This window comes from Desulfovibrio sp. (assembly GCA_016208105.1).
Classification (GTDB): Bacteria; Desulfobacterota; Desulfovibrionia; order Desulfovibrionales; family Desulfovibrionaceae; genus Fundidesulfovibrio.
Genome location: JACQYS010000019.1, coordinates 343,803 through 401,473 on the forward strand (window position 1 = coordinate 343,803; position 57,671 = coordinate 401,473).

51 protein-coding genes, 1 tRNA gene and 1 pseudogene (2 of these 53 cut by a window edge) are annotated in these 57,671 nt (G+C 57.2%); 29 read left to right on the forward strand and 24 right to left on the reverse strand.

Annotated features, from left to right (window positions below; translation table 11 throughout):
• On the reverse strand, nucleotides 1–1,332 hold the 5' portion of the coding sequence (locus HY795_11455) for an ABC transporter ATP-binding protein/permease (GenBank protein MBI4805840.1). Its footprint begins 1,209 nt before the window's first position; the window shows 1,332 of its 2,541 coding nt (coding positions 1–1,332); the start codon lies at nucleotides 1,330–1,332; the stop codon falls past the left edge of the window.
• Nucleotides 1,333–1,674: 342 nt separating this feature from the next.
• On the opposite strand from HY795_11455, the gene HY795_11460 reads away from it, so the two are divergent.
• The 3 genes from HY795_11460 to HY795_11470 all read left to right on the forward strand — a co-directional run bounded on the left by HY795_11460 (nucleotide 1,675) and on the right by HY795_11470 (nucleotide 5,472).
• Complete coding sequence (locus HY795_11460; protein ID MBI4805841.1) at nucleotides 1,675–2,508, forward strand: GGDEF domain-containing protein; 834 nt, start codon at nucleotides 1,675–1,677, stop codon at nucleotides 2,506–2,508.
• A 67-nt stretch (nucleotides 2,509–2,575) separates the two neighbouring features.
• The gene (locus HY795_11465; GenBank protein ID MBI4805842.1) at nucleotides 2,576–4,054 is read left to right on the forward strand and encodes a histidine kinase; all 1,479 of its coding nucleotides are present in this window, start codon (nucleotides 2,576–2,578) and stop codon (nucleotides 4,052–4,054) included.
• Entirely contained in the window at nucleotides 4,045–5,472 is a 1,428-nt protein-coding gene (locus HY795_11470; protein MBI4805843.1) for a sigma-54-dependent Fis family transcriptional regulator, read from the forward strand. Before HY795_11465 ends, HY795_11470 begins: the two co-directional genes overlap by 10 nt.
• Before the next feature lie 142 nt (nucleotides 5,473–5,614).
• Here the strand turns inward: HY795_11470 and HY795_11475 are convergent, their stop codons facing one another.
• From HY795_11475 to HY795_11485, 3 genes are all read right to left on the reverse strand, one after another.
• The gene (locus HY795_11475) at nucleotides 5,615–7,660 is read right to left on the reverse strand and encodes a PAS domain-containing protein (protein MBI4805844.1); all 2,046 of its coding nucleotides are present in this window, start codon (nucleotides 7,658–7,660) and stop codon (nucleotides 5,615–5,617) included.
• Nucleotides 7,661–7,672: 12 nt separating this feature from the next.
• Nucleotides 7,673–8,134 carry a cytochrome C gene (locus HY795_11480; protein ID MBI4805845.1) on the reverse strand — a complete coding sequence of 154 codons (462 nt, stop codon included), beginning with the start codon at nucleotides 8,132–8,134 and terminating at the stop codon, nucleotides 7,673–7,675.
• Between the two features lie 327 nt (nucleotides 8,135–8,461).
• Nucleotides 8,462–8,950, reverse strand: a complete 489-nt coding sequence (locus HY795_11485) for a hypothetical protein (GenBank protein ID MBI4805846.1) — start codon at nucleotides 8,948–8,950, stop codon at nucleotides 8,462–8,464.
• Between the two features lie 145 nt (nucleotides 8,951–9,095).
• Here HY795_11485 and HY795_11490 point away from each other — a divergent pair, with 145 nt between their 5' ends.
• The 5 genes from HY795_11490 (at nucleotide 9,096) to HY795_11510 (ending at nucleotide 14,008) form a co-directional block, all read left to right on the forward strand.
• On the forward strand, nucleotides 9,096–9,704 hold the full coding sequence (locus HY795_11490; GenBank protein MBI4805847.1) for a GyrI-like domain-containing protein: 609 nt from the start codon (nucleotides 9,096–9,098) through the stop codon (nucleotides 9,702–9,704).
• Nucleotides 9,705–9,914: 210 nt separating this feature from the next.
• On the forward strand, nucleotides 9,915–10,334 hold the full coding sequence (locus HY795_11495; protein MBI4805848.1) for a response regulator: 420 nt from the start codon (nucleotides 9,915–9,917) through the stop codon (nucleotides 10,332–10,334).
• A 72-nt stretch (nucleotides 10,335–10,406) separates the two neighbouring features.
• The gene (locus HY795_11500; protein ID MBI4805849.1) at nucleotides 10,407–11,660 is read left to right on the forward strand and encodes a sulfite exporter TauE/SafE family protein; all 1,254 of its coding nucleotides are present in this window, start codon (nucleotides 10,407–10,409) and stop codon (nucleotides 11,658–11,660) included.
• 3 nt (nucleotides 11,661–11,663) lie between these two features.
• Nucleotides 11,664–12,416, forward strand: coding sequence for a hypothetical protein (locus HY795_11505; GenBank protein ID MBI4805850.1), 753 nt, complete (start codon nucleotides 11,664–11,666; stop codon nucleotides 12,414–12,416).
• A gap of 482 nt (nucleotides 12,417–12,898) precedes the next feature.
• Nucleotides 12,899–14,008 carry an NADH:flavin oxidoreductase/NADH oxidase gene (locus tag HY795_11510; GenBank protein MBI4805851.1) on the forward strand — a complete coding sequence of 370 codons (1,110 nt, stop codon included), beginning with the start codon at nucleotides 12,899–12,901 and terminating at the stop codon, nucleotides 14,006–14,008.
• A gap of 438 nt (nucleotides 14,009–14,446) precedes the next feature.
• Here the strand turns inward: HY795_11510 and HY795_11515 are convergent, their stop codons facing one another.
• From HY795_11515 to HY795_11535, 5 genes are all read right to left on the reverse strand, one after another.
• Entirely contained in the window at nucleotides 14,447–15,319 is an 873-nt protein-coding gene (locus tag HY795_11515; protein ID MBI4805852.1) for an oxaloacetate decarboxylase, read from the reverse strand.
• 241 nt (nucleotides 15,320–15,560) lie between these two features.
• The gene (locus tag HY795_11520) at nucleotides 15,561–18,050 is read right to left on the reverse strand and encodes a leucine--tRNA ligase (protein MBI4805853.1); all 2,490 of its coding nucleotides are present in this window, start codon (nucleotides 18,048–18,050) and stop codon (nucleotides 15,561–15,563) included.
• A 1-nt stretch (nucleotide 18,051) separates the two neighbouring features.
• A complete protein-coding gene (gene nusB / locus HY795_11525; protein ID MBI4805854.1) occupies nucleotides 18,052–18,534 on the reverse strand; it encodes a transcription antitermination factor NusB in 483 nt (160 codons plus the stop codon).
• Nucleotides 18,531–19,001 carry a 6,7-dimethyl-8-ribityllumazine synthase gene (locus tag HY795_11530; GenBank protein MBI4805855.1) on the reverse strand — a complete coding sequence of 157 codons (471 nt, stop codon included), beginning with the start codon at nucleotides 18,999–19,001 and terminating at the stop codon, nucleotides 18,531–18,533. Before HY795_11530 ends, nusB begins: the two co-directional genes overlap by 4 nt.
• Nucleotides 19,002–19,012: 11 nt before the next feature.
• Complete coding sequence (locus tag HY795_11535) at nucleotides 19,013–20,230, reverse strand: bifunctional 3,4-dihydroxy-2-butanone-4-phosphate synthase/GTP cyclohydrolase II (GenBank protein MBI4805856.1); 1,218 nt, start codon at nucleotides 20,228–20,230, stop codon at nucleotides 19,013–19,015.
• Between the two features lie 303 nt (nucleotides 20,231–20,533).
• Between HY795_11535 and HY795_11540 the strand changes: the two genes are divergently transcribed.
• Nucleotides 20,534–21,343 (forward strand): C_GCAxxG_C_C family protein, encoded by an 810-nt coding sequence (locus HY795_11540; GenBank protein ID MBI4805857.1) that lies wholly within the window; start codon nucleotides 20,534–20,536, stop codon nucleotides 21,341–21,343.
• A gap of 76 nt (nucleotides 21,344–21,419) precedes the next feature.
• On the opposite strand, the gene HY795_11545 is transcribed toward HY795_11540, so the two are convergent.
• Complete coding sequence (locus HY795_11545; protein MBI4805858.1) at nucleotides 21,420–22,067, reverse strand: riboflavin synthase; 648 nt, start codon at nucleotides 22,065–22,067, stop codon at nucleotides 21,420–21,422.
• A 347-nt stretch (nucleotides 22,068–22,414) separates the two neighbouring features.
• On the opposite strand from HY795_11545, the gene HY795_11550 reads away from it, so the two are divergent.
• Nucleotides 22,415–22,810, forward strand: coding sequence for a MucR family transcriptional regulator (locus HY795_11550; GenBank protein ID MBI4805859.1), 396 nt, complete (start codon nucleotides 22,415–22,417; stop codon nucleotides 22,808–22,810).
• Nucleotides 22,811–23,301: 491 nt separating this feature from the next.
• On the opposite strand, the gene HY795_11555 is transcribed toward HY795_11550, so the two are convergent.
• Nucleotides 23,302–24,642, reverse strand: coding sequence for a sigma 54-interacting transcriptional regulator (locus tag HY795_11555; protein MBI4805860.1), 1,341 nt, complete (start codon nucleotides 24,640–24,642; stop codon nucleotides 23,302–23,304).
• A gap of 253 nt (nucleotides 24,643–24,895) precedes the next feature.
• On the opposite strand from HY795_11555, the gene HY795_11560 reads away from it, so the two are divergent.
• Complete coding sequence (locus HY795_11560) at nucleotides 24,896–25,912, forward strand: iron-sulfur cluster assembly scaffold protein (protein MBI4805861.1); 1,017 nt, start codon at nucleotides 24,896–24,898, stop codon at nucleotides 25,910–25,912.
• A gap of 346 nt (nucleotides 25,913–26,258) precedes the next feature.
• Here HY795_11560 and HY795_11565 read toward each other — a convergent pair whose 3' ends face one another.
• Complete coding sequence (locus HY795_11565) at nucleotides 26,259–26,711, reverse strand: YaiI/YqxD family protein (GenBank protein ID MBI4805862.1); 453 nt, start codon at nucleotides 26,709–26,711, stop codon at nucleotides 26,259–26,261.
• Between the two features lie 45 nt (nucleotides 26,712–26,756).
• Nucleotides 26,757–26,960: a YwbE family protein gene (locus HY795_11570; GenBank protein ID MBI4805863.1), complete on the reverse strand. Its 204-nt coding sequence runs from the start codon at nucleotides 26,958–26,960 to the stop codon at nucleotides 26,757–26,759.
• A gap of 144 nt (nucleotides 26,961–27,104) precedes the next feature.
• On the opposite strand from HY795_11570, the gene HY795_11575 reads away from it, so the two are divergent.
• Nucleotides 27,105–29,645: a fused MFS/spermidine synthase gene (locus HY795_11575; GenBank protein ID MBI4805864.1), complete on the forward strand. Its 2,541-nt coding sequence runs from the start codon at nucleotides 27,105–27,107 to the stop codon at nucleotides 29,643–29,645.
• Between the two features lie 185 nt (nucleotides 29,646–29,830).
• On the opposite strand, the gene HY795_11580 is transcribed toward HY795_11575, so the two are convergent.
• Nucleotides 29,831–29,923: transfer RNA gene (locus tag HY795_11580), tRNA-Ser, on the reverse strand.
• Nucleotides 29,924–30,043: 120 nt separating this feature from the next.
• Here HY795_11580 and HY795_11585 point away from each other — a divergent pair.
• Complete coding sequence (locus tag HY795_11585) at nucleotides 30,044–31,222, forward strand: aminotransferase class I/II-fold pyridoxal phosphate-dependent enzyme (GenBank protein ID MBI4805865.1); 1,179 nt, start codon at nucleotides 30,044–30,046, stop codon at nucleotides 31,220–31,222.
• Nucleotides 31,219–32,520 (forward strand): homoserine dehydrogenase, encoded by a 1,302-nt coding sequence (locus HY795_11590; protein MBI4805866.1) that lies wholly within the window; start codon nucleotides 31,219–31,221, stop codon nucleotides 32,518–32,520. Before HY795_11585 ends, HY795_11590 begins: the two co-directional genes overlap by 4 nt.
• Before the next feature lie 262 nt (nucleotides 32,521–32,782).
• Here HY795_11590 and HY795_11595 read toward each other — a convergent pair whose 3' ends face one another.
• Nucleotides 32,783–32,926 (reverse strand): hypothetical protein, encoded by a 144-nt coding sequence (locus HY795_11595; protein ID MBI4805867.1) that lies wholly within the window; start codon nucleotides 32,924–32,926, stop codon nucleotides 32,783–32,785.
• A 385-nt stretch (nucleotides 32,927–33,311) separates the two neighbouring features.
• Between HY795_11595 and purT the strand changes: the two genes are divergently transcribed.
• Nucleotides 33,312–34,493 carry a formate-dependent phosphoribosylglycinamide formyltransferase gene (gene purT, locus HY795_11600; protein MBI4805868.1) on the forward strand — a complete coding sequence of 394 codons (1,182 nt, stop codon included), beginning with the start codon at nucleotides 33,312–33,314 and terminating at the stop codon, nucleotides 34,491–34,493.
• Nucleotides 34,494–34,769: 276 nt separating this feature from the next.
• Here the strand turns inward: purT and HY795_11605 are convergent, their stop codons facing one another.
• On the reverse strand, nucleotides 34,770–34,976 hold the full coding sequence (locus HY795_11605; protein MBI4805869.1) for a hypothetical protein: 207 nt from the start codon (nucleotides 34,974–34,976) through the stop codon (nucleotides 34,770–34,772).
• A 186-nt stretch (nucleotides 34,977–35,162) separates the two neighbouring features.
• Here HY795_11605 and HY795_11610 point away from each other — a divergent pair, with 186 nt between their 5' ends.
• The 11 genes and pseudogenes from HY795_11610 (at nucleotide 35,163) to HY795_11660 (ending at nucleotide 45,859) form a co-directional block, all read left to right on the forward strand.
• Nucleotides 35,163–35,462 carry a hypothetical protein gene (locus HY795_11610; protein ID MBI4805870.1) on the forward strand — a complete coding sequence of 100 codons (300 nt, stop codon included), beginning with the start codon at nucleotides 35,163–35,165 and terminating at the stop codon, nucleotides 35,460–35,462.
• Nucleotides 35,459–35,893: a hypothetical protein gene (locus tag HY795_11615; protein MBI4805871.1), complete on the forward strand. Its 435-nt coding sequence runs from the start codon at nucleotides 35,459–35,461 to the stop codon at nucleotides 35,891–35,893. The genes HY795_11610 and HY795_11615 overlap by 4 nt, the downstream gene beginning before the upstream one ends.
• Nucleotides 35,894–35,919: 26 nt before the next feature.
• Nucleotides 35,920–36,727, forward strand: a pseudogene (locus HY795_11620) (hydrogenase).
• Between the two features lie 1,531 nt (nucleotides 36,728–38,258).
• Nucleotides 38,259–38,423 (forward strand): hypothetical protein, encoded by a 165-nt coding sequence (locus HY795_11625; protein MBI4805872.1) that lies wholly within the window; start codon nucleotides 38,259–38,261, stop codon nucleotides 38,421–38,423.
• 93 nt (nucleotides 38,424–38,516) lie between these two features.
• On the forward strand, nucleotides 38,517–38,708 hold the full coding sequence (locus tag HY795_11630) for a hypothetical protein (protein MBI4805873.1): 192 nt from the start codon (nucleotides 38,517–38,519) through the stop codon (nucleotides 38,706–38,708).
• A gap of 939 nt (nucleotides 38,709–39,647) precedes the next feature.
• Nucleotides 39,648–41,114: a DUF2029 domain-containing protein gene (locus tag HY795_11635; GenBank protein MBI4805874.1), complete on the forward strand. Its 1,467-nt coding sequence runs from the start codon at nucleotides 39,648–39,650 to the stop codon at nucleotides 41,112–41,114.
• Nucleotides 41,115–41,220: 106 nt separating this feature from the next.
• Nucleotides 41,221–42,135 carry a hypothetical protein gene (locus tag HY795_11640; GenBank protein MBI4805875.1) on the forward strand — a complete coding sequence of 305 codons (915 nt, stop codon included), beginning with the start codon at nucleotides 41,221–41,223 and terminating at the stop codon, nucleotides 42,133–42,135.
• A gap of 386 nt (nucleotides 42,136–42,521) precedes the next feature.
• Nucleotides 42,522–44,312, forward strand: coding sequence for a hypothetical protein (locus HY795_11645; GenBank protein ID MBI4805876.1), 1,791 nt, complete (start codon nucleotides 42,522–42,524; stop codon nucleotides 44,310–44,312).
• Between the two features lie 124 nt (nucleotides 44,313–44,436).
• Nucleotides 44,437–44,655, forward strand: a complete 219-nt coding sequence (locus HY795_11650; protein ID MBI4805877.1) for a hypothetical protein — start codon at nucleotides 44,437–44,439, stop codon at nucleotides 44,653–44,655.
• 672 nt (nucleotides 44,656–45,327) lie between these two features.
• Nucleotides 45,328–45,564, forward strand: a complete 237-nt coding sequence (locus HY795_11655; GenBank protein MBI4805878.1) for a transposase — start codon at nucleotides 45,328–45,330, stop codon at nucleotides 45,562–45,564.
• 67 nt (nucleotides 45,565–45,631) lie between these two features.
• Nucleotides 45,632–45,859: a hypothetical protein gene (locus HY795_11660; protein ID MBI4805879.1), complete on the forward strand. Its 228-nt coding sequence runs from the start codon at nucleotides 45,632–45,634 to the stop codon at nucleotides 45,857–45,859.
• A gap of 173 nt (nucleotides 45,860–46,032) precedes the next feature.
• Here the strand turns inward: HY795_11660 and HY795_11665 are convergent, their stop codons facing one another.
• Nucleotides 46,033–46,269, reverse strand: coding sequence for a transposase (locus HY795_11665; protein ID MBI4805880.1), 237 nt, complete (start codon nucleotides 46,267–46,269; stop codon nucleotides 46,033–46,035).
• A 335-nt stretch (nucleotides 46,270–46,604) separates the two neighbouring features.
• Between HY795_11665 and HY795_11670 the strand changes: the two genes are divergently transcribed.
• From HY795_11670 to HY795_11680, 3 genes are all read left to right on the forward strand, one after another.
• Nucleotides 46,605–46,901 (forward strand): hypothetical protein, encoded by a 297-nt coding sequence (locus tag HY795_11670; GenBank protein MBI4805881.1) that lies wholly within the window; start codon nucleotides 46,605–46,607, stop codon nucleotides 46,899–46,901.
• 181 nt (nucleotides 46,902–47,082) lie between these two features.
• Complete coding sequence (locus HY795_11675) at nucleotides 47,083–47,316, forward strand: hypothetical protein (protein ID MBI4805882.1); 234 nt, start codon at nucleotides 47,083–47,085, stop codon at nucleotides 47,314–47,316.
• A 40-nt stretch (nucleotides 47,317–47,356) separates the two neighbouring features.
• Nucleotides 47,357–47,641 carry a tyrosine-type recombinase/integrase gene (locus HY795_11680; GenBank protein ID MBI4805883.1) on the forward strand — a complete coding sequence of 95 codons (285 nt, stop codon included), beginning with the start codon at nucleotides 47,357–47,359 and terminating at the stop codon, nucleotides 47,639–47,641.
• A gap of 874 nt (nucleotides 47,642–48,515) precedes the next feature.
• Here HY795_11680 and HY795_11685 read toward each other — a convergent pair.
• The 7 genes from HY795_11685 to HY795_11715 form a co-directional block, all read right to left on the reverse strand.
• Nucleotides 48,516–49,277, reverse strand: coding sequence for a 4Fe-4S dicluster domain-containing protein (locus tag HY795_11685; GenBank protein ID MBI4805884.1), 762 nt, complete (start codon nucleotides 49,275–49,277; stop codon nucleotides 48,516–48,518).
• Nucleotides 49,278–49,298: 21 nt separating this feature from the next.
• Nucleotides 49,299–50,831 carry an NADH-quinone oxidoreductase subunit C gene (locus HY795_11690; GenBank protein ID MBI4805885.1) on the reverse strand — a complete coding sequence of 511 codons (1,533 nt, stop codon included), beginning with the start codon at nucleotides 50,829–50,831 and terminating at the stop codon, nucleotides 49,299–49,301.
• 2 nt (nucleotides 50,832–50,833) lie between these two features.
• Nucleotides 50,834–52,261, reverse strand: a complete 1,428-nt coding sequence (locus HY795_11695) for a hydrogenase (protein MBI4805886.1) — start codon at nucleotides 52,259–52,261, stop codon at nucleotides 50,834–50,836.
• A gap of 4 nt (nucleotides 52,262–52,265) precedes the next feature.
• Nucleotides 52,266–52,907 (reverse strand): hydrogenase, encoded by a 642-nt coding sequence (locus HY795_11700; protein MBI4805887.1) that lies wholly within the window; start codon nucleotides 52,905–52,907, stop codon nucleotides 52,266–52,268.
• A gap of 4 nt (nucleotides 52,908–52,911) precedes the next feature.
• Nucleotides 52,912–53,817, reverse strand: a complete 906-nt coding sequence (locus HY795_11705; GenBank protein ID MBI4805888.1) for an NADH-quinone oxidoreductase subunit H — start codon at nucleotides 53,815–53,817, stop codon at nucleotides 52,912–52,914.
• Between the two features lie 8 nt (nucleotides 53,818–53,825).
• On the reverse strand, nucleotides 53,826–55,664 hold the full coding sequence (locus tag HY795_11710) for a hydrogenase (protein ID MBI4805889.1): 1,839 nt from the start codon (nucleotides 55,662–55,664) through the stop codon (nucleotides 53,826–53,828).
• Nucleotides 55,665–55,866: 202 nt separating this feature from the next.
• Nucleotides 55,867–57,671, reverse strand: the 3' portion of a protein-coding gene (locus tag HY795_11715) for a hydrogenase (GenBank protein MBI4805890.1). Its footprint extends 202 nt past the window's final position; only the last 1,805 of its 2,007 coding nucleotides appear in the window; the start codon falls outside the window, past its right edge; the stop codon is at nucleotides 55,867–55,869.

Consider the following 57,671-nt stretch of genomic DNA (forward strand, 5'->3'; position numbering starts at 1 on the left):
GACCGAGTAAAGCAGATTCTCCTTGATTGACCCCTCGAAAATGAAGGGCTGCTGGGGCACGAAACCCATGTTTTCGGCAAGATCGGACTTGGCCATGTCCGCGATCTCATGCCCGGCCAGCCGGCACTGGCCCGACGAATACTTGTATATCTGGGCGATGCACAGGGCCAGGGTGGATTTTCCCGACCCGGAGAATCCCACCAGGGCCAGATGCTCGCCCGGCTCCACGGACACTGACACACCCTTCAAGAGCTTGATGCCGCCCTGGGCCTCCATGACCAGATCCTTCACGTCGATCTTGCCCGGCAAGGTGAGCGGTGCGCGCTGTTCGGCAGGCTCCAGGGTGAACTCGCAGTCCTCAGCGAAATACTCCATCACCCGGTTGTAGCTCACGGTTGCGTCCTGCCAGGACTGGTAGAAATCCATGAGCTCCTTCCAAGGGTCGTAGAGCTTCTCATTGGCCGAGAGAAAGGCCACCAGGGCGCCAAGGTCGAAACGCCCGTTGATGGCCAACCAGCCTCCCACCAGAAAGAGCACGAACGGCCCGAGGGACTGGAAAAAATTGTTGGAGTTCTTGATGCCGAACTTCCACAGATTCCATCGGACACGGACCTTGAACTGCTTGTCCGTAACATCCCCGAAGCGGTTGTTCTCATGGCGGAATGAGGCGTTCCCATGGATTTCATGGATGCCGGAAACGGTCTCCCCGATCATGGTGGACATCTTGCGGCCAATGTCCACCCGCTCCCGGTTGGCCGCGTTGGAACGCTTCTGCATCATGGGCACGAAGATGAGCGCCAGGGGGTAGAGGATCATGGACAGTCCGGCCATGAGGGGATTCAAGTAAAAAAGGTACCCGGCAAAGGCCAGAAGCGTCAGGATGTTTGTAACCGGCACAGCTATGGCCTGGCCGATGAAGTCCCCGGCATTGGCCACTTCGGTGACCAGGGAGGACACGATCATGCCCGGGCTGGCCTTGCGGAAAAAATTGATGGGGAGAGTGAGGATGTGCGCGTAGAGTTTCTTGCGCATCTCAGCCAGGGCTTCCTGCCCAATGTAGGTCTGTAGCGCGTTGATGGCGAACTTGAGAGCCGATCCTGAGACCACGGCGGCCAGATAATAACCGCAATACAAAAGCAGAAGGTTTACCTTCTGCTCGCCGATAGCTTCATTGATTATCTTCTTCTGCATCTCCAGGGGCAGAACCCTGATGGACACCGTGACCACGATGACCAAGAGCAGAATCAGTTGGAGCTTCAGATTGCTGGTAAGCACCCATGAAAACAGAGAGCGCTGGTACAGCTTGTCGGGAAGCTTCGGGTTTAAGCGCATGGCGGGGCCTTCCATCCTTGTTTGTCCCGTGATGCCCCGAAAATGGCCTGTTGGCAACCGCCGGAGACATAATCTTCTGTATTTCGCTTAAATACCAAGGTTATGGCGCTCCAACGACTGCGGAGCAGACTGTACACTCCACTGCGGGCATTTACCTTCACCAAACATTCACAGCGGTTAGACCTATAGAAAAACGCTGGAACAACCAGGGGATTGATAACACCCAGCTCCTCTCAGTCGCTGCGTCATGGCCGGAACGCACTTCAAGCACCAGCCGTGACATGGCGAACTCCATCCTGTAGAGTTGGGTGCAACCTTGTTCTCTCCAGGCCGGAGGCCTACATGCCGAAAGTCGCCCTGCCCAGGCTGCGGACGTGGTGGTCCGACAGAATCATCTCCATGCGCCGCGACAAGAGCCGCACGGCGTTCATGGGCATCCTCTACCTGGTGGGCATCGGCTGGCTGGATTACGCGACAGGCTATGAGATCAACCTTACCGTGGTCTACGTCACGCCCCTCATCATGCTCACCGTTGCCGGAGGCTGGCGCGTCGGGGTGTTTACGGCCATTGCCTGTGCGATCACCACCGAAGGGGCGGACTACCTGGCAGGCAGGCGCTTCGACCAGGACATCTACCACGTCTACAGCATGGCCTCCCACTGTTTGTCGTATCTGTCCTTTCTTCTGCTCATAACCCAGCTTCTCATGCTCTATGACAGGGAACACGACTTAGCCGGGCTGGACCCTCTGACCGGGCTTAAGAATCGTCACGGCTTTCTCGCCAGGGCTGAAGACGTGCTCAGCGATTGCGTAAGGCGAAAAAAAACGGCCACTATGCTTGTGGTGAACGTAGGCAATCTCCGCAAGATCAACTCGGCCCATGGGCACGACAAGGCCGACGCCCTGATCTTAAGTTCGGCGAACGTGTTGCGCGAACTGTTCCCCCACGCCGTGCTGGCGAGACTTGGAGCGGACAGGTTCGCGGCGCTTATCGCTGGTGAGAGTTCCCCAGATGGGGCGGACATGCTGAACACGGCCCTGGAGCGAGCGGCGCAACAGCTTGAGGTGGTCGTTAATCCCCGCCAAGCTTCAACGGCCCTTTCCCCGTTGCACCGCACCCCGGACGAAATAGCGGCCCAAATGGACACCCTGCAGGATGGGGTCAGAAAGCTCTAATCCGCGACGAACGCTGTCGGCGCCACCCGCCGCTTGACTTCCGCCCCTCCCCCTGCAACATCGCCCCATGCGGCTCCACGTCTCCCTGCGTCTTCGTATCTATCTCGTTCTTGGGCTTCTCATGGCCGTCACCGTGGGAGGCGGTTCCTTCATGCTCTGGTATGGCACCAGAATCCAGACGTTCTTCTCCGGGCTCTTCGAACGGCAAGTCTACGCAGTGGACGCCGCCATGCGGATGGAGAGCGCTTTGGCAGCTCAACGCGGTTTTCTCACCTACTATTCGCTCGACTTCGACGCCACCTGGCTCAAACGGCTCTCTGAACAGCAGAGTTCATTTGAACACGAACTTGCAAAAGTGAGGGCCTTCACTGACGAAGACTCCGCCCGGAAACTTTTGAACGACATAGAATCGGGTTTTTTGCGCCTCACTGTGGAACGTGAACGCGTGGTAGAATTGATCGATGCCGGCGATAAGACCGGTGCGGCCGCGATACAGGCCGGCGCACGCAAACGCTTCGACATGCTTCTCACCCAATGCGAACTGTTTTTGGATTCCTTGCGCTCGGATCTCGAACGCAACAGGGAGGAGGGCATCGGGAGAATGCGTCTGGTCAATGCCATGGCTTCTGTCTTCCTGCCATCCTGTCTGGTGCTGGGCATGATTTTGACTCTTGTTCTCTCCCGCCAGATACTTGGGCCCATCCGCCGCCTGGCCAGGGGGGAAGACGACTTGGTCGGTCCGGACGAAGTGGCCGCCCTGGAAAACCGCATGCACGGGCTCTTGGAGCGCGCGGTTCAGGCCCGGTCGAAACTGGAAAAAAGCCAGGCCACGCTCATGGCTGCCGAGCGGCTGGCAACCGTGGGAAAGATGGCGGCTGGCGTGGCCCATTCCATCCGAAACCCCCTCACCTCAGTGAAAATGCGTCTGTTCTCCCTGCAGCGATCGCTTGAGCTCTCCGAAAACCAGCACGAAGACTTCGAGGTCATCTCCCAGGAAATCAAACATTTGGACCTCATCATCCAGAACTTTCTTGAATACGCCAAGCCGCCCAAGCTCTCGCTTACAAGGGTGAGCCCCTCGGACGTGACCGACTCGGCCCTCAATCTGCTCAAACTCCGTCTTGATTCACAGCGGGTCCGGGTCAGCGTGGAGCGTGAAGCGCCCCTTCGTTCCATTCTCATCGACCCGGAGCAGCTCAAAGAGGTGTTGGTGAACCTCATTTCCAACTCCATGGAGGCCATGGACGGACCAGGCAGAATCACCATTACCGAGAGCGAAGGGTTCATCGAACCTCTGGGCCGGGTTGCCGTGCTCTCCGTTTCGGACTCCGGCCTTGGTGTGCCCGAACCTGAGCGCGAACGGGTGTTCGAACCCTTCCATACCACAAAAGAGGAGGGCACGGGTCTTGGTCTGCCAATCGCACGCCGCATAGTCACCGAACATGGTGGAACACTTACCCTTACACAGGCCAAGGGCGGCGGGGCAAAATTCACCATCACCCTCCCCTTCGACGCTGAAGCGCAAGGAGGGGCACGGTGGCAGTAGTCCTCATCGTGGATGACGACCCTGGGCTGAGGATGAGCTTTGCCAAGATCATCGGTCAGGAAGGACATCAAGCCCTCACCGCCGCCTCGGGCGAAGAAGGCATCGAGCGCTTAAAAGCCGACAGACCAGACCTGGTGGTCATGGATGTCCGGATGCCCGGAATGACCGGGATCGAAGCCCTGACCCGTATGAAAATCCACGATCCGTCCACTCCGGTGATCATCATGACCGCCTACGGGGCCACTGACACGGCCATAGAAGCCGTAAACAAGGGAGCCTTCGACTATATTCTAAAGCCCTTCGATATCCCGGAAATGCTTGGGCTCATAACCCAGGCTCTGGATGCTTCACAACTCGCCAAGGGCGCGAAACAGCCATCCGTTCCCGATACGGCGTCACAGGTGTCCCTCGTTGGCCAGAGTCGGGCCATGCGTGAAATCTACAAGCAGCTTGGCCGAGTGGCCGCCACTGACGCCACGGTATTGGTGCAGGGGGAATCCGGAACCGGGAAGGAACTGGCTGCCCGCGCTCTCTGGAGCTATTCAGAGCGAAAGGGAAAGCCCTTCGTGGTAGTCAATTGCGTGGCCATCCCGGAATCACTTCTTGAGAGCGAGCTTTTCGGGCATGAGAAAGGTGCTTTCACTGGCGCCACGCACCGCCGGGCCGGCAAAATAGAACAGGCCCAGGGCGGCACGATCTTCCTGGACGAAATCGGCGACATGCCCCTGTCCATCCAGGCAAAGTTATTGCGACTTCTCCAGGAAAAACAGATCGAACGTCTGGGCGGCTCAGGCCCCATCCCGGTGGATGTGCGAATCATCGCGGCCACCAACCGTGACCTCGAAGAAGCCATGGCCCAAGGGCGCTTCCGGGAAGATCTCTACTACCGTCTTCAAGTGGTGCGAATCGTTCTGCCTCCGCTACGCGAGCGCAAGGAAGACATCCCGCAACTGGCTGTGCATTTCCTTGGCTGTCACGCAAAGTCCATGTCCTCGCAAAACCCCGGCATTACCCAGGATGGCCTTGCCGCCCTTGCCGCTCACGACTGGCCCGGGAACGTTCGCGAACTCTCCAATGTGTTGCAAAAGACGCTCATCTTCAGCCGCGGACTAGCCATAAGCTCCGTGGCAGTCCGCGCCACCATCGCCGGAAGAAGCCCAGAGCCCGTCCCGGATATCAAAGAAGCCCTTAGTGAATACGTGTCTCAAGCTGTAGCGGCCGGCGGCCCGGACCTCTTCGCACAGGTGACGGACCGATTCGCGGCACAGGTGATTGCCGAAGCTCTGCGGGTCACCGGAGGAAACCGTTCCCAGACCGCCAAGCTCCTTGGTCTGTCTCGCCCTACGCTTTTGGCCAAGATGGAGAAGCTCGGTCTGGTGGTGAAAGCCAGCGTGAAGATCGGGGATGTTCTGCCCTAAGCCTGCCCTGTCCCTGCTCCCACGCAAAGGCTTGGACGTGAGCCTCAACGTTTGCAGCAGGTTTTCATAACCCAGGCCGCACCGAAAAAAAGAGAGGGCATGTGCCCTCTCTCTTCTCTTTGCCTGTGTGCAAACGACCGGGTTACGTCAGACTCTTCGGGCCTGAACCCTCTGCCAGGGTCATGCTCCCGATAACTTCCCGGAGCTCAGAGGCCACACTGGCCACTTCCTTGGAGGTCTCCGCCAGCTCGTTCATAGCCTGAGCGGTTTCTCCGGCGATGGTATTCACGTCGTCCACGCTGTGGTTGATCTCTTCCGAGGCGGCGGACTGCTGTTCGGCGGCCGTGGCGATGGAACGGATCATGTCTGCGGTCTGCACCGACACCCCCACGATCTCCCGGAGCGCCTCCCCGGCGTTCTTCACCAGTTCCGCGCCCTGTTCAACGCTCTTGTCCGCTTCGTCCATAAGGCTGATATTGAGTTTCGCCCCTTCCTGAATTCCGCTCACAGCGGAATGGACCTCTTGGGTGGCCTGCATGGTCTTCTCGGCCAGTTTGCGAACCTCGTCGGCCACAACCGCAAAGCCCCGGCCAGCCTCGCCCGCGCGGGCAGCCTCAATGGCGGCATTCAGGGCCAGCAGGTTGGTCTGGTCCGCTATGTCGTTTATTATGTTCAATATACGCCCGACGCCTATGGCCTGTTCGCCGAGATCATGCAGACTCTCGGACATCTTCATGGTCTGATTGCGCACGTTCATGATGGCCGTGATGGAATCCGCAGCGACCTTCTGTCCGTCCACTGCCCGCTGCTTCGCGTTTTCCGCATTGGTCGAAGCATCGGAAGCGTTCCGCGCCACTTCCAGAACCGAGGCGTTCATCTCCTCCACCGCGGCAGCGGTCTCTTGAATGCGGCTGCGCTGGTGGTTGGTTCCCTGTGTGGTTAGGCTGATCCTCTCCAGCAAGTGTTCCGAGGCTCCGGCCAAATGGTGGGCTATGCCGTCCGCACGTTCGGCCGCCTGCGCGATGACGGCGTTCTGTGCCTCGATCTGCTTATGCTGTTCGCGTATCTCGGTGATGTCGTTCCAGAAGGTCACGGACCCCATCAGATTGCCGTCCATATCGAAGAACGGCGTTGCCGAAACCGCCACGAAGCGGTGCTTGCCCGTGTCGGTGATAACCTCCCGTTCTGCGCTGAGTGCCTGCTCGAGAACGATGGCCTTTTCGGACATGGTCTCCCGATTGTCGTCTTTCCAAATGAACATCCCGGAGGTGAGCCCCAGGTGGGTGGAGGGGTCGCCACGCTTTTCCAGAAGCTCGCAAATGTGATTATTGAGCCAGATGATCTTCTTGTCGGCGCCAAGTATAAGGCAGGGAGTGGGAATGCCGTTCAGCACTCCCTCGGAAAAGCCGAGTTTGTCCTTCAATTGTACCACCATCTTGCCGATATCGCCCGCCAATGTAGCCAATTCATCCTGCCCGGCCACATCGAAGCTGACATTGTAATCCCCCTCGATAACCTGCTCTGAGGCATGTGCCAGAGTTTTTATCTTCCGTATGAGCATGACGCGCACGGCCCAGACAGAGATGCCGATGAGCACGGCCACCCCGGCCAAGCCCATGCCCATCGAGGTGAAGAGCTGGGAGCGCATGGCCCCCCAAGCGCCGGACACGTCTGAAAGCAGGATCATCTGGCCAATGATGGGCTCGGACTCGCCGTGACAATGGTAGCACTTCTTCTGGTTAGGAATGGAGATCACACGGGCCAGTATCTTTTTCCCCCCCATATCCAGAAAGACCGACTCCCGTATGTTTTCCTTGAGCCCCCGCTGGTGGAGTTTGACCAGTTCGTCGTTGCCCGCGACGGAGGAATACTCCTTGCGAACGGTCCCGGTGTCGGTACTGTAGGTCACGTTCCCGGTGTAGGAGGTCATGTAGGCCGTCAGGTCTTTAAACTTGGTACCTATGGCGGCGAACTCGGCGATGGTGGATTTGTTGTCGCCCACCACCATCGGCTTTTCTATGCCCATATAGGCCAGGTCCGCCTCGGTTTCCGCAGTGTGCCTGATCTGGTCGGACATCATCCTCTGAACGCCGATCCCCTCAAAAAGCATGATCACGGAAATGACCGCCAGAGAGATCAAGGCGATGACCAGGGTCATCTTCGCATTGATGGAGCGGGAAATGTTCATGTCTTGGCCCCCCTAGTGCGCGCCGGAGAAGATGAGAGGTTTGAACCTGAAGTCTTCGATGCGTTCGGGGTTGTGGCATGTGGCGCACGTCTGGGTGGACGGGCGGCGGGTGATCTGCTTGGGGTCGCCGGACTCGGCGTGGGCACTCCCGGGGCCGTGGCAGGTTTCGCACCCCACGTCAGCGAGATTCGGGGTGGTTTCCTTGCTGGTGAAGCCGCCTTTCTTGCCGTACCCGGTGGTATGGCACTCATAACACTTCTTGAGTTCTTGTTCCTTGAGTTTGGGCTTCATAACAGCGATGGAATCCCATGCATGCGCCTTTTTTGAATACTTCGCAAAGTTTGCGTACTGTTGCTCATGGCATTGAGCGCAGGACTTCGAACCAACGTAAGAATATTCGTCCTTGGCGCTAACCGGAATAGACCCAAAGCAGATTAATACCACAAAGGCGTACAACAGGATGCTTTTTCCCATTATAATATCCTCCTACGCTGTTTGCCCGGCCTCACATTGCGGTCGCGCCCAGATATTGTCAAGCTATCCACATAAGTTAGTATTGATAATAGTTGTTTAGCAAACTCCGACAAGAAGGGCGTCGCTCCTCATTTCCCACATCTGGGATTGCGAAACTGCCAGCAACTTGCCACACAAATGCGGGAAACACGCAAATGTTGCAGCCTTGGCTTCACAGAAGATTGAATGGGCAATTAGGTGAATCTAAATAGAGCGCTACTAGAGAAACACGGAGCTCCCGGCTTGCAGAGGACCAGATTCTGTCAATTTTTCTCGACATTTGGCTACCTATGGAGAAACGTCAGGCTGCTTAACAACAGACTGTTCGACATGTCCTAGAACTGTGGTGACGGATTTCTGTGGGATCAGCAGGTTTGCCGATGTGAGCGACAACCCCAGTGACCTCCCGGCGAGTTTTACGATCATGGCCTGGGCCGCCAAGGGGAAATCCTTGGTCCCAGGGCTCAGGCGAATTGTGGTGGTCCCGATCCGCCTTCTTAGTCCGGCAATTTCGCGTCGCAGTGCCTGATCCACCAGCCATGTGCCGAAATAGTCGAGTACATACCCTGAAAACGCCTGCCCGGAGGTGAACATATCCCGCGCGCGCTCCTCAAGGCTCGGGCCGATGGTAGCAGCCAGGATCCATACCGAACCACACCCTTCCAAGCGCGTCATGAGGTGGGAACTGGCTCTTGCATGCGGTTCGAAGCATTCGATGAACGCCTCCCTGTCCAGACTTTCGCAAAACGTCGCCGGATGAGCCAGTTCCAGCGCCAAGTTCCACGCTCCGGCGGCCAGGGCGGCTTCGGGACTGCCGGGGTGTAAGCGCAAACGCTTAATCAGTCTGAGATATGCTCCGGACTTTTCTTGCATGCCCAAGGCAGGTATTGGCTTTGGACACTCTTGGCAACCTGGAGGGGAAATGGCCACCGAAAAGATTGACCTGTTCGCCTTGAACAAAGCCGAATACGCAGCCACGCGCACACCCAAGCTTGTCACTGTTGATACTGCCTGGTTCCTGAGCATCGAGGGATCCGGACACCCACGTGAGCCTCTGTTCCAGCAGTCCGTTCAGGCCCTTTACTCCGTTGCCTACACTCTCAAAATGCAGAGCAAAAAAAACGGGCGCGACTATGTAATCAGCAAACTCGAAGGATTGTGGCATCTGGACCCCGGCTACTTCGACTTTGCTTCAGCTCCCCAATCAGCCTGGAACTGGACCCTCCTGCTGCGCACTCCGGACTTCATTGGAGAGAACGACCTGGACCGGGTTCAAGCCGAGCTTCTGGCCAAAGGCAAATCGCAGTTGGTAAAAAGGGTCGGTGTCATGGGCTTTGAGGAAGGCCAGTGTGTGCAGATGCTGCATGTCGGCCCCTATGACAAGGAAGACTCAACTCTCGAAATCATGCACGCCTTCATCGAAAAGAAACAACTCACCGTGGTTGGCCGACATCACGAAATTTACCTCTCCGATCCAAGCCGGACAGCGTCGGACAAGCTTCGGACCATTATCCGCCTCCCTGTTATCTGATTGCCAGCCCGTATGAACCATTCCCGGGGCTTTCATTTCAAAATAGCTTAAAAGGCCACCTGAACGAATGCTCCGGAAACATAAAGTTTTACTAAGTGTAAAGAAAATGGACATCCAAGCGGCCAGCCAAATAGCTGGCCGTTTTTTTTGTATTTCAATTCAGGCAATTAGGAACTGACTCTCTGGCACACCCTTTGCCTAAGGCCTGTTATGGCAACCGCCGCAACAGCTTCCTTCACTGTGATCCTGGCCAATCGCAACCGGCACATCCGGGAGCTTCTGGCCAGAGAGTTCTCGCGAGAGGGAATAAGTGTGAAAAGTTGCGGACTGGGACGTGAAGCCACGAATTTGGCAGCTTCCGGAGCGGACATTCTGGTGGTGGATTCCGAACTGCCGGACATGGACCCTTTAAGCGTCATCCGCCAGGCCCGCTTGGCAAGACCTGTGCTCCCAGTGGCCGTGCACGCGCATGAAATTGAGGAAGCATCAGCCTGTTTGACAGAACCCATGGTTTTCTTCGTACCAAAGAGTGAGGATCCTTCGATTCTGGTGGAAGCGGTACGAGGGATGCTTGAACAGGGAATAGCCGGATCGCCGGACGGCCGGAATCCGGAGCAGAGGCAAGGGTGAGGAGTGTGGCCCGCGCTGTTGGGGTGAAACCGCGAGGGGTGAAACTTTTTTCGGGAACGGAGGTGTAACCGGATGCGATTCTTCAGAGACGTGTACGAATTCATGATGGAAGGGGCGAGGGCCCATGCCAGGTGGGACTACGAAGTCTCCATGAGCATCATCAAGAACCGCAAGAAAGTCTTGATGCTTCTGGTGCTGGCCCTGCCCATCCTGGGCTTCAGCCTTGTCGAGGCGGCGGACGTTATCGGCGGCAAGACTGCCTACATGCCGTCCTACTACAACACCACGATTTTTCTGGCCTCCATCGGCGTCGGCCTGGCTGCCGGCCTGATCACGGGCTGCATCGGCGCGGGCGGCGGCTTCATCATCACCCCGGCCCTCATGGCCGCCGGCGTGAAAGGCATCCTGGCCGTTGGCACGGACCTGTTCCACATCTTTGCCAAAGCCATCATGGGCACGGCTGTGCACAAGAAGCTGGGCAACGTGAGCGTGAAACTGGCCATGGGCTTCTTGCTGGGTTCCGGCTTCGGCGCTGTTGCGGGCGGCTACCTGAACAAGGCTCTCTACGACGCCGATCCGCTCATGTCCGAACTTTTCATTTCCTCCATCTACGCGGTGCTGCTCGGCTTCCTGGGCTTCTACGGCGCCTACGACTTCCTGAAGTCGCGTAAGGGTGAGGAAGGCGGCGACTCCCACGGCGGTCCCGCCGGCGGTGGCGTGCCCCCTCTGGCCAAGAAGGTCCAGGCCCTGAAGATTCCCCCGATGATCACCTTCGACGAGGACTTTGTCCCCGGCGGCCGCCAGCTCTCCATGTGGGTCCTGGCCTCCGGCGGCTTCATCGTGGGCGCTCTGGCCTCCATCATGGGCGTGGGCGGCGGTTTCATCACCTTCCCCATGTTCGTGTACGTGTTCGGTGTCTCCTCCATGACCACGGTGGGCACGGACATCCTGCAGATCATCTTCACCGCCGGTTTCGCTGGCATCACCCAGTACGCGGTATACGGCTTCGTGTTCTACACCCTGGCCATGGGCATGCTCATCGGCTCGCTCTTGGGCATCCAGGTCGGCGCGCTGGTCACCAAGGTGGTCAAAGGCGTTCACATCCGCGGTTTCTACGCCCTGTCCATCATCTCCGGTTTCATCAACCGCGCCGCCACCCTGCCCAAGAAGCTCACTGAGCTCGGCTACCTTGGCTGGTCGCCCGAGTTGAACAACATGATCGAGTATGTGGGCAACATCGTTTTCTGGGTCAGCGTTGGTCTTTTCGGCGTGTGGGTGTTCGGAAAGTTCTTCGCCAACATCGGCATGCTGCGCGGGGAGGAATAAGACATGATGGTAGTCAACAAAGGCGCCTTCACCAAGGGTGCGCTGCTCATGGTGAGTTTCCTGGTGGTTTTCATGCTGATCATGTCGCCGCTGTTCGGCGGCAAGACCGGCCTTGAATTCTCTGACGACTTCTTCAACAGGCTGTCCAAGAACTCCTCGGATTACTTCGCGGAGGTCAATGCCGGGGTGGAGAAGCAAAAGGGCAAACAGCTGGCCGTCACCGCGACCATTGCCAAGCCCGATCCCAAGGACGAACCGGACCCGGCCAAGGCTCAGGCCACGGCCAACAAAAAGGCCCAGGACGTGGCCAAGGCCCTCACAACTGCTGGCGCGACCGTGGACGTGAAGGAAAACGTGCTCACCGTGAAGGGCGACTTGGGCGCCATGCTCTCCTTCGCCGCCACCAAGTCCAAGGAAGTGTTCATGGTTGTCGGCCCCGCTGCTGACAAACCCGAGAACAAGGCCAACCACAAGCTCCTGAAGGACCTGTGGAGCGGTTTCTCGGCCCTGGTGAAGCCCCTGCAAAAGGACGGCAAGGTGGCCGAGGCCAAAGCCCTGGATGCCGTGATGAAGAAGGCCATCGAACCCGGCTACAACTTCTACGGCATCGAAGGCGAACCGGTTTCAAAGAACATCTTCCTCTTGAGCTTCCTGCTGATCTTCTACGTTATCTATACCATGTGGTATGGCTACGCCATCTTCTACATGTTCGACGGCGTCGGCCTGTCCATGAAGAAGTCCAAGAAGAAGCACTAGAGTCTCTTAAACCCTATACCCCCCTAGAAGAGGCCGCCTACGGGCGGCCTCTCTCTTTTGAAGCGCTTCAGGGCAAACACTGGCCCGTTCCGAATGAATCCTGCCAGGGAACGCGTTCACGATATAACCGGGTCCATCCCCCTTTCACGCAGACAACAGCCCAGGACCATAGGGTAGTGGTTGCTCATCGTTATCCGCAGAGAAGTGCCGCACCGGTGGGGAAATCCAGTTTATGGCAGCTACACAGGTCCACCCACCGGGAAATATCTTTGTTTCCGTCACCCGCCCAACTGTTTGGAAATGACTCTCATACCCCAAGATATTGCATACTTCCTTCCAGAACAGCCCGCACATGCCTCTTGCGCTCCGCCCATAAGTTCGTGATAAGTGTTACTGGAACTAGCAACGATTCCTGGAGCAAACCCCGGCGTACCGCTTCGTCCTGTGGCAACCGTTACGTATTTCGGGAGAGAGGTATTTTCATGACGGCCCGAGACAAATTCGCCCCTTTCGAGGCTGGTCCGGCACTCCTTTCCCCCCTTGAAATTCGGGGAGTCACTGTCCGCAACCGCATCGGCGTATCCCCCATGTGTCAGTACTGCGCCACAGACGGCATGGCCGACGACTGGCATCTGGTCCACCTGGGAAGCAGGGCTGTTGGCGGGGCTGGCCTGGTTTTCGTGGAAGCGACTGCAGTATTGCCCGAGGGTCGCATCTCTCCCGGGGACATGGGGCTCTGGGACGACAAGCACATCGAACCCTTGGCCCGCATAGCCTCCTTCGTACGCCGCATGGGAGCCGTTCCCGCCATTCAGCTGGCTCACGCCGGGCGCAAGGCCAGCTGTCTGCCTCCCTGGCTGGGTGGCTCAAAGATTGTCACGCCTGACGAAGGCGGCTGGATAACCCAGGCCCCCTGTCCTATCCCCTTCGCCGAGGGGGACACGATACCCGAGCCCTTGGACGAGGCTGGAATCGCGAACGTGAAGGAGGCTTTCGTTGCCGCCGCGCGCCGCGCCGTGGCCGCCGGATTCGAAGTGGTGGAGTTGCATGCCGCTCACGGCTACCTGATGCACCAGTTCCTCTCACCCGTAAGCAACGTCCGCACGGACGCATACGGCGGTGAACTGGCCAACCGCATGCGCTTGCCGCTGGAAACCGCGGCCGCTATCCGAGCAGTGTTGCCAAACGATATGCCTCTGTTCACCAGGATATCCGCCACCGACTGGGTGGAGGGTGGATGGGACCTGAAGCAATCCATCATCTTTGCCAGGGAGTTGGCCAAAATCGGTATAGATCTCGTGGATGTCAGTACGGGCGGCCTGGTTCCCCACGCCTCGATTCCGGTGAAACCCGGCTTCCAGGTCCCCTTCGCTGCCGCCATCCGCCGAGAGGTCCATGTCATGACCAGCGCAGTGGGGCTCATCACTCAAGTCGATCAAGCCGAGTCCATCGTGGCTTCGGGCGAAGCCGACTTGGTGCTCCTGGGTCGCGAGATGCTAAGAGAACCCTACTGGTCAATCAAGGCGCAACAGGAGCTTGGGGGTGACCCATCCTGGCCGGTTCAATACGGATACGCCGTACAACGGCGCTAGTGTGGATTGTGGCTGTACAGGGTGACACTCCTTGTTCATCCCCAGCCGATTCCACGTTAACGACAACCCGGGATCAACGTGCCCGGCATTCCATGGAGCACAACGTGAAACAACTTATGCTGAGCACTCTTTGGGCTGTAACTGTCGCGGTTAATTCCGGGAGCACAAGCGTAAACGTAAGCGTTCCGGAATCGAGCTTCGCGACCCTTCTCTCAACCATCCAGTCTCTCGTCAGCACGACTCCAAACCTGTGGAGCCCGGACTTCCTCACCCAGCTTTTCCAGTATATTTAATTCTTCTTTTACACCTTGTTATCTCAAACAAGAATAGCCCTGGCCGTGTCCGGCCAGGGCTTTTGAGTCGATTGCGTCTTCCATGCCAACCAGCCGTCATGCCTTGGCCTCCGGCGCAATGGGGGAAACGCTTGGCAACGATCGCTCACTCCTTGATGAACTTCTTTTCCCGCTCCCGGATGTCCTTCGCTCCTATGAAGTTGAAGTACTCTTCGAAATCCATCATGGTTTCTGCCCCGGCAAACCCCTGGCTTGTCCCGTGCTCCTTGAGATATCCGGCCCAGTTCGTAAGCGCCCTGGCCGCGGTGAACACGGAGGCACAGGGATACGCAGCCACTGAGTAGCCCAACTTCTGTAGTTCCGAAGCCGGAAGGAAGGGCGACTTCCCGCCCTCTATCATGTTGGCCATGCTTGGTACGGAAACAGCCGAATTGACCCTGCGCATATCCTCGGGCGAGGTCACGGCCTCCACAAACACCATGTCCGCCCCGGCTTCAGCGTAGAGCCGCGCCCGCCGGATGGCTTCGTCGATTCCGTAGACCGCGGCCGCGTCGGTGCGGGCCATGATGACGAAATCGGGATCGGATCTGGCCCACAAGGCTGCCTTAAGCTTGGGCAGAAACTCCTCCACAGGGACCACCTGTTTCCCGGCCATGTGGCCGCAGCGCTTTGGGTAGGTCTGGTCCTCAATAAAAAGCGCGGCCGCGCCCAACTGCTCGACCAGACGCACCGTGCGAATGACGTTGTTGACGTCACCGAACCCGGTGTCGATGTCCACCATCACCGGCAGGCTGACCCGTTCCACAATGCGGGAGTAATGGCCAAGCATCTCCGTGGAGCTGATGAGCCCGATGTCTGGCAGGCCAAGCAGGCTGCCCGAGGTGCCGTAACCAGCCACGGCCATGGCCTTGAACCCGGCCTGTTCGATGGCCAGGGCGGAGAGGCCGTCGTGGGCCACGGGAAGCATGAGTATTTCCGGATCGTTCACGAGTTGCCGGAAGAGCGTGGTCTTTCGCATGGTAGTTCCTTGAATGAGGCAGTTCTTTGAAAACGGCTTGAGGGTAAGACCAACTCTCACCAATCACAAGCTCCCATGCCCACCTGTCGCGCTCTTGAACGAACACAGCTCCAGAGCATTTTCGAGTGGTCTGCCTGGAAATGCTTAAATAACACCCACCCACGCGAAAGCCCCCGGACGAGATGGCTCATCCAGGGGCTCACACGGGAAGAACTCCCGCTAAATGCTCTTGATGCGCAGCCTAGTTGGCCACGATATTCACCAGCTTGCCGGGCACGTAGATGACCTTGCGCACGGTCTTGCCCTCGATATGGCGGGCAGCGTTTTCCTCGGCCAGCGCCGCCGCTTTCACAGACTCCTCGTCCGCGTCGGCCGCCACCTCGATCTTGCCGCGCAGCTTCCCGCACACCTGCACCACCACGGTGACCGTGTCCGTGGCCAGGGCTGCCGGGTCGTGGGCCGGCCAGGGTGCTTCCGCCAACATCTTTTTATGCCCGATCATCTCCCAGAGTTCCTCGCACACGTGCGGGGCCATGGGAGAAAGCGCCACCAGGAGTGAATTGACTGCGGAGGACAGGGCCTTGCCCGAATCCCTCTTCAACTCGTCCACATTGGCGTAGAGGAAGTTGAGCATCTCCATGATGGCGGCAATGGCCGTATTGAACTGGAACTGACCTTCGATATCCTTGGCCACCTTGGCCACCATGGCGTGCTCGCGGCGGCGGAGCTCCTTGGCCAGGGGCGAAAGCGACGCCGGGTCCAAGGCCAGGCAGGGGCCCGTGGGAGAAATTACGCCAGCCAGTTCTTCGGTGACAAGACGCCATATACGCGACAAGAACCTAGCCGAGCCCTCGATGCCTGAGTCGGACCACTCCAGGTCCTTTTCCGGCGGGGCCGCAAACAGCATGAACACCCGGACAGTGTCCGCGCCGTACTTGGCAACCATGACGTCCGGGTCCACCACGTTGCCCTTGGACTTGGACATCTTGGCCCCGTCCTTGATCACCATGCCCTGGGTGAGCAGGTTGGCGAAAGGCTCGGCATGGGTCACGTATCCCAGATCACGCAGGGCCTTCACCCAGAAGCGCGAATACAGAAGGTGCAGGATGGCGTGTTCGATGCCGCCAACGTACTGGTCCACGGGCGACCAGTATTTCACGGCTTCCGCATCAAAGGGTGCCGTGTCCTCCCGGGGGCATGCGTAGCGCAGGAAATACCAGCTCGACTCCACGAAGGTGTCCAGGGTGTCGGTCTCTCGCCGTGCCTTGCCGCCGCACTTGGGGCAGGCCACGTTCACGAATTCGGCGCAGTCCGGCAGGGGGGAGCGGCCGTCCGGACGCACCTGGATGTCCAGGGGCAACTTAACGGGCAGCTCATTTTCCGGCACAGGCACCACGCCGCAGCTGTCGCAGTAGACCATGGGGATGGGGGCACCCCAGTAGCGCTGGCGGGAGATGTTCCAGTCGCGCAGGCGGTAGTTCACGGCCCGGGTGCCCTTGTTCTCCGCTTCAAGCCAGTCCGCGATGCCGACCTTGGCGGACTCGCTGCCCTGGCCGGTGAAGGGACCGGAATCGGCCAGGACACCCGGGTCGGTGTAAGCCGCGGTCAGGACCTCGGCCGCAAGGGTCTCGCCCTTGGGATTGATGACCACCTTGAGGGGAAGGCCATACTTCTTGGCGAACTCGAAGTCGCGCTGGTCATGGGCCGGGACGGCCATGACCGCGCCGGTGCCGTAGCCCATGAGCACGAAGTTGGCCAGGTAGATGGGCATCTTGAGCCCGGTCACGGGGTTTGTGCAGTAGCTGCCCGTGAACACGCCCTCTTTTTCCAGATCGTCGGCCTGTCGCTTGATGCGGTCCAGGGAGCGGATCTTCTCGATAAAGGCCCGGGCTTCGCCCTCCTGGGGTTTGCCAGAGATCAGCTTCTCGGCCAGGGGATGCTCGGCCGCGAGCGACATGAAGGTCGCACCCCAGAGCGTATCTTGGCGGGTGGTGAACACCCGCACCGAGCCGGAGCCGTCCTCGAGGGGAAAATCTATTTCGCAGCCAACGGACTTGCCGATCCAGTTGCGCTGCATGGTGAGCACCCGCTCCGGCCAGCCGCCGGCCAGGGTCTCCAGGTCCTTAAGCAGTTCCTCGGTGTAGGAAGTGATGCGCAAGAACCATTGCTCCAGGTCCTTCTGCTCCACTTCCGAGTCGCAGCGCCAGCACTTGCCGTCCTCCACCTGCTCATTGGCCAGCACGGTGTGGCAGTCCGGGCACCAGTTCTGCGGTGAATTCTTGCGGTAAACCAGGCCCTTTTCATAAAACTTGAGGAAGAAGAGCTGCTCCCAGCGGTAGTAGGACGGGTCGCAGGTGGCCAGTTCGCGCTCCCAATCCAGCGAGTAGCCCATCTTCTGCAGCTGGGAACGCATGTTGTCGATGTTTTCGTACGTCCACTTGGCAGGATGCAGGCCGTGCTTGATGGCCGCGTTCTCGGCCGGAAGGCCGAAGGCGTCCCAGCCCATGGGATGCAGCACGTTGAAACCATGCATGCGCTTGAACCGGGCCACCACGTCGCCAATGGTATAGACCCGCACATGTCCCATATGGATGCGCCCGGACGGGTAGGGGAACATCTCCAGAACGTAGTACTTGGGTTTGGAAGCATCCGCTTCAACATGGAAGCAGCGCTCCCCGGTCCACTTCTGCTGCCATTTGGCTTCTATGGAAAGCGGTTCGTAGCGTTTCATCTCAGGCTTCTTCTTTGTTGGACGCGAGGTCTTTCTTGATGGTGAACTTGCCCTGGTCCACGGCTTTGGCCACGGCGTCCAGGATGCCGTTGACGAAGCCCGGCGAGTTCTCGTCGCCGAATTCCTTGGCCAGCTCCACGGCCTCGTTTAAGGCCACGCGCAAGGGGATGTCCGCAACGTGCAGGATCTCGTACAGGGCCAGTCGCAGAATGGTCAGTTCCACCTTGGCGATGCGGGCGAGTTTCCAATGCTGGGAGTGCTCCTGAACGAGCTTGTCCAATTCCTCGTGGTCTTTCCACACTCCCTTGACCAGCTCCAGCACATAGCTGTCGCCGGACTCGGGCAGGTCCGGGTCCATGGGAGCGTTCTCCACGGCCTTTAACAGCGCCCGGTCGTTCACCGGTGGTTCGAAGTCGAACCCATAAAGCACCTGAAAGGCGCGTCGCCTGGCTTTGCGCCTTGGGGTCTGGGGTCCTGACACTATATCTGCTCCAGAACCCGAACCAGCTCCAGCGCGGCGGAGGCGGCTTCCACACCCTTGTTGCCGGCCTTGGTTCCGGCGCGCTCGATGGCCTGCTCGAGATTGTCGGTGGTCAGAAGGCCGAACCCGATGGGCACGCCGCTGTCCAGCCCCACCTGGGCCAGGCCCTTGGTGCACTCGCCGGCAACGAAATCAAAGTGCGGGGTGTGCCCGCGCACCACCGCCCCCAGGCAAATGATGGCCGAGTACATGCCGGACTTGGCCAGCTTTTTGGCCGCCAGGGGCATCTCGAAGGCGCCGGGAATCCGAACCAGGGTCAGGTCCTCGCGTTCGGCGCCGTGACGGACGAGATAGTCGACCGCGCCGCCCACGAGGCGGTCCACGATGGTGTCGTTGAAGCGGGAGGCCAGAATGGCGAACTTAAGCCCCTTGGCCGTCATTTGGCCTTCGATGGTGCGGATGTGCAGCATGGCGCGGCTCCTTACTTGTTCTCCAGGTTGAGCATGTGACCCATCTTTTCCTTCTTGGTGAGCAGATAGTCGATGTTCTGCTCGCAGGCGTTCATCTCGATGGGGACCCGTTCCACCACCTCGAGGCCGTAGCCCTCAAGGCCCACTATTTTCTTGGGATTGTTGGTCATGAGCCGCATTTTGGTAACCCCCAGGGCCACCAGCATCTGAGCTCCGATGCCGTAGTCGCGAAGGTCCGCCTTGAAGCCGAGCTTCTGGTTGGCTTCCACGGTGTCGAGCCCCTGGTCCTGAAGGGCATAGGCCTTGATCTTGTTGGCCAGGCCAATGCCCCGGCCCTCCTGGCGCATGTAGAGGAGCACGCCCTTGCCCTCGCGGTCGATCATGCGCAGGGCCTGCTGGAGCTGGCCGCCGCAATCGCAACGCAAGGAGCCCAGCACGTCGCCTGTGAGGCACTCCGAATGCACGCGAACCAGGGTGGGTTCCCCGGGTTTGATGTCTCCCTTGACGATGGCCACGTGGGTCTTCGGCCCGGGCCCCTGGGTTTCGAAGGCGATAACCCTGAACCCTTCGCCGTAGCAGGTGGGCAGCGTGGCTTCGGCGGCCTTGTTCACCGAAAGATGTCCGAAACGCATGCGGTAGCGGATGAGGTCCGCGATGGAGGCGATTTTCAAGTCGTGCTTCTGAGCGAACTCGATAAGATCCGGCATGCGGGCCATGTTGCCGTCGTCGCGCATGATCTCGCAGATCACGGCGCAGGGTTTCAGACCCGCCAGACGCGACAGGTCAACGCTGCCCTCGGTCTGGCCGGCGCGCACCAGCACGCCGCCTTCCTTGGCGCGCAGGGGGAATATGTGGCCAGGGGAGACGATGTCCTCGGCCTTGACGTCGTCCGCCACGGCGGTGAGGATTGTGGTGGCCCGGTCAAAGGCCGAAATGCCAGTGGTGACGCCTCGCCTGGCCTCGATGGACACCGTGAATCCGGTCCCGAACTGGGACTCGTTCTGGTGGGTCATCAAGGGCAGGTTGAGCTTGTCGATCCATTCCGGGGCCATGGGCAGACAGATTAGGCCCCGGCCATGCACGGCCATGAAATTGATTATCTCGGGCGTGATCTTTTCGGCGGCGATGGTCAGGTCGCCTTCGTTTTCACGGTCCTCGTCGTCCACCAGGATGATCATCTTCCCCTGGCGGATTACCTCTATGGCTTCTTCTGTTGTACAAAGTGGCATGAAAAAGTCCTCCTGAAGGCCAACGCTGGAAGCGTTGGCCGGAACACTTTTTAGTAGTAGGGAAAATCAAAAAGGGCAAGCCAGGCCGTAACAGCCCCACGCCTCGTCTCCTACCAGTCAGGCGCTCCCATGTGCTCTGGCTGCCAACACCCGTTTGCGACCCACACCAGCATGTTTGCACCGCCCCTCCCCATCCAACAAAATCACGTGTGATTTAAGATAGATGCCTAGCCCAGACAATGGCATGTGGCTTGCTTTCTTCCGGTCAGCATCCACAACCAAATACTGACCGGAGGTGATGGAATGTTTTCCTGCAGCAGACGTGACGTACTGGGCGTGCTGGGCGGTGCCCTGATCGGGGGAGCGGCGAGCGTAGCGATGCCGAACGGGGACGCCAGAGGCGCAACACACGACACGGGGGACAAGCTGGCGGCTTGGCTTCCCCACAAGCTCGACGCCCAGACCTGCGCCCCTCTGGCCTACGACGGATATTGGCACAACGACTTCGGCTGTTGTTATGGGACGTTTTACTCCATTGTGGGCAGCCTGGGTAAACGCTACGGGGCACCGTATAACCAGTTCCCGTTCACAATGATGGAAGTGGGCAAGAGCGGCATTTCCGAGTGGGGCACCATCTGTGGGGCGCTCCTGGGTGCGGCAAGCGCCTTCGCCCTGTTCTGGGGCCGCAAGGAGCGGGATCCGATGGTCACGGAATTGTTCCGCTGGTACGAACAAACCGCATTGCCCAAATACGATCCCGGAGAAAAGGCTCGGGGGGTGAAAGGGATGGTGCCCACCGGCGTTCCCGGCTCTGTGCTCTGCCATCTCTCCGTGAGCACCTGGAGCTTCGCCACAGGCATCGACGCCTCCAGCACCAAACGTAGCGAACGTTGCTCCCGGATCACGGCGGACGTTGCAATAAAGGCCATCGAGATCATGAATGCCAAAATCGACGGCACCTTCGCCTCTGCAAGCATGTCCAAGGCCGAGGAGGCCTGCGGATCATGCCACGGGAAGGGCAAGTCATCCCCAATCAGCAAGGGGCGAATGGATTGCACACCGTGTCACAGCGGCAGCGTCCATGTGCAGGATAAATTCCGCAAGCACCCGTAATCGCGCTCACACGCAATTCCCAACTGGTCTGACGGCGGCGTATTGCCGTCGCCGTCAGACCTCATCGCAAAAACTCCTAAAACCCGTGCTGCTTGAGGAAGTCGTCGGTGATCCCCGAGGGTTTGGCCTTGGAGGCGAACGGCTTTAGCATGCGGACCACGTATTTCCCGATAAGGTCGCACTCCATGTTCACGGCCCGGCCCGGCCCCCAGCCGGAGATGGTGGTTTCTGCCTGCGTGGCGGGAATGATGTTCACACTGAGCCAATCCTGGCCGGACTCGTTGACCGTAAGGCTTATTCCGTCCAGGCAGACGGACCCTTTTTCCACCACATAGATGCCGAACTCAGGGGGAAAGACGAGGGTGTAACGCATGGACTCCCCGGCCGGGGAAGCGGAATCGACCTTGGCCTGACAATCCACGTGCCCGCTCACCAGATGGCCTCCCAGACGATCGCCCAGGGCCAGGGCGCGCTCCAGGTTCACTTTGGAGCCAGACGCGAGTGCGCCCAGGTTGGTCTTCTCCATGGTTTCGGTTGATGCATAGGCGCTGAAGGAATGAGTTGCTGCGCTCTCAACCGTGAGACACACACCGTTCACCGCGATGGATTCACCCAAAACAATGTTTTGAAGTTCGAAAAGAGCCTTGATGGACAACCGCATCTGTCCGCCACGCCTCTCAAGCGCCTCCACCTTGCCCATGCCTTGCACCAGTCCCGTGAACATGAGTCCCCCCCTTTCTCGCCTCGCGAAACATTTGCCCGGACAAACCACCTTTGTCAAAGCTGGGAACCATACGCAGTGTGATGCAGAACGTACGCAAATTTTTTCGTCACTGCTTTCTTTTTTGCAAACATCAAGTGCGAATCATCATGCCCTTATGGATTTCTAGAAACGCTAGCGAATTTGCCGGACGCCGCTCCAGGCAAAGCTTTTCACCGCATATTGCATCTTAATCCGTAACACTCCAAAAAACTTTCACTGATGGAGAAAAATGCATTTGGGTTATTTACATTACGCCGTTGTTTCGTGTATTGCGTCGAAACACCACCCGCGACAGTAAGGAGAATCACATGGATGACTATCTTAAGGAAGCATTGGAAATCGTAAAAGCCCAAGCAAGTGTCCGCAATATGACCGAGGAGGAAATTACCTCCATGGTTAAGAAAGTGGCCGAAGGCATTCGCGGCATCAGCGAGGGCGTGGCCATTGTTGACGAAAGCGGAGCTCCTGCCGTGGACCCCAAAAAGGCCATCAAGGAAAAGTCCGTTACCTGCTTGGAATGTGGCAAGACCTTCAAGATCCTTACCAAGAAGCACTTGGCCACCCACGGCGTCACTGCCGACGAATACAGGACAAAATACGGCTACAAGAAGGGAACGCCCCTGGTCAGCAAGTCCTTGCAGCGTGAACGCCGCGCCAAAATGAAGGACATGAAGCTCTGGGAAAAGCGCAAGAAGGCCAAATAATCTTCAAGCAACATCCGGCCTTTTCCACCACTCATAACACCGCCTCCAAGCTACCACCTTGGAGGCGGTGTTGTTTTAACGCCCGCACGCTTCTCTGTAGTTTCAGACGAACTTTCTAAGAAGGCCTCAGCTGGAACAAGCTTTCGCATGTATTTCGCTGAACTCTTGCCAGCGAGGCCAGGAGCCTGGCCATGGTAGCATGGGTATAGCGCCATCCGGCCGCCGGAACAGCAAGTCGGATAGCTCTCGAGAAGTCTTGCTGGGAGGCAAAACCGGGGATCACATCTACGGTTGGCCCTGAGAGTTCTCTCGCTGAACAGTCCCAGCACGGCATCGCATTTTCTCACAAAGCGGCTGTGCCCGGGCGGGATGCCTAAACTCTGGGTAACCTGGGTGTGCTTATTTGCTGTTTAAAACGCGAAAACGTCACAGGCCTTTTTCCAGCACAATACCTTGCCGGACGATTTTTCTCTCCTGTGCTCAGGACGGACTTATTTTTCGTCCGCTTCGCTGGTGCGCAGAATCCTTCGCAAGGTATCCTTGGTAATGCCAAGCTCTCGGCAAGCGGCGTTCCGATTTCCCAAATTGCGCAGGACGGCCCTTTTGGCAGCGTGGTAGCGCACCTCATCCATGGTGAGGGGGAAATCCTCCGAGGGCGGGCGAATCGCCGGGCGCAGGTTCTTTGGCAGGTGTTCCGGTTCAATGAGTCCGCCGGGGCACAGTATGCAGGCGAACTCGATAATATTTTCCAGCTCCCTGATGTTGCCGGGATAATCATGCCGGATAAGAAGGCGCATCACCTCAGGGGTCACTCCACGGATATCCTTGCCGAGCAGCTGTCGTCTGTGCCTGAGAGAATGTTCGACCAAAAGCGGAATATCCTGGCTTCGCTCCCGAAGCGGGGGCAGGACAAGCTGGACAACGTTCAGCCGGTAGTAGAGGTCGCGCCGGAAAGTGCCCTCTTCAACCATTGCGGCCAGATCCCGATTGGTGGAAGCCACCACCCGCACATCCGCGGGTACGCTCTCCACGCCTCCCAACGGCTCGAAAACCCTCTCCTGCAGGACCCGCAGAATCTTTGACTGCAAAGACAAGGGGAGATCCCCTATCTCGTCTAGCAGCAGTGTGCCGCCCTCGGCCAGTTGAAACCGCCCTGGCTTGTCCTTTCTGGCGTCGGTAAAGGCCCCGGCCTTGTACCCAAAGAGTTCGGATTCCATGAGCTGCTCAGGCAGGGCACCGCAGTTCACCGCCACGAACGGCCCCTTCGAGCGGCTTGAGAGCCTGTGAATCGCCCGCGAAAAGAGCTCCTTCCCCGTGCCAGATTCTCCCAAAAGGAGCACAATTGCGTCACTCTCGGCGATCTGGGGAAGAATCCTCACCAGTTCGGAAAGATGGGGATCACGCGTGCAGAAGTCCTCAGGGGAATGCCAGCCAATGAGCCGGTTGGTTTCTTCGCCCCCGGAAAGATCACGTATGGTCTCAACACCCCCGATTATCTCTCCTTTGTTGTCCTTGAGAGGAGCGGCGCTGACGCTTACCGACACGGTTGCCCCGTCAGGCCGGGTGATGCTCATGATACGGTGGGAAATCTTGCGGTCCTCTTCCATGCAGGGACGCAAGATGCAGACTTCCTTGCAATTCTTCGTCTGAAAAACATCCCAGCACTTCCGGCCCAAGGCATCCTCCTGCTTTATGCCGGAGATGGCCTCGGCCGATCGATTAAAGAAGGTGACCGTCAAGTCGCGATCGATGGTAAAGACGCCATCCGCCACACTGTCCATGATGAACGAGCACATGGACGTGCAGGGAAATGGCTTCCCGTTGCTTTTCATACCGCCCCTTTCGACCCCCGAATCCCACGCTGCGAAAAGAATCTACCCCGCCCACCTGCCCCGGTCAACGAAGCGGACGTATTTTTCTTCCGCCCCCACTTGTCCACCCGTCCACTTCGTCACAACATGCTATAATTAAACACTATGTCATTGTGGCCCGCTTTATGCTTTTTTTCACAAGCAGGGCGCGGGCACGCCCTGGAAACCCTTGGGTTGCTGGGCAGCACCCATAGACACACGAGGAGGAAGGGACATGACACTCTCCCTGACTATTACAGGGCGCAGGTGCGACCTCGCACTGCACCCGGTTTCGGCAAAGACCGTGGAACGAATTCAGGCATTGGGCCGCAAGTTTTACACGAAGAAGTATATTCATTGGTGGCGCAGCGGAAACACCAGCACCTGCGGCATGAAGTTCGACGACGAATGCGTCATAAAGGTCGAACTCGACGGCAAGAACATCCCCTTAGACACTTCGGCCATCCCGGAGTCCGCCGTCCTCTTACGCCGTCGACACTACCTGGAGAGCAATGCAAGGTACCTGGCGCTTCTGGGTTATGACGACGAGTACTGCCACATGGTCTGGACCTGGAACAACGTCGAGAACTTCGATCCCGCCAAGTTCGATTTCTTCGTCCATCGTTGGGACCGCATCCTGGGAACCAAGGATTTTCTGATCCTCGATGATGTCCGCTATGGCGAGGCCTTTGCCGACGAGCAGGATTGGGGCGGAAGTTGCGGTTTCAGCCTGGTCGATCCCAGAATCATCGACCTCGACGAAGTTCGCCGGGAACTCGGCATCACCGCTCCCACTCCGGCAGCGGCCAAGAAGCCTGCGAAAAAGCCCGTGCCTTTAAAGACGCCAGAACCCGAGGTTCAACCCGATGTGGTTGCGGCAGCAGTAAACTCCCCCACTCCGGCCTGCGACGTCGGCACCGCACCGCTCACAATAGCTGTGTCCAACCCCAATGCGGTGGGCCTGCATGGATGCACCACGTGCAAGCAGTCCATCCGCGTTGAGTTGCGCATTAAGGACGACGTGATTGAAGAGGCCGGAGGAGTGGCCGCTGGCTGCGACTATAGCAAGCAGTGCCTTGCCGCCCTTACATCCTTGATAAACGGCAAGTCCGTGTACGACTGCTACACCCTGAGCAACGAGGATCTTCGTCCCCGCCTGCCGAAGGTGTACCCGAAGCTCGACTGCGACACCTTCACTGTAGGCGCTCTGAAGATAGCCCTGCGCGACTGGGAAAAGAGATCCGCTGCGTAACGCACTCTCGTACGAACTGGGCGTCTGCCGTTAAGGCGGGCGCCCGGGAGGTTTCGACCGTAATGTGATCATATGCCTGCCACTCCTCCGGAAAGCACGCCCCACCCCACCCACCTGTACTTTCCGGAGGTTCCACGCGCTGGCCCCGGGCGGTCCCTCCCGCCCGGGGCTCTCTTTTTTGCTCAAGACTGATCTGGTTCGGGATTACGCCCGCAAGCCGTCGGTGCATATCCGTTCTGGACTGCACTGTATTTCACCAGGCGGGCACGGGTGTCTCTTTCTATCTCGAGTGGCTGGGGTGGCAGAACAGAGGAAGAGGACGTGGAAGACTGAGTGCTGAAAACGTTCAGGGGGCGCCGTGTTCTGTCAGGAAGCGGTCAAGCTGGTTGGCGAAGTTCTCGCGATCCCGGCGGCTGAGCGGTGGAGGACCGCCTGTGGTCACACCGCCGCTTCGAAGCTCATAGAGCAGATTGCGCATGGTCAGGCGCCCCTGGATGTTGTCCTTGGTGTAAAGCTCTCCTCTGGGATTAAGGGCGTGGGCATCCTTCTCGATGACCTTGGCGGCCAGCGGGATATCCGCGGTGATGACCAGGTCGCCGGCCTGGACAAGCTCGACAATGGCCTCATCCACTACGTCGAAGCCTTGCCCCACCCGGATGGTCTTGATGAAGTCCGACAGGGGAATCTGCAGATTCTTGTTGGCCACCAGGGTAAGACGCAGCTTTAGACGCAGGGAGGCCCTGAAGAGTATCTCCTTGATGGCATTGGGAAGCGCATCAGCGTCGACTAAGATTTCCATTTTCTATGATCACCTTGGCGAGTGGATTAAGTATTTTCTATGACGTCATCCCTGTCCGCCCGGGATATCCCGTACCCGCCCGACCTCCCCGCTTACGAGGCGGACCTTGATTCCCCGGGAATGAAACGGTGCTTTGGTCAGGATGTCCTTGACCACGCCTTCCGTTGTCTTTCCGGTCCGCTGGTCCTGCTTGAGTACAATCAGGACGCGTAGGCCCGGCTTGATGTCACTGCGGTTTGTTCCATTCATGGCAATACTCCTGCGGCAAGGAAGTGGCCTGCCCGATAGCTGGTCTGGGCCGAACACGTCAAACCGCATGGGTAACTCGAATCCAGGAGAGTGAACCCGTTCGGGTCGTTGACCTTTTCCCCTACATAAAGCACGGATTGTTCCGTGAACGTACGCCCCGGGCTTTTCCCCGCACCTTTGGCCACATTCATTTTCGTTTTTCTCACCGGTATGTCCGCCATGATGGACGAGGTGGTCTGGCAACGCTACCTGGCCAGGTTGCTGGGCGCTGACGCGGCTGCCACCGCAGTGGTGCTCGCGGTATTCCTTGGTGGCCTCTCCCTGGGCTACTGGGCCTTCGGGCGTGTTGCCCGCCGCATTGCCCGCCCGCTTCGTGTTTATGCTTTCGCCGAGGCCTTCATCGGAGTCTGGGGACTGATGTTTCCCTGGCTTTTTTCCTTCGTCGAGGCCGCGGCCACGGATTTCAACCTGGAACCGCCACTGGGGCTTGCCCTCCAGGGATTTGGGCTTGCGGCCGTCCTTATGGGACCTCCCACCATCTGCATGGGCGCGACTATTCCGCTTCTGACCCAGGCTCTGAGCAGCGATCTCGAATCCTCCGGACCGGTCCACGCCTCTCTCTACGGGATCAACACAGCCGGGGCCTTCCTTGGTGCCGTGGCAGCCGGTTATCTGACGGTTCCAGAACTCGGGCTTCCGGGCAGCCTCAAGCTGGCCGCATCGCTCAACCTTATGGCCTCTTGCTGGTTCGCCTTCGCGCCAGTCTGCTCCCCAGCTCAAACGACCGTCCCGCCGCCTTTGCCTTCTCAGCAAGCGATTCCAGTCAGCCCGCATCTGGCGAAAGCATTGCTGGGGCTGGCTATGCTGAACGGCTTCCAAGCCATGGGGCTCGAAAACGTGTTGGTGCGTTTCGTGGCCTTGTCCTTTGGCGGTTCAGCCTATTCCTTCACCATGGTTGTTGGCGTTTTCGTGCTGTCCATCGCTGCGGGCGCGCTTTTGGCCGGTAAATATACCCGATGGGACATCAGGGCGATGTGGTCGAACCAACTCCTCATCGCGGCGCTGCTCTTACTTATCCACCCAACCCTGGACACGTGGCCCTATTGGGCCCATAGGCTGCGCCTGCTCTTCGCTCCCACTCCAGCCGGGTTCTGGGGTTTCCAGGCCGCCGGATTCGCCGCCCTGGCCCTGATAGCCGGGCTCCCGGCCATGCTTATCGGCGCCGCCGTCCCCTTGATCTTCAACCGCCTGCGCTCCGACCTGGCAACGGTTGGACGCTTAAGCGGCCGGATTTTGTGCGCCAACACCTTGGGTAACCTTTCGGGTAGTCTCGTGGCGGGGCTGCTGCTCCATCCATATTTGAACAATGGCCAGATCTTTCTTTTGTGCGCGGTACTGGCGCTGTTCGGAGCGTGGTTCGCGGCGGCCGAGCTTTCCCGGCTGACCAGATGGGCCACGGCCCTGGCAGCCCTGGCAGGCATCGCCCTGATCCCGGCCAACCCAGCGTTCGACCCTGAACGCTTCATGGTGGGCACGTTTCGCGTCCAGGTTCCTCTTCCCTACAGTGAACTGCCTCCACAGCAGTTCTACCGGGAGTTCCAGGACGGCGCCGAGGCTCTGTTCCTTGAGGACGGACCGGAGGGCTCCGCCGCAGTGGCCCGCACGCCCAGACAAGCCTGGCACTCCGAGGCTCCTCTGGCTATTCTGGTGAATGGTAAGTCCGACTCCTCCACTGTGGCCGATATGGCCACCTTGCGGCTTCTGGCCCACCTGCCCGCATTGCTCTCTCCCAGCCGGACCGAGACCCTGGTGATCGGCCTGGGCACCGGCGTCACCTCCGGTGAATTGGCCCTCTACCCGGACGTGGCCAGCATCGACACGGCGGAAATTTCTTCATCCGTCATCAAGGCACTGCCATTGTTCGGAGTGTTTACCGGAGCGGTGCACCAGGACGCGAGATTCAATGTGATCCAAGGCGACGCCTTTCGCATCCTGGCCAGGTCTCACAAACACTGGAACCTGATCGTCTCAGAACCCAGCAACCCCTGGGTGCTTGGCGTCGATGCGCTCTTTTCCAGGGAATTCTATCGATTGGCCCGGCGTCATCTGGCTGAAGATGGACTGTTCGTCCAGTGGATCCACATACACGACGCCTCAGAGGCTGTGCTCGGAATCGTCCTGCGGACATTGCGCTCCGAATTCCCCCACATTCGCCTGTTTATGAGCCAAGCCAACGACCTCATTGTCCTGGCCTCAATCCAAGACTTTGCTGCCTCTCACCTTGACGGCGCAGCCAGAACGCTGGCCGCGAACCCCTTGGTGGCCGGATCTCTTGAGCAGATCGGATTGCATTCGATCGAAAGCCTGCTTGCCCGTGAAATCACTCCACCTTCGCTCCCCGGGGTGGTTCAGACCCTGGACAAGCCCCTGCTGCATTATCTGGCTGGGAAGAGTTACTTCATGGGTGATCGTGTATCCCAACGTCTTCTTCTTTCCGGAGAGGGCGATGACGCCAGCACGAGGAGCTTGCTTGAACAGCGGGTGCGGCACCGGTCTGAAGGTCCATTAGGGCGCCGGGAAGCCGAGGCTATCAGGAACTCGGCCATGGACCGCAGGGGGGAGGAGGCTGTTCCTCTTCCTCTGCACGAAGGGCTCGGGAATAAGCTCAACCGGTTGGCACAGTGAAGCGGTACGGACGCGACGACCAAAATCTCTCGCGTCTCTGGCCTTGCACCGCGTGCAATGAAGATTTTCGCGATGATGCGTATGCGCCCCACCCGGACATGACGTGAGTCCGCACGGAAGATAGGAACACGTAAAGAGGCCCTGGCCGAAATCCTCGGTCAGGGCCTCTTTTTGAAAGCGCAGTATGGCGGAGAGGGAGGGATTTGAACCCTCGATACCGGTTTTGCCAGTATACTCCCTTAGCAGGGGAGCGCCTTCGGCCGCTCGGCCACCTCTCCGCGAACCGGACACATATCCATCCGCACTTTTCCGGTCAAGAACGAATGTGCGCCTTTGACACCACGCCCGCCCCCCGCTACATTCCACGGATTCAAACACTTGAGAAGGAGCCGTTCGCGATGCACAAGTTCGCGCGCATGGAGCGCCTGCCTCCCTACGTTTTCGCCGTGGTCACTGAGCTGAAGATGCAGATGCGCCGCCAAGGCGTGGACATCGTCGACCTCGGCATGGGCAATCCCGACATCCCAACGCCCAAGCACATCGTGGACAAGCTCATCGAGGCATCCCAGAAGGGCGTCAACCACCGCTACTCAGCATCCAAGGGCATCCCCGGGCTTCGCCTGGCCATGGCCAACTGGTACCTGCGCCGCTTCGGCGTGGAGCTTGACGCGGACTCCGAAGTGGTGGTCACCATGGGCGCCAAAGAGGGCCTTGCCCACCTGGCTCTGGTGATGCTCCAGCCCGGCGACGTCGTCTTCGCCACGGACCCGGCCTATCCTATTCACCCTTACGCCTCGGTGATCTCCGGTGCAGACGTGCGCCGTATTCCGCTTGGCAAAGGGCGTGACTTCTTCGACGATCTGCTCACAGCCACCAAGCAGACATGGCCCCAGCCGAAGCTGCTCATCATAAGCTATCCGCAGAACCCCACCGCCGAAGTGGTGGACGTCGACTTCTTCGACAAGATCGTGGCCTTCTGCAAAGAGCACAACATGCTCGTTATCCACGACTTCGCCTACGCCGACCTCTGCTTCGACGGCTACAAGGCCCCGAGCTTCCTCCAGGCCAAAGGCGCCAAGGATGTGGGCGTGGAGTTCTTCAGCCTGTCCAAGAGCTATTCCATGGCCGGCTGGCGCGTGGGCTTTTGCTGCGGCAACAAGGACATGGTCTACGCCCTGACCCGCATCAAAAGCTACCTGGACTACGGCATCTTCCAGCCCATCCAGATCGCGGCCGCCGTGGCCCTGAACGGCCCGCAGGACTGCGTCCAGGAGATCTGCGACGTCTACAAGGACCGCCGGGACGCCCTTATCGAGGGTCTGCACCGGGCCGGATGGGACGTCCCCCCGCCCAAGGCCACCATGTTCGTCTGGGCCCAGATTCCCGAAGAGTTTCGCAAGATGGGCTCGGTTGAGTTCTCCAAGATGCTTCTGAGGGAAGGGCACGTGGCCGTATCCCCGGGCCTGGGCTTCGGCCACTTCGGTGACGACCACGTCCGTTTCGCCCTGGTGGAGAACCGCCACCGCATCAATCAGGCTGTGCGCGGCATCAAAAAGGCCCTTTCGGGGGGCGCGTGAGTCCCGCCCCCGTCCGCCTGGGCCTGGCCGGTTTCGGCACTGTGGGCCAGGGCCTGGCCTCCATCCTGGCCGAAAGCGGCGACTGGGTCGAACGCCGCCTGGGCAGGCCCGTGGTCTTCTCGGCCGTGGCCGTGCGCGACCCGGCAAAAAAACGCCCGGTCCCGGTACCTGCCGGGGCTCGTCTCGTAAGCGCTCCACTTGAGCTGGCCACTGCCGAGGATGTGGACATCGTGGTGGAGCTCATGGGGGGCTTGAACGCCGCCTACGAGCTCATCCGCCTGGCCCTCGCCTCGGGCAAGCACGTGGTCACGGCCAACAAGCACCTGCTGGCCGAAAAGGGCGAGGAACTCTTCGCCCTGGCCGCCCAGAAGGGAGTTGGCCTTTACTACGAGGCCAGCGTCTGCGGCGGCATCCCCATCGTCCAGACGCTCAAGGAATCCCTGGCAGGCAATCACATTCTGGCCGTCACCGGGATTCTCAACGGCACGTCGAACTTTATTCTTTCGCGCATGACCCGAAAGGGCCTCTCCTACGAGGACGCCCTCAAGAAAGCGCAGAAGAAGGGATTCGCCGAGGCCGACCCCACCCTGGACGTGGAAGGGCTCGACGCCGCCCACAAGCTCATCCTGCTCATCCGGCTGGCCTACGGGCAGGGCTATCCCTTGAGCGCATTGCCCGTCACCGGGATCACCCGGGTGACGCCCCTGGACATCGCCTATGCCCGGGAGTTCGGTTGCGAGGTGAAGCTCATCGGCCAGGCCAAGCTGGTGGATGGCAAAATAATGGCCGCGGTGCACCCCATGCTTTTGTCCAAGACCTATCTGCTGGCCCAGGTGCACGGCGCCTTCAACGCGGTGCGTGTGGTCGGCGACGCAGTGGGCGCGGTGATGCTCTATGGCCAGGGCGCGGGCGGCCGACCAACGGGCAGCGCGGTGCTGGCGGACATCATGGATCTGGCCCGCGACGGCTCAGCGCCCAACAACACCGGTTTCCCGGAAAAGATTCTCCCTCCGGCAAGGCTTCTTCCCGCTGACGAGGAAGTGAGCCGCAGGTACTTCCGCTTCACCGTGGAGGACAAACCCGGCGTGCTGGCCGCCATCGCCAAGGTTCTCGGCGACGCGGGCATTTCCATTTACCAGGTGGTGCAGAAGGTTGACCCTGACGCCCAGGACGAGTCCATCGTGCCCATCGTGTTCATGACTCATCAGGCCCGCCAGCGTGACGTGAAGGCGGCCCTGGAGAAGATCAGAGCCTTCCCGTTCGTGAAGGCCGAGCCCATGCACTTGAGGGTTTTGTAGAGAGCACAATTCAAGATCGACGCATCTACTGACAGGACGCCAGAATAGCGACCGTTGTTGATTCTGAATTTCAGGGGTTAGATCTGCGATCTAACCCCTTTCCGTTTGCTGGCCGAAGTTTAAAAATGATTGATCACCGGCCGGTGATGCGCAATGGCCATGTCCTCATGGGGATTATCAGGGACATCGCTCGAACTTCACCTCACAATGATTATTACGACGCTGGAAGGTTGGGGCACAATCTCAACCCCACCTTACAGGATCATTCCTCTACGGACTGCTCCTGCTCTTCTTCTGGAGGGGCGTTTTTTTTCTCCAGCTTGCGCTGAAGCTTTTCTTCCTTCTTCTTGTTCTTGGCCGCCTCTTTAGCTCGTTTTTCAAAAGAATAATTAGGTTTTTTAGCCATGGATCGTCCTTGTTGGAAGTAAGAGGAATATTCTGCCTTTACGCAACTGGACGAGCCAGAGTCACGTTGGCATCAATAGAACTTTTCGAAACCATTATCTCAATACCCACTCAACAATGCCGCACTATACGGTTTGCTCGTCGTCATCATGACCGGCAAGGGCTCCTCATACGCGAGGTCTCTCTCTTGTTGCTTCGAGTATGAAGGAAGGATGGGCTGGTATCAAGGGGTGTTCATTAACTGGCCTTCCATTTTCCTGCCGGGACCCAATGTTCATTTGGTCCAGAGAAGGGGCATCCCCCGCGCGCCCCTAAAAACTGGTTGTTCATACAGCTTCTTCCCTGTAATTTTCTGCGCTCAATCTTGTCCTGCCAAGGAGATTTCCATGACGACTATCGGCACGCCCCTCACCTCGTCCGCAACCAAGCTCCTGTTGCTCGGTTCCGGCGAACTCGGCAAGGAAGTGGCCATCGAGGCCCAACGTCTGGGTGTCGAAGTCATCGCTGTGGACCGCTATCCCAATGCTCCGGCCATGCAGGTCGCTCATCGCTCTCATGTTGTGAGCATGTTGGACGCCGCCGCCCTGCGCCGCATTATCGAAGAGGAGAAGCCTGATTTCGTTGTGCCGGAGATTGAAGCCATCGCCACCGAGGAATTGCTGGCTCTCGAGGCCGAAGGAGTAACAGTGGTCCCGACGGCCAGGGCCGCCCGGCTGACAATGGACCGAGAGGGCATTCGCCGCTTGGCTGCCGAAGAGCTGAACCTTAAGACCTCCCCCTACCGTTTTGCCGATGCGAAGGATGATTTTCTGGCCGCCTGCCAGGCCGTGGGCTTTCCCTGCGTGATCAAGCCGGTCATGTCGTCTTCGGGCAAGGGCCAAAGCGTGGCCAGGAGCCTGGCCGACGCTGAAGCATCGTGGGAATACGCCCAGACAGCCGGACGCGCCGGAGCCGGGCGGGTCATCGTGGAAGGGTTCGTGGAGTTCGATTATGAAATCACGCTTCTAACCGTTCGGCACGCCGGGGGCACGAGCTTTTGCCCCCCCATCGGCCATCGGCAGGAGAAAGGGGACTACCGGGAGTCCTGGCAGCCCCACCCCATGAGCGAAAGAGCTCTGGCCGAGGCCCAGAGAATGGCGGAAACAGTCACCGCCGCCTTGGGCGGACGCGGCATCTTCGGCGTGGAGCTGTTCGTAAAGGGCGACCAGGTGATCTTCTCGGAGGTCTCACCCCGTCCCCACGACACGGGCATGGTCACCCTCATTTCCCAGGATCTGTCCGAATTCGCCCTGCATGTGCGGGCCATTCTCGGCCTGCCTATCCCGGCCATACGCCAATACGGACCAGCCGCTTCCCGCGTTATCCTGGCCGAGGGAGACTCGACCGCCCCCAGCTATGAGATTGCCCCGGAAGCTCTCTCCGAGCCGGACACGGCCATCCGGCTCTTTGGTAAACCAGAAATTCACGGCATGCGTCGCATGGGCGTGGCCCTGGCTTTGGGCAAGGACGTGGACGACGCCAAAAGCAAAGCCATCCGCTCAGCTTCGATGGTCCAGGTCCGGCTGTAATCCATTACTCGGGCGAGGTTTAATCCTCTTGAAAAAATGTTCTCCGTGTATGTCGATCATGCGCGGAGAACATACTCGTTAGCCAAGATGAAGTATTGCCAATTCTCTCCAAGCAACTAAACACGATTAAGCGGCCTCCGATGATAGGGCTTTTGACAACGTAAATGTGGCTAGCCCATCATCAGGAGCTTGCATCGTTTTTTTTGAGAACCGCCCGAATAAGGCAATGCGGTGGACGTGGGCTATCCCTGATTTAAGCCCGTTCGGTACCATGAATCATGGAGCGACCGGGACGTCTGGGAAAGGCCTGCTGGGGAGCCGATCCTGCCAGGTGTCTACGATTTCTACCTGGCTGAAGGTGACGAGGTGCATGAGGTCGCCGTTGACCCGGTGCACGCCGGGATCATAAAACCTGGACACAACCACTTCCAGTGTCATGGTGAACTTGTGCTTCATCTGGAAATCGCACTGGATTTTCAGCATCGTGGGGTCGAAGAGGCATTGATCGGCGGTCCTGATGCGCGCTCAATCCAATATGGGGAGACACTGGCAGGAAGATCGCCTTTCACTCACACTACTGCGTACTGTCGAGTGATTGAAGCTTTGTCCAAGTGTCGAAAATCGGCACGGGCGAAGAGGCTTCGCGGAATTGCCCAGGAGCTTGAGCGTATGGGATCGGGCGCGCTGGCGGGCGACATCGGTTTCCTGCCCACCATGAGCTATTGCGGGCGCATACGCGGCGACTTTCTTATTATGACCGTGCTCTTGTGCGAGAACAGGTTCGGGCGTGGCATGATATGCCCGGGTGGTATCGGTTTCGACATGGACGACGGGTGGGTGGAGAAGCTGCTCCGCCAGCTTGATACGACGGAGAAAGACGCCAATGTTGCCATCGAGCTTCTTTGGGACACTCCCTCGCATGGCTCGATTCGAGAATATCAGCCACCTACACAAGCAAGTGACCCTTGATCTTAGAATGGTCGGCACGGCCGCGTGCTACCGGGGTGGAAGTCGACACGCGCAACGACCAACCATCGGGGGTGTTCCGTTTCACCCATGCACCAGTATCTATTTACGATACGCGGGACGTTTTTGGTCGCGCGTACGTCCGATGGCTGGGGATTCAACACTGTATTCCATTCGTCCGGGAACAACTGCACATCATTCCCTTGGAGGATATACAAAATAAGGCCGGATCCCTATTGCCAAACCGTAGTGCAGTGTCTCTGGATGAAGATTGGCGGGGTGAAGTGTGCCATGTCGCTATCACTGACGATGAGGGGAGATTCATGCGCTACATCGTTCCACTACTGGTCAGGACTGGCGTATGCTTACGGAGCCAGCAGATTTCTGATTCCCGCTGTGCAAAAGGGCTTCAACCTGTTGTATTTCGGGTATGATCTCTGACATAATTTAGGAATGAATATTGTTGAACGTCATAGTATCCAGGCTGAAGCAGGGCCACCGGACGATTGTGTACCCCTCTGAGCCTTCCCCGAATTGCCGGACAGGTTTCGGAGGTACCCGTCGATCGACCCCAAGAAATGTCTCACGTGGTTCCATCTCTGTAGCGACATCTACCCGGTAAAGGCCATAACTGTAGCGGCCACGGTCAATATCGACATGGGGAAGTATCTCTTCTGCACCGATCCTCCACTGTTTGTCCGCAGCAAGCCATAACGTTCATGGATGAGTACCGCTTGGCCGCCCGTACTCGGCAGGTATGATTCTCCTGCCAGAAAACCAGAGGCACTCCCTGATGCACGGCTCGATGACAAACCGTTGAGCACGTTCGGTCGGTGCCTGAAACTTCGCCAGGTCAACGCAACGGGCTGCAACGTGTGTGAAGCTGATACGATCGTTCTGGGCATGGTCGGCTGGGAGCTTGGCTGTTACGGCATACATTTTGTTGCCTCGCCTAGGCACGCCGAGGGGGTGTTGATAACCGGCCCCATGAGCAGGCACACTTTGGACTCGAGAAGACCTTCCGGGCCGTTCCTGAGCCTAAGATCCTCATTGCAGGTGGGCTGCGCCATTGCCGGGGCCCGTATGCCGACCACACAGAAGTGGAGAGTGGTGCCAACAATACCGTTCCGGTGAATCATTATGTCCCGGGATGCCCTCCTCATCCGCTAACAGAACTAGACGGGTTGCTTCGGCTGTTAAACCGAATTTGTTTTTTACAAGCCAACTGCAAATATTCAGGAAGGGCTATCAGGCCCCCTGTTTGGTGAGCGGTTGGCCTGACTGAGTTTTCGTAGTTTCTTACCAGAAGGAGCATGGCCATGAAACGACGCATGCGGAGCACGGGGCAGAAGGCTCTCATCGTCCTCGAACGCCTTCGAGGATGATCAGCTATGAGTTTCGCAACGAGCACGGCATTCCCACAACGCACTATTCTCTTTGGCGGGAGCGCGTTCTCGGTAGCGCGCACTGAGTCTTCAAGGCGACACCTGGGCAAATGCCCCACCTGCTTGATTCCCATAATGCCAAGCACAAAAGCTTGGCTGGCGAACCTACCTCGGAATAATATACGGACTGTCGGCCTAAAGAACCGCGGCCAATACTCCAAGGTGCCGCACGAAATTCTACACAGGTAGAAGGTATTCGCGGACTCAGGCCAATCATCATTTCTGGGACTTCCGACAAATCTGGACGCAACTGCGCTTCGTTGATGAGTGGAAAGTAGGCAAGAACCGGGTGAACCGGCTGATGAAGAAGCACTGCCTCAAAGTGCGAGGTAGTCTACTACTCAAGGCTAAGTAAAAACCAACCGGCAAAAAACCGAGCCCCCCAAGCCAAACCAATGGGACATCTATGTGATCAAGGCCATGATCAGAGCCTTAGCTGAGTATACGTGATAATCGTGTTGGGCTGGCCCACCAAGAATGTCGTGGAACACTACGCCGGAGTACATCCCTGGGCTTGGCACGGGCTGACAGCTTTAAACAAGGTTGTAAAACTGCAAGCCTCTGAAGGAGCGTTAAAGGCCACCTACATGCCCGACAATGGCTTTCAGCCGATCTCGATGAGCTTCATGTAGGCCAGCCAGCTCATGGGAATCAACCACGCCTTCACTAGTTAGTCCCCCCCAATGGGCAACGCGGATACTGAGCGGTGTAACTTGCCCCTGGTTTGGTGATCGGTTGCGCTAATTGTATTATCGTGTCTGATTCCCAGGAGGAGAACAGTCATGAACCGCGTAAGCGGAACGCTGAGCAGAAGGCGTTGGTCATCCTCGCAGGCCTTCGAGGACGACCACTCGGCGAGTTGTGCAATGAACATGGTATTCCTCAAGCTAAGTATTATCAATGGCGAGACCGCTTCCTGGGAAACGTCCACCGTGTGTTCGAGACGGCCACTGTGGACAAGCGTACCCAGCTGTTTGAGTTAGCAAACGCCAAGTTCAAGGGACTGGTCGGCGAATTGACCCTGTAGTAAATAAACGGACGGCTGGTCGTGATGAAGCGAGGGCCTGACGCCAAGACGGCCACTCGCAATGCGGAGTTGTTTGTACGCATTCGTACCCTCAAGGCCGATCATACTTACTAGGCCTACAGCCGAATCTGGTCCCATCTGTGCTACATTGATGAATGGAGCGTAGGCAAAAACCGGGTCCATCGTTTGATGTAGGAGCACTGTCTCACGGTGCGAAGCAGTTTGCTGCTCAAGGCCAGCGCAAGCCTACCGGACGCAAGCCAAGCCCGACCAAGCCAAATCACTGGGGGGCATCGACATGACTAAGGTAATGATTGAAGGCTTTGGATGGCTGTATTTGTGGTGATCGTGCTGGACATGCACACCAAAAGGATCGTGGGCCACTATGCCGGGTTCCAGGCCCGGGTATGGCATTGGCTGGTTGCTCTGAATAAGGCCGTGAACAGGCAGTTTCCCGAAGGCACACGTGGCGCTAGCCTTAATCTGATGTAAGAGAATGGCTGTCAGCCGACCAAGGCCATGGGAGAAAATCAAAGCTTAGCCAGTTACACCAACCCCAAGGGCAACTAGGATACAGAACACTTCATGCGCACACTCAAGGAAGAGCGGGTCCGGATCAATGAGTTTACAAGTCTCAGCAGCTTCCTGGAAGCCCAGGATGGCTTGATCGATGGCTACAATGCTTACTACCTGCACTCGGCGCTCGGCTACAGGTCGCAAGATGCCTTCGAGGCGGAAAAACTAGGCCGCGAGACACTTCTGACTGAAGCTTGTTAAATCGTGGCAGAACATAAAATGCTTAACAATGCGGACCGAATTTGATATTTTTTTTATTACCGAAACGTAAGAAATTGACCCGCTTCTCCAAGACGCAATCCGGTACAAAGCCGTGTAGGCTGTTGTCGAGGGCAAGATGACCCCCCCCGAAGAGAGACTTTTTTTTGTTGCTACATTTACACCAGCGTGCTTGTGGGGCAAGGCATGCCTTTTAGGAGCCGTTTTTTGAAGGGGGGGGAATCCTGAACAGTTGCGACTACCAGACATGCTCTGCCCGACACATATTAGTAAGACTTCTCATTGAACTGCAGTTCGCATCCGGTTGTCGCGCTGGGCTGTGGGCCGCCTACTTTAGCGATGGGGACTGACCCTAGAAGCCAACGATATGCGCCTGGGACGGACTTCGGACCAGCTCAAATACTGGTTTGAACACAAATATACCGCCATCTGCGGCTGGCCAAGGCCGCTAGGGCCATAATTTGGCGGGGCTACGAAACTGGTTACGCCCGGAATACTAGGCAAAGAGTGTCTGAGACGAATAGAGCGTAGCACCTGTCGACAAATGCAGCCTAAAGCGCATTCGTTGCAACGCGATCATGGCACTCGCCACGAGGGTACCTCAGCTTTATGGTCTTCAAGGAGCGTTCAACATGTAGTTACCCTAGCATTTATGGGTCACATTCAGACTGTTTCTGCCTCCAACCTAATAGCCTTGAGTTGGACTCCGATCGGACTTGCGAATCAAGACATCAAGCTGAACATCTTTCGGGATGGGAAAGTCCAGGACAAGCCAGTACTGATGAGCAAGATGAGAGGCTTCCTGCGCAGTAGGCGGTGTCGGCCACAAAAGGTGAAAAAGTATCTCGAGAGAATCATGCGTCGTCTCTGCCAAGGATGCGTAATTGAGGTTATTGTGTTCTAATATTTAGTGGATTAGGTATGTTTAAGAGCGAAAAATTTAAATTTCTTGTCGATCGGACAGTCCTCAGATTTCAATTGGATTGGCGCTATTCTTGGAGCAGTCGTCCAGCTCGGAGCATTTTATGGTCAGTGCTTTTTTGCACATTGCTACTAACAGGCTTGGTTCCCTGGTCATTCACCTACTGGGTTGATATCCCTCAATGGACCAACCCCTGGCGTGCTTCGGATTTTGTGGCGATGTTCGCCCCAGGTGCGGATTACTGGCCCATATACCAAGCTTCGGCAACTCTTGCGGCCGGGCAGTCCCTGTACAGTCCAACTCCAGATATTCCTGACGACAAAAAAGATCCGGGGGCCAAGCCGGAAACAGGGTTCAGTCAATATTCCTACCCCCCTCCTTTGGCTTACATACTACTGCCCCTGTCGCGTCTACCGTTTCCACAAAGCTATAATTGTATTGTCACATTAAACGTAATCATGACCGTACTGGGCATATGGTTTGCTGCGAGATGCCTGCCGTGGGCTTGGCCAGCCTTTTTTGCGGGACTAGTACTTTACGGGCAATCCAGCTTTATGCACTTTGAAATTGAAAGGGGACAGACAAACGGATTAACACTATTATGTATTTCTTTGATGGCTTACATATATTTTCGAAAGAAGAATTCGTGGCTAGCTGGGACGCTATTAGCCCTTGCCACTCTAATTAAAATGACCCCGCTGTTGTTGTTTTTCTGTTTTATTGTTCGCAGAGATACAGTGGCCATTCTGTCTGGTATTGGCACATCCTTGGTTGTAATATTTATTACTGGAGTCTGGAACTGGGCATACTGGATTTCCGATGTTGCTCCATACTGGTCCAGGGTTTCGGTGGGCTGGGGAATGGATCATAGCCTTAATTACCTGTTAACATGGTTTTTTCTTGATTCGAACGACCTCAAGTTGGTCGCATTCGCATCCATGGCAACCTTAACTATTTTGTTTGCTATTTTTGTCATGTTAAACAAGCAGCGAGACAATTACTTTTTCCTCGAGCTGTCAATTTTAAGCATCATTATGAACTTGAGTTTGCCATGGTCTGCGAATTATAAACTATTGATGCTTGCTTTTCCTCTGTTGTCAATCTTCTGCATACCGTATTTTAAATTTCTACTCAGCAACCATACTATTGCCTCTATCCCTTTTCTTACATCTCTATGGCTTATTGTCCCTGTCACATCTCTGCAAGTGATTCATTTTTTTACGGCGATTCTACCTGCAATATTTAGAGGGAAGCGCTTTACAAGGCTAGAGTTTTACAACATAATATCTCAGCGAGTGCTCGAAAACAACTCAATTGACTCGCTATTCGCCGATCGGCGTTGTGCGGTAGGGTTGGTTTTGCTGTTAATTGCTCTCATTGCTCTTTATGCAAAAACTACGTTTATATCGCGCGACCGTAGCCTGTCACTCAGTCAAAGGAGCCGTCGGGTGATGGCTCAAGGATGAACCTATGTTTAGATGGCTTTGCATGGGTTCCAGACCCCTTCCTCCGGTTTTTACCCCTGACGAACTTATGTCGGACCGATTGCGGTCGCGAATCCATGGCCACTTCATGTATTATTTCGACAGTCTGTCAACAGTGGAATGGCTTGTCGTTTATGGCCGCATGAGTGAGGCGGCCCAGGCATGGACCTCATTATCCGCCCAGGTGGAAGTCTTGTGCGACTTGATCCATCAGGCACTGGATTTGGCCGGAATAAATCGCGAAGACTGTGCTGCGAAGGCCCTGTTGACTCAACTCGACGGTGGCCCGGCTTTTGCCCCCCTTGACGGCGAGTTCGAACAAACTTCTCTGCCCTCCCCTCCTCCAACCGTCCTGCTGAAGAATCTTGCCTTGGCTAGAAGCAAGATTGAAATAGTTTTTCTGACCTTCAAACGCCACTTTTATCATTTGATGGGGACAAGTCAGGATGACTATGCGCATCGGCGCGGTGCCTGGAAATGCAGGATTTTTCTTCACATTCTGGCGGGCATGTTGATTATCGCCATGGCCATCGTAGGCGGCTCTTATTTTAATACACGTCTTAAAGCTAATTTCATTATCCGCCCCTTGAATCTACTGGCACCAGGCTCGCCCGACACTGTGCGCGTGGGCGGCCTGAACCCCATGGAAACGGGAGGGGCTGGGCCGTTTGCCTGGGCCGAAGGGCCACGCCTCTTGATCGCGTTCTCCATCGGCAGCCCCGCCCCGGTTCGCCTGACTTTCCGTTTCGGGAATCCAATTGCCCACCAGACGATCATGGTCCGGGCCAACGGAGAAGAGTGTAGGTCATATCGAGATATTCCCGTGACCCCCCACGGAGTGACATCCGTCGAAGGCTCACTCGAAATGAACGCAAAAGCGGGCCTCAATACCTTGGAATTCGACTTTGAAAAGTACAACGGCTTCGAGAACTTGTTCGCCCCGGGTGATCCTCGTCCTCTAGCCGCTCCTTTTTTTGAGCTGACCATCGTCCGCGTGCCATGACTTGGTTGATGGTTATATCAGGTGATCAAACTCCAGACAGCTATGTTTAGTCGAAAAGTCGGCTAGAACCGTTGAGGAAAATACCCTCCATGCCAATAATGACCCTCTTTGGACGACATTCCTCGGCAGTTGCTGGTCTCGCTCTCGGACTTAGCCTGATCGCGGCCACCCCGTGCATCACTAACCCTTTCATTAAGACGTTATGGGTGCCGACGCTCTTAGGCCTAGCAATCATCTGGAGTCGCCAGTACGACCAGAAACAGCCAAGCTGGAATAGAATCCCCGTCGTCGCGGCATGCACCTATCTTTGCCTACAACTCGGCTCGGGCTTGCTTCTAAGTGCGGACTTTTATCTCCACACCTCCTGGGCTCAGTGTCAGGATACCATGATAAGCGGTAGAGAAATTCTGAAGATTTGGCTGCTCCGGCATGGCCAAAACATATACCCGGAATTGAGAGACTTTCCTTTTCTGGTCACTTTGTACACCCCGGGGTATTATTTGGTTTGCGCGGCATGGCTCGTGGCGACAGGCAATCCGGCCTTGTCAGCCTCGTCGGTAAGTTTTCTATCCTTAATCGCACTGTGCATGGCGATGGGCGTATGGTTGCGGCGAGAAACTGACCGACCTTGGCTTGCCCTTGTTACAGTGGGGCTTTTTCTTGTAAACCCCTATATCATCAATACAGGGTTGCTGGCGCGTCCAGATTTCTCAGCTTGGTCCCTGGCCATACTGGGAACGTATCTATTTCTCGCGCCGGGCAGGGAAAAACCTAGTCAGTTGCAGATATTGGCTGGCTGTTTAGTTCTATGCTTAGGTCCATTCTTCAAACAGCAGACCCTACCTATCGTCCTTGCGTGCGCAACCGTTTGCGTATTCAAACCACACCTCTGGAAGCGATGCCTGGGCTTGGCAGGAATGGGACTGGCTCTTGGTTTGGCGTCTCTTGCTGTATTGCAATTAGGAACCGACGGAAACTTTCTGACCCATTCCTTCCTTTATCCGATCAAGCTGGCCGGCGACGTGTCTATTACCAATTGGTCTAATGCTGCTGAAAGGATCCTGGAATTCACCAGACAGCAATTCATTCTCCTCGGGCTGTATGGGGCAGCCCTGCTTTACGGATTCGCGCAACGCAGGCTCCACGTCCTTGATTGGCTCATCCTTATCCATACTCCTTTTCTCCTGAAACTCGTCATGACTTGGGGAGCGGCGTCTAACTATTGGTGGGGTATGCTGGCTCTCCTTTTCCTGCGTGTAGGCATTTTTATGGGTGAAGTGACCAATAAACTGCCCGTAGGCCCGTCCATTGCTTTGGTGGGCCTTCTTGCTCTGTGTCCGCAATCCCTTGCCCCGTCCAGTTGGGGGGCTGCGTTTTCTGCCCGCGTGCCTGCTTCAGACGGTCTTCGCTTGGCCGAGGCCATCCAAAGGATTGATCAGGGCGAAGTTTTGATCAACGCTGAGGCCAGCCCTCCCCTACTTTCAAAGGACTTCACACAGCGTTTTCAGTTCTTTGATTCAATTGAAACTCAATTTTTCGAAGCCGTTGGCCTCTGGCGTTTCATAGACTCAAAGATGTATCGCGACATATCCAACAAGCGCTTCGCTGCAGTTGTCCTTGGCAAAACATTCATGAACCATGCCATCCCCTTAAGCATACTCAATTACTACCACGTGGATCAAACTATTGGCCCATATACATTATATAAGCCGTTGCCCGGAAGCACCATTCTCTACTCCGTTCCAACTGATCAGACGGTATACTCTCCACCCCTCACTCTACGTTTAACAGAAATCGATGGAGTGTATGTTAAACAAAGCTTTAACGCTTTTTCAATATCCAAGACTGAAGAGGCCAATCTTGGGTATGTTGTATTTACTTTAGATGGATTGGAACCAATGCGTTCTGTGAATGTCTGCTTCTTTCCGAAGGTAGTACACTACGGCCCTGGAAGCATGCTATCTTGTGAATGGTCAACAGATGGTGTGAATTTTACTAATTTTTTAGACTACTACGGTACAATTAATGACATGAATAGCTCTTTACCTCATCAGAGAGTTAAAAAAGCGATACTCCTCGCGAATAAGAAGGTCTTCATACGGTTTATCATATACGGATCTGCGCAGTTGTGGTTCAATAGAGAGATGCCATTTGCATTCATTGTCAATTCAGAATAGTAAAATGCGGCTTAGGCATAATGAACCTCTTGAGAAGTGTGAGAAATCTGCTTGGATTCTTTCACGCCGACTGAGAGCGAGGGAAGCTTTCTGCAGAGATTAGGGCCATGTTGGCCTGGAGGCCTTGATCGGCGAATTGACTTTGTCTGAACTGGCGAGCAGTACGACGCTCACCCACACCACGTCCTGGAAGCGCCAAGCCAAGGACTGCAGGGTGTCGGCATTCTCCGGGGCCGCTGCCGTGAAGAAGGATGGTGAGGCAGAGCTTCGCGATCTGCACGCGCTGATCGGCCAACTGACCGTGGAAAAGGATTATTTGGAGAGAGCCTTCGCTCGACGGTGAGTCAGGAGCGGAGGCCCAGGATGATCGAACTGGTCATCCAAAGTTCATTATTTCCCGGCAATGCCGAATACTCGGTTTGCCCCGGTCGACATGGGATCATCGCCCCAAGGGAGAGAGCGTCATGAATCGTGGGCAGATGCGGCTCCACTTCAAATCAGTACATCTTTGTGGGGCGTGGTCGAACTCGAGCGTTAGATGGAGCTGACGGTGATGTCCAGAACCCAGGACCAAGACCCTACATCCTGAGCACAGAATCCACCCGTATCTCTTGCGAGGGATGCGGGTTGATCGACCGAATCACGCGTGGTGTGCGTTCATCACATATGTGCCTATCCTGCTCCCTTTTGGGTGAGCGGTTGGCCTGACTGAGTTTCCGTAGTTTCTTCACAGAAGGAGCATGGCCATGAAACGACGTAAGTGGAGCGCTGAGCAGATGGTACTCATCGTCCTCGAAGGCCTCCGAGGATGACCACTCGGCGAGTTGTGCAGTGTACAAGGTATTTCTCAAACTCAGTATAAGCAATGGCGAGACCGCTTTCTGGGAAACGCCCACCGTGTGTTCGAGACGGCCACTGTGGACAAGCGTACCCAGCGGTTTGAGTTAGCAAACGCCAAGTTCAAGGGACTGATCGGCGAAAGACCCTGAAGCAAATAAACGAATGGCTGGTCGTGATGAAGCGAGGGCCTTACGCCAAGGCGGCCACTAGCAATGCGGAGCTGTTGGAACGCATTCGTACCCTCAAGGCCGATCATCCTTTCTGGGGCTACCGCCGAATCTGGGCCCATCTGCGCTACGTTGACGAATGGAGCGTAGGCAAAAATCGGGTCCATCGGTTGATGAAGGAACACTGTCTCACGGTTCGAAGCAGTTTGCTGTTCAAGGCCAAGCGCAAGCCGACCGGCCACTAACCAAGGCTGACCAAGCCAAATCACTGGGGGGCATCGACATGACTAAGGTCATGATTGAAGACTTTGGATGGCTGTATTTGTGGTGATCGTGCTGGACGTGCACACCAAGAGGATCGTGGGCCACTATGCCGGGTTCCAGGCCCGGGAATGGCATTGGCTGACTGCCTTGAATAAGGCCGTGAACCGACAGTTTCCCGAAGGCACACGTAGCGCTGGCCTTAATCTGATGTCAGACAATGGCTTGTCAGCCGACCTCGGTGTGTTTCATGAAGGCCTGCAGGGCCAGGGGAGATAATCAGGCCTTCGAGGCGGAACAACTTGGCAGCGAGACTCTCCAGGCTGAAGCTTGTTAAATCGGGGACGGTACACGCCGGTAGCCCCTGAATGGGTGGTCAGCCTTGAGAGAGCAAATCCGGTCTAGCAGTTCGGCGTTTCGGGCGGCCACTTTGGCGTAGCAACCGCGCCTCTTCACGGCCAACCATCCGTTTTTTTTAACTCCAGGGTCAACTCGCCGACCAACCCTTTGAGATTGGCGTTCTCCAACTCAAGCCGCTGAGTGCGCTTGTCCAAGCTAGCAGTCTCAAAAACCCGGTAAGCATTGCCCAGGAAGCGATCGCGCCATTGGTAATACTGAGATTGAGAAATGCCGTGATAGTTGATCAACTCGCCAATCGGTCGTCCTCGAAGGCCTTCGAGGACGACCAGAGCCTTCTGCTCAGGGGGTCACTTACGTCGTTTCATGGCTCTTTTCCTCCCGGGGATCAGCCACGAAAACTCACTTAACGCAACCGCTCACCAAATGGGGGGCAGGATAAGCGGTGAAGGACCCTATCTAACCATGAAGGAGGCAGCGGGCTACTTTGACTACGCATCTGTTACTTTCAGAAGAATCATCTAAGACTACCGAATCAACCGCTACGGCCCGAAAAAGAACAAGTTCTCACAACCTGAGCTTGCGGCCTGGATGCAGAATCCCCAGGGCCTCTTGGACGAGCCCAGGATAACCTCCTCCAGGAAACCAAAACCGCTGGAGGTGTAGAATGAGTGTCCACTCAAGAGCCCGTGACGGCGCCTGGTTTGTTTCCTGGCGTAACGAGAACGGCAAGCAGCACAACATAATCACAGGCAAAGGCAGAGCGGGCCAGAGAGACGCCAATGAGCTGGACAAGGACATCAAGGCCAAGAAACGCGCAGGTCTTGAACCCGCCCCTGCCCGAACGGGACACACCTATCTTGACGACATCGCCCAGGCCTTCATTGACGCGAAGAAGGCCGAAGGCAAAAAGGCGAGTTGGCTGAAGCCATTCGCTTCTATGGTGCAAGCGAACTTTTATTGAGACCCACTGCCAGCGCCCGGCTAAGGATCTGACCTACTCCGACATCGTGAACGTCATAACCACCAACTACACATAGAAAAGCCCGACAACGAGATCCAGATACCTATCATCCATGAAGATCATGCTCGAATTCGCTGTTAATCATGGATATCTTGAGAAAAACCCATTTGCACTCTGGAAAATGCCGAAAGAGAAACCCAGGCGCTCCATGCTGACGGTTATCGACCTGATCCACATCATGGACAAAGCACCTCCCCACCTGCGCTGGGCCATGGATTTGGCTTTCAACCTGGGCGTCCGCACTGGCGAATCTGAGTGGCTGGCGCTCACCTGGGCCAATGTGGACTTCGTAAACGGCCTTGTGCGAGTCTATGCCACCAAAACCAACGACCTGGCGCAACGTACACGTCTCTGATGCGTTCCTGGCCCGCCTGACGCTAATGAAGGCACAGGCCATGACCGACCACCTGGTCGAGTACAGGTGCAAACCTGTGACCTGCCACCGCCGATCCTTCAGGACGGCATGCAAAGCTGCTGGAATAACCTACGATGTTATCACGTACGACATCCGGCACCTGTACGCGACGACTCTCCTTTCGCGCGGCGGCGACCTTGCTGCCGTCTCCAAGCAGACGGGGCACTCCAGCACCGTGATGACGGCGAATGTCTATTATCAGGAAATGGCGGGCGAAAAGAAACGAGTGGCGGAACTTCTAGCCTCAGCTGACACCAGTTTCTGAAGCGCCGGAAGGCCCTCGCCTCCAAAAGGTACAGGCCTCCATGTTATCCAGGGTGTTATCTACATAAAGATTTCAGGGGTTAGGCTTAAAACCAAACCCCTGAAATCTTTGGTGGAGCTGGACGGAATCGAACCGACGACCTCTTGAATGCCAGGAATGGGTGCCTCCAAGGTAACGCTTTAAAATATTTTTCTTTTTGCAGATGGATGTCACCTACCACCCGGTAAATCGTTGCAAAAAGTGACGAAAAATGGTGACCCCAGCGCATAACAAGCAGATATCATTCCAGTAAATGCCACATTGATGCATATGCCTAAAATAATACACTATTGCCTCCTGCCTGTTCGCGCTTGTTTACTACCAAGGGACACTGGGGAATTCGGGTAATCTGCGTGAAGGGAATGTGGCTCCACCCAATTCTTGCCTTGACAATTACTAAATTCTATACGTTAGGTGGCCACGGGGAGTCAGTAATACCTGCGAGTGAACAGCTGTTTTACACACGACCTACACTCCTGACGCCAATGGAATCTAAGAGGGTCACGCAGAGAAGCCGCTCGCAGCGTGCTAAGACAAAATACATTACTATTTCTACTATTACTTCTTGCTCTCAGGCTGAACATATCCCTTTCTTTCTCGAGAAAGATCACACCCAAGAGACTTCCATTCTCTCTGCACGAAGCGTGGCCCAATACTTGTTCTCTGAAAAAAATGGCTCGCAAGTCGCTTCGTAAATTTGACGACTTGTCTTTTGGTTGGAGCATAGGTCGTTTAAGAATTGCTTCAAGGTAGACATGGGTATCTCATTTAACGCATTTTATTTACGAGCTGTAAATAGCGTATCCCTTCTTGGTTTTGCAGTTGGCCTACGAAATCAAATACGATTTAGCAGCCGCAGCAATCCATCAAGTATTGTTAGTGGATGTGGAGGGCATCCCGGGACGTAAAGATTCACTCGAACGATATTGTCGGCACCATTCTCCACTTCTGCGTGGTCGGCATAAGGCCCCCCGGCAATGGCACACGCCCCCACTGCAATGACGATCTTAGGCTCTGGAACGGCCAGGAAGGTTTTCTCAAGCCCCAGGCGCATGTTCCTGCTCACAGGGCCGGTAATTAGCACTCCATCGGCGTGTCTTGGCGACGCAACAAACTGGATGCCGAAGCGGCTCAGATCCCAACCGATCGTGCCCAGAACGTTCGTATCCGCCTCACAGGCGTTGCAACCCGCGGCGCTGACCTGGCGCAGTTTCAAGGACTTGCCGAACATGCCGAGCAGCCTGTCGTCGAGTCGCGCAGCAGGGAGTGCTTCCTGCTTTCCTGGTACGACAATCAAGTCCTGGCGATTACGGGCGGCCAGGCGGTACTCATTCGTGAACGATATGGCCTGCTGCGGACAAGCGGTGGAGCATTCCGTGCAGAAGAGACACCTGCCCATGTCGATGCGGACCATGTCCGCTACAACGATGGCCTTCCCCGGGCAGACATCGCTACAGAGACGGCACCCCGTGAGACATTTCTCGGGATCGATCGACGGGCGCCCCCGAAACCTGTCCGGCAGTTCCGGGGCAGGCCCGGAGGGGTACACCATCGTCCGGTGGCCCTGCTTCAGCCTGGATACTATGACGTTCAACATATCTTTTCCTTGCTCATATCATCAGAGGTCATGCCCACAATATGACAGGTTGAAGCTCTTGTTGCACAGCGGGAAGTCGGAAATCTGCTGGTTCCTTAAAGCATAAGCCAGCCCTGGCCAGTTGTGGAATGAGGGGTCGACCACCTTGTAGCGCATAAACCGCCCGTCATCGTCAGTGATGGCGACATGGCACACCTCACCCCGCCACCCCTCATCCAGGGACACAGCAATGCGGTTTGGCAAGAGCGATCCGGCCCTGTTCAGTATGTCGCCCGAGGGAATGGTATGTAGTTGTTCCCGGATGAACTGGATGGAGTGCTGTATTTCCAGCCAACGGACGTACGCGCGACCAAACACGTCCCCCGTATCGTAAGTGGATACGGGGATATGGGTGAAACGGAACACCCCTGATGGCTGGTCATTGCGGGTGTCAACTTCCACCCCGGCGGCGCGCGCGGCCGGACCGACCATTCCAAGATCAAGTGCCACTTGCTTGGGCAGCCGGCCGATATTCTCGAATCGAGCCATGGCCGAGGGCGTGTCCCAAAGAAGCTCGATGGCAACGGTGGCGTCTTTCTCAGCCGCATCAAGCTGGCGGAGCAGCTTCTCCACTCGCGCGTCGTCCATGTCGAAACCGACTCCCCCGGGGCATACCATACCACGACCGAACCTGTTGCCGCACAGGAGCGCGGTCATGTTGAGGAAGTCGCCGCGTATGCGGCCGCAATAGCTCATGGTGGGCAGAAAACCGATATCGCCCGCCAGCGCGCCCAGATCCCCCACATGGTTGGCCATACGTTCAAGTTCCAAGGCAATTCCTCGAAGCGTTTGAGCCCGGGCCGTCTTGCGGCACTTGGATAAAGCCTCGATCACCCGGCAGTAGGCGGTCGTGTGGGCGATGGTCGTATCGCCCGCCAGTGTCTCAGCATAATGGATTGAGCGCGCATCAGGACCGCCGATCAAGGCCCCTTCGACCCCGCGATGCTGGAAGCCCAGTGCTATTTCCAGATGAAATACAAGCTCTCCATGACACTGGAAGCGGAAGTGTCCCGGTTCTATGATCCCGGCGTGCACCGGGCCAACGGCGACCTCATGCACCTCGTCCCCTTCCACCCGGTAGAAATCGCAGACACCCGGCAGGATCGGCTCTCCCGCAGGCCTGTCCCAGGCATCCCGTCCGGTCCAGGACTCATGATACCGGACGGGCTTGAACCAGGGATGCCCCACTGGCTTAATCCCATACTGTTCAGCAATCTCGCGTTCGAAGAGATGCACTTGCGGGCAGCGGTTTGTCAGCGATGGATACTGCCCACCGTGTATCTCGGTCCGAACGATATGTAGCCTGCTGAGCTGCGTGTTCACCAGGACGGCGAACAACTGCGTGACTCCCCGCTGCCGAGCGGGAGCGGCGAACAATGAAGCCACCCGCTGCCCCACGTCCACCGCGTCGGCAACTACCGTCTGAAAGGCGTCTGGGGCCAGAAGAGCGATAGCGTCTAGTTCGACGGACTGCCCATTGACCAAGGTAACCATCCGGAGCTTTTCGTGGTTCATGGTCATACCTTCAAGAAACGAACGGCGTCGTTCAGCAGAGCGGTGAGGGTTGCGGGAATATAAAGCCCCAGGGCCAGCACGAGCATCATCAAAAGAACGGCTGGAACCGTGGTGAGCAGACCTTCGCGGTATGGGCTCTTATTGACGGCGGCAGGAGCTCGCCCTTGTACGACCCGAAGGACAGTTGCCCCCATGCCGATGAACACCACGAGAAGAAGAAGCAGGAAAAAGCCTCCCGTGGCGTAGTGCCCACCGTCAAAAGCACCGTTCAGGATGGAGAACTCGCTGACAAAAGGGCCGAACGGGGGAGACCCGGTTACCGCGAGGAAGCCCGCCAGAAACAATCCGCCCGAAAGCGGCAGCCGGTGAATGGCGCCATGCACCTGGTCGGTGTTCTTGCTGGCATACGCCCGGTGGATGTTCCCGGCAGAGAGGAATAACACTCCCTTGGTCAGGCCGTTGGTGACCACGTGCAGCAACGTGCCGAACAGGGCCGGGCCGCCGATGCCCAGTCCAATGGCCAAGATGCCCATGTGTTCGACACTGGAATAGGCCAGCATCCTTTTGAAGTCTCGCTGGCCGACCATGAACAGCCCGGCCACGATCATGGAGAGGAATCCCACTACGAGCAGGAGCCGCGAGATGTAGGCTCCCTCGCCTGCGGCCAGGCAGATATGATACACGCGAAGCAGGGCGAAGAAAGCGCAGCTCGTGACCCCGCCGGCAAAAATCGCTCCCACCACCCCCGGCGCTTCTCCGTATGCGTCCGGCTTCCAGGTGTGCATGGGCGCCAGCCCCATCTTGGTCCCATAACCCACCAGCAGCAGCACGAACGCAGCATGCAGCCAGGACTTGGAGAGCATGGGAGCGTTGCGGACCATTCCCTCGATACTCAACGTGGGCTCAATTCCCTGATGCAGAGAGGCATAAGCCAAGAAAAAGGTGCCCAGAAGCGCGAGGGCGATACCCACTGAGCCTATCAGGAGATACTTCCAGGTCGCCTCGATGCTTTGCGGCGTGCGATTGAAATAGATGAGCGGGGCCGTGGTAAGGGTCATGGTTTCGATGCCCACCCACATGAGTCCCAGGTGCTGCGACAACAGCACCATGGTCATGATGCCCAGAAAGGATATCAGGCAGACGCAGAAGACGCGGTTTGCTTGGTTGTGGCGGTAGTGCAGAACTCCGACGGCGTAAAAGGAGCACAATAGGTAAAGAACGCTGACCAGCGGGAGTATTACTCGACCAATGGGGTCGAGGTACAACCAGGATGACCCGGCCGACACTTCGGGGCGAGCCATCAGAAACGCGGTCATGACCGAGTGCACAACCCCCGCCACCGGCAGCAACCATGGCCGCAACCGGTTCGACGGGATCAGCGCCGAAAGGGCTGCCAACAAAAGGGGTGTGGCAATCAGAGCGAACTCCATGGCATCATTCCTTCAATGTCACCAACCGGCGCGTGTCCATGGAGGAAAACGCCTGGTTGATGTGGTTGGCGATAATGCAGATGACGAAAATACCGACAAAGAGGTCCAGCAGCACTCCCAATTCCACGATGAACGGCATGGCCTCGATCAGCAGCATGCCGAAGATGTATATGCCGTTCTCCAGGATCAGATAACCGACAACCTGCGTGAGAGCTTTGTACCGGGTGATCAGCACGATGAATCCGGTGAAGACCGTGGCAATGGCCGTGGGCACCAGCAATTTGCCCACATGCTCGCTGGCCAGAGGCAGCTGGCTTGCAAACAGCAGGGAGAACGCTGTGGCTACGGCGCCTAGTATGATGGAGGGCATAAGCCCGATCATGGGTTCGATCTCGCGCTTGATCTGCGCCTCGCGCAGGGCGTGCACCATGACCAGAGGGATGACGACCCCCTTGAGGGCGATGGCCATCACGGCCACGATGATGGCCGGTAGGGTCAGATGCTGGTGCACGACAAAGGGAATGACGCCAAGCAGCGCCCCTTGGACAGACACGGCCTTAATGATGGTGTTGATGCGGCTTGTCCCAAGGGACAGCAGGTTCAACACGAGAACCAGCACGAGAATTCCATTGAGATAATTGTCCATTGCCTCACCTGATCAGTAGGAGAAAACCGAATCCGCAGGAAATCAGGGCGAAAACCAGCAAATACGGCACGTGCCTCATCTGGAGCCGGGCCATGACCGACTCCACCACACCGACAGCGGCGGCCAGACACACCATCTGCACCATGAACAGCGGCCAGTCGAACCAGCGCATGGCCGCATACGACGGGGTGATGATGTGCAGCAGGACGCCGCCGAGAACGAAGAGCTTCAGGCTGGCCGCATACAGGATCACCCCAAGCAACGGCCCGCTGTGGTCGAGCACCATGACCTCGTGGATCATGGTCAGTTCCAGATGGGTGTTGGGGTCATCCACGGGAATCCTACAGTTCTCGGCCAGAAGAACAACGAAAAGCCCTATGGCAATCAATATCAGCGGGGCGCTGGCCGTTACGGAAACGTCCACTGTGGCGCGGAGTATGTCGGACAGCGTCAGCGATCCCGAGATTTTCGCCAGTACCAGAAAGGCGAAGAACAGGGCCGGTTCGGAGAAACATGCGAAGGTCACCTCGCGGGAAGCACCCATACCTTCGAAGGAGGACCCGGTGTCCAACGCCGCCGCAGTAGTCAGGAATCTGGCCAATCCGAAAAGATAAGCAAAGAGGATCAGGTCGCCGACGAAGGAAATAGGGGCATGGGCATGCCCAAGGGGCACCAACAGTCCTGCCACCAGCACAGCGGCCAGGGTTACGAGCGGGGCTGCAACGAAGATCCATGTGGTCGTGTCGCTCAGCACCATGCTTTTGCGCATCAGTTTGAAAATATCGTAATACAATTGCAACAACGGAGGGCCGACCCGGCCGCCGAACCATGCCTTTGTTTTGTTGATCACGCCAATAAGCAGCGGTGGCATGACCAAAAGCAGAATCACATGTATAACCGTGTCGAGCATGGCAATCCTCACAGAGATCCGAGCATCATCAAGATGAGAACTATGCTTACTATGTACATAAGGTACAGATGAGTGTGTCCTTGTTGCATAATACGGAGGGAGGAAAAAAATCTCCCGCTGGCATGGAAAAGTGGAACGGCGAAACGATCAAGGACCACATCAATAATAACCACTCGGAATTGGGTTCTTTCCGGAAAATAGCCCCGCAACGCAGGATTGATGAATTTCGGAAGGAGAACGAACCGGAACAGGCGCACAAGGGACTGAACAAAAGATGTGCCGGTATACTGAATGCGGGCGGTGGGCCGAGAGTAGCCGCAGTCCCATGTCGGGGCTTTGCATGGGGGATTTGTTTGAATCAGCCTGATGGCGACGGCAATGAACGCGGCCACGATGACCACGAAAAGCAGCCCCACGGCTGAGATTGACGGTAAGGGAGCGAACGCCGCGAGAAAGGATATGTTCAAAAGCTGTTCCGATCCACTCCAGGCCTGAACTGCCTTTTCAAGCATCGGTGCAGCCGCCATGGGAACCAAGCCCAACCCCAGGCATCCGGCAGTGAGAAGCACCATCGGGATGAGCATGCTCCGGTGCGGATCGTTGATGTGGCGCATGGTATCGCTCCGTGGCGAACCCAGAAAGACCGAGCCGAAAGCTTTGACGAAACAAGCCAGGACCATGGCCCCAACGCTCGCCAGAACGACCGCAGCCAAGCCCACAGCGGCTCCAGCCTTGCCCATGGACTGGTCCAGGCCACGAAAGAAGCCGAGGTAGAGCAGCCATTCTCCGGCGAAGCCATTGAGCGGAGGGAGCGCGGAAATGGCTACAGCCCCCGCGAAGAATAGCGAGGCGACCCTCGGCATTTGCTTGGCAAGGCCGCCCAGACGGTCCATGTCCCGCGTGTGTGCTGCATGGATCACCGCGCCGGCATTGAAAAACAGGAGGGATTTGAAGAGGCTGTGGTTCCAGACGTGAAACAGCGCCCCACCGAGCCCCAGAGCAATTAGCTCCGGCCTGCCGAACGAACGCCCGAGCAAAGCCAGCCCCAAGCCCATAGCCACAATGCCGATATTCTCGATGCTGCTGTAGGCAAGTAGTCGCTTGATGTCCCGCTGCCCCATGGCGAAGGCGATGCCGACCATGGCGGAGACAGCCCCTACGACAAGAAGGGCAGCGCCCCACCACGCCTCCCCAATGGGAAGCAGCGCCGTCATGCGTACGATGCCGTATATCCCCATCTTGAGCATGACGCCCGACATCACTGCCGAAACGTGGCTAGGGGCATTGGCGTGAGCTCCAGGCAGCCAGACATGTACGGGCATGAGCCCCGCTTTAAACCCGAAACCGATCAGGGCCAGTACGAATATGCTCCCGGCCAGGCCCCCTGGTATCGCCTGTGCTGCCTCCAGCCCGAACGACCCGGTGGCGTGCCTCCACAGAGCAAACATGGCCAGCAGGCAGAGAGTACCCATGTGGGTTGCGATCAGGTAGACCCAGCCGGCCTGGCGCACATCCGGGTTGTTCTCCTCAGCGGTTGCCGCAAAGTAGGCGGAAACGGCCATGCACTCCCAGACGATGAGAAACAGCACCCCGTCACGAGCAAGGACGACGAGGGCCATCGCTCCGGCCAAGAACCCGTATGAAAGGATGATCCGGCGCCCGCTTTGTGGATGATCGGAATGCTTCCAGTATTCCCAGCCGTACAATGACCCCAGGGTGGGTATGATGAACACCGGGACAAGGAAGAAGATGCTTACTGGGTCAGCGGCCACGGAGAAATGTCCCCAGGGAAGAAACCAGGGCAGCTGGATGAATTGCGAACCCGCCCCGGTGCACACCTGCCACATGCCAGACAATCCAAACGCACTGCCCAAGGCCATAACCAGTGTCGCAAGCCTCTGCCCCGCCAGCGACCGAGCCGCGAACATGCAGCCGCACACGCCACTTACGGACAGCAACCCCGCTCCCATCAGAATAATCCCCACACCAGACATCACAAATGTACCTCGGTTTGGAGCATTGTCTTGCTCCAGGTCTGCGCCTTACTCATCAACGGACAAAGAGGCGCGCGTAAAACTCCCCAGCGGGCATAAGCGCGATGAGCATCACTACCAGCACGATGACTATGTATAAGAGATAGTTTTGCGCCAGGCCCTGTTGAAAGCGATGAGCTTTATGAAACCACCGTTCGGTGAACCGGCCGAAGGGAAGAAGCATGCGCTCCATCACGATGTCATCGACATGGCTTTGCATGGCAGTCGGACGAGGGAACACCCCTCCCACAGTGGGCAGATGTATCCTCGGCTTGAGAATCCTGCGGAATATCCGAACTATCGGCTGGGCAAAAGATGACGCGCTGTACTGCATTCGGGCCGTGGGCCGTGCGTAGCCACAATCCCAGGTGCCGGTTGAATACAAAGAGCGATTGCGAAACGCGGCAACCAGGCAGGCCACGGCAACGAGGCAGGACAGGCCTATGGCCATTGCGCCGATGGTTGTGAGCGGAACGAGGTTTTGGACAGGTACCGGCGTCTGCCCGCTCGCGCGCATCCAACTGGCTATTGCGGCATTGAGGAAAGGGCATACAAGCGACGGAGCCAGTCCGATCACGGCACAACATACGCCCAAAACCGCGATCGGCCCCAACATGGAGACAGGGGATTCATGGGCACGCAACGCTGCGCCTGTGCGCGGGTTTCCCAGAAAGACCGCGCCGTACACTTTCACGAAGCAGGCCACGGCCAAGGCGCCGATCATGGCCAACACCGGCATGGCCAGCACCAGGCCTGTGCCGTCGGCATGTTTGGCCACAACATTGTTCATAAGCCCCAGGTAAACAAAGAATTCGCTGACGAACCCATTCAGCGGAGGCAAGCCGCAAATAGCTACAGCGCCCACCAGAAACATTGCGGCTGTCCAGGGCATGGATTTGGCCAACCCGCCCAAGTGGTCGATCTCCCGGGTGCCGGTGCCGTGGAGGACCGACCCTGCGCAAAAAAACAACAGCGACTTAAACAGGGCGTGGTTCCAGACATGCAACAAACATCCAGCCATTCCCAATACGACCCATTCGGCGCGGCCGGTTGAGCAGCCTACCATTGCCAGACCCAAGCCCATGAGGATGATGCCAATGTTTTCGACGCTGTGATAGGCCAGCAATCGCTTCAGGTCGTGTTGGCCGAGGGCGAACACCACGCCAAGAAGGCCACTGACAACACCGAGGAGCAGCACCAGCCCCCCCCAGCCCACGGGTGGGGCGGGCAACAGGGAAAGCATCCGCACCAGGCCGTAAATGCCCGTCTTCAGCACGACCCCGGACAAGATAGCAGAAACGTGGCTCGGGGCGTTAGCGTGGGCGCTAGGAAGCCAGAAGTGAAGAGGCATCATCCCGGCTTTGAGCCCGAAACCCAGGACAGCCAGCAGAAAAAGAACGTTCCGGGCACCCTGGCTCGTGGCTTCGATGGTCGTGGGTGTCAAATCGAATGAACCTGTCACCGAACGCCACAGGGTGAACATGGCAAATAAGGTGAGGGTACCGATATGCGTGGCGATCAGGTAGACCCATCCGGCCTGTTGGCATTCGGGGCGTCTGTCCTCCGTGCTGACCAGAAAGAAAGCCGAGAGGGCCATCACCTCCCATCCGAGCAAAAACGTCATGCCGTGTCTGCTGACAACCAAAAGTGTCATGCCCAGCATGAGTAGCCCCCAGAAGAGCCTTAGTTTTCCGCCGCTTCTCGGGTGCTCACGCTGCCGCCAGTAGCCCAGGCCGTAGAGGGAACCCAGGCCGCCAATCAAGAAAACAGGGACCAGAAAAAAAGCGCTCAAGCCGTCGACTCCGACTGACAATTGGATCG

Coding starts and splice junctions, on each gene's coding strand:
- purT (MBI4805868.1), top strand. CDS start 33,312: ATGACGACTATCGGCACGCCCCTCACCTCGTCCGCAACCAAGCTCCTG.
- HY795_11695 (MBI4805886.1), bottom strand. CDS start 52,261: ATGGAGTTCGCTCTGATTGCCACACCCCTTTTGTTGGCAGCCCTTTCG.
- HY795_11535 (MBI4805856.1), bottom strand. CDS start 20,230: ATGCCACTTTGTACAACAGAAGAAGCCATAGAGGTAATCCGCCAGGGG.
- HY795_11690 (MBI4805885.1), bottom strand. CDS start 50,831: ATGAACCACGAAAAGCTCCGGATGGTTACCTTGGTCAATGGGCAGTCC.
- HY795_11490 (MBI4805847.1), top strand. CDS start 9,096: ATGGCCACCGAAAAGATTGACCTGTTCGCCTTGAACAAAGCCGAATAC.
- HY795_11645 (MBI4805876.1), top strand. CDS start 42,522: ATGATAAGCGGTAGAGAAATTCTGAAGATTTGGCTGCTCCGGCATGGC.
- HY795_11705 (MBI4805888.1), bottom strand. CDS start 53,817: ATGCTCGACACGGTTATACATGTGATTCTGCTTTTGGTCATGCCACCG.
- HY795_11530 (MBI4805855.1), bottom strand. CDS start 19,001: ATGCTGCACATCCGCACCATCGAAGGCCAAATGACGGCCAAGGGGCTT.
- HY795_11660 (MBI4805879.1), top strand. CDS start 45,632: ATGGCTGTATTTGTGGTGATCGTGCTGGACGTGCACACCAAGAGGATC.
- HY795_11595 (MBI4805867.1), bottom strand. CDS start 32,926: ATGGCTAAAAAACCTAATTATTCTTTTGAAAAACGAGCTAAAGAGGCG.
- HY795_11680 (MBI4805883.1), top strand. CDS start 47,357: ATGACCGACCACCTGGTCGAGTACAGGTGCAAACCTGTGACCTGCCAC.
- HY795_11655 (MBI4805878.1), top strand. CDS start 45,328: ATGAAGCGAGGGCCTTACGCCAAGGCGGCCACTAGCAATGCGGAGCTG.
- HY795_11520 (MBI4805853.1), bottom strand. CDS start 18,050: ATGAAACGCTACGAACCGCTTTCCATAGAAGCCAAATGGCAGCAGAAG.
- HY795_11555 (MBI4805860.1), bottom strand. CDS start 24,642: ATGAAAAGCAACGGGAAGCCATTTCCCTGCACGTCCATGTGCTCGTTC.
- HY795_11480 (MBI4805845.1), bottom strand. CDS start 8,134: ATGGGAAAAAGCATCCTGTTGTACGCCTTTGTGGTATTAATCTGCTTT.
- HY795_11510 (MBI4805851.1), top strand. CDS start 12,899: ATGACGGCCCGAGACAAATTCGCCCCTTTCGAGGCTGGTCCGGCACTC.
- HY795_11710 (MBI4805889.1), bottom strand. CDS start 55,664: ATGTGGCAGGTGTGCACCGGGGCGGGTTCGCAATTCATCCAGCTGCCC.
- HY795_11610 (MBI4805870.1), top strand. CDS start 35,163: ATGGGATCGGGCGCGCTGGCGGGCGACATCGGTTTCCTGCCCACCATG.
- HY795_11550 (MBI4805859.1), top strand. CDS start 22,415: ATGGATGACTATCTTAAGGAAGCATTGGAAATCGTAAAAGCCCAAGCA.
- HY795_11685 (MBI4805884.1), bottom strand. CDS start 49,277: ATGTTGAACGTCATAGTATCCAGGCTGAAGCAGGGCCACCGGACGATG.
- HY795_11700 (MBI4805887.1), bottom strand. CDS start 52,907: ATGGACAATTATCTCAATGGAATTCTCGTGCTGGTTCTCGTGTTGAAC.
- HY795_11630 (MBI4805873.1), top strand. CDS start 38,517: ATGCGCACACTCAAGGAAGAGCGGGTCCGGATCAATGAGTTTACAAGT.
- HY795_11560 (MBI4805861.1), top strand. CDS start 24,896: ATGACACTCTCCCTGACTATTACAGGGCGCAGGTGCGACCTCGCACTG.
- HY795_11475 (MBI4805844.1), bottom strand. CDS start 7,660: ATGAACATTTCCCGCTCCATCAATGCGAAGATGACCCTGGTCATCGCC.
- HY795_11545 (MBI4805858.1), bottom strand. CDS start 22,067: ATGTTCACGGGACTGGTGCAAGGCATGGGCAAGGTGGAGGCGCTTGAG.
- HY795_11500 (MBI4805849.1), top strand. CDS start 10,407: ATGCGATTCTTCAGAGACGTGTACGAATTCATGATGGAAGGGGCGAGG.
- HY795_11635 (MBI4805874.1), top strand. CDS start 39,648: ATGTTTAAGAGCGAAAAATTTAAATTTCTTGTCGATCGGACAGTCCTC.
- HY795_11540 (MBI4805857.1), top strand. CDS start 20,534: ATGTTTTCCTGCAGCAGACGTGACGTACTGGGCGTGCTGGGCGGTGCC.
- HY795_11570 (MBI4805863.1), bottom strand. CDS start 26,960: ATGAATGGAACAAACCGCAGTGACATCAAGCCGGGCCTACGCGTCCTG.
- HY795_11465 (MBI4805842.1), top strand. CDS start 2,576: ATGCGGCTCCACGTCTCCCTGCGTCTTCGTATCTATCTCGTTCTTGGG.
- HY795_11495 (MBI4805848.1), top strand. CDS start 9,915: ATGGCAACCGCCGCAACAGCTTCCTTCACTGTGATCCTGGCCAATCGC.
- HY795_11460 (MBI4805841.1), top strand. CDS start 1,675: ATGCCGAAAGTCGCCCTGCCCAGGCTGCGGACGTGGTGGTCCGACAGA.
- HY795_11605 (MBI4805869.1), bottom strand. CDS start 34,976: ATGCTGAAAATCCAGTGCGATTTCCAGATGAAGCACAAGTTCACCATG.
- HY795_11505 (MBI4805850.1), top strand. CDS start 11,664: ATGATGGTAGTCAACAAAGGCGCCTTCACCAAGGGTGCGCTGCTCATG.
- HY795_11515 (MBI4805852.1), bottom strand. CDS start 15,319: ATGCGAAAGACCACGCTCTTCCGGCAACTCGTGAACGATCCGGAAATA.
- HY795_11675 (MBI4805882.1), top strand. CDS start 47,083: ATGCCGAAAGAGAAACCCAGGCGCTCCATGCTGACGGTTATCGACCTG.
- HY795_11670 (MBI4805881.1), top strand. CDS start 46,605: ATGAGTGTCCACTCAAGAGCCCGTGACGGCGCCTGGTTTGTTTCCTGG.
- HY795_11585 (MBI4805865.1), top strand. CDS start 30,044: ATGCACAAGTTCGCGCGCATGGAGCGCCTGCCTCCCTACGTTTTCGCC.
- HY795_11640 (MBI4805875.1), top strand. CDS start 41,221: ATGTATTATTTCGACAGTCTGTCAACAGTGGAATGGCTTGTCGTTTAT.
- HY795_11565 (MBI4805862.1), bottom strand. CDS start 26,711: ATGGAAATCTTAGTCGACGCTGATGCGCTTCCCAATGCCATCAAGGAG.
- HY795_11625 (MBI4805872.1), top strand. CDS start 38,259: ATGGCTGTATTTGTGGTGATCGTGCTGGACATGCACACCAAAAGGATC.